Origin of the sequence: Devosia psychrophila (assembly GCF_000971275.1) — a bacterium.
Taxonomy (GTDB): domain Bacteria; phylum Pseudomonadota; class Alphaproteobacteria; order Rhizobiales; family Devosiaceae; genus Devosia; species Devosia psychrophila.
In genome coordinates this window covers 1-48,144 of sequence record NZ_LAPV01000123.1, presented here as the reverse complement: position 1 = coordinate 48,144, position 48,144 = coordinate 1, and the positions used below count along the sequence as shown (strand labels likewise).

At 61.3% G+C, this 48,144-nt stretch carries 49 protein-coding genes and 2 tRNA genes; 25 read left to right on the top strand and 26 right to left on the bottom strand.

Going from position 1 to position 48,144, the window contains the following annotated elements; genetic code table 11:
* Both WH91_RS11250 and WH91_RS11245 read left to right on the top strand, forming a co-directional pair.
* Positions 1 to 956: AAA family ATPase (locus WH91_RS11250; RefSeq protein WP_046171104.1), on the top strand; the 956-nt coding region annotated here is incomplete at its 5' end.
* Between the two features lie 42 nt (positions 957 to 998).
* On the top strand, positions 999 to 2,429 hold the full coding sequence (locus WH91_RS11245; protein ID WP_046171103.1) for a hypothetical protein: 1,431 nt from the start codon (positions 999 to 1,001) through the stop codon (positions 2,427 to 2,429).
* Positions 2,430 to 3,079: 650 nt separating this feature from the next.
* Here WH91_RS11245 and WH91_RS11240 read toward each other — a convergent pair.
* The 9 genes from WH91_RS11240 to WH91_RS11200 all read right to left on the bottom strand — a co-directional run bounded on the left by WH91_RS11240 (position 3,080) and on the right by WH91_RS11200 (position 13,887).
* On the bottom strand, positions 3,080 to 3,661 hold the full coding sequence (locus tag WH91_RS11240; protein WP_046171102.1) for an outer membrane protein: 582 nt from the start codon (positions 3,659 to 3,661) through the stop codon (positions 3,080 to 3,082).
* 662 nt (positions 3,662 to 4,323) lie between these two features.
* The gene (locus tag WH91_RS11235; RefSeq protein WP_046171101.1) at positions 4,324 to 5,535 is read right to left on the bottom strand and encodes an O-antigen ligase family protein; all 1,212 of its coding nucleotides are present in this window, start codon (positions 5,533 to 5,535) and stop codon (positions 4,324 to 4,326) included.
* Between the two features lie 79 nt (positions 5,536 to 5,614).
* The gene (locus WH91_RS23415; RefSeq protein ID WP_244542413.1) at positions 5,615 to 5,878 is read right to left on the bottom strand and encodes an L-serine ammonia-lyase, iron-sulfur-dependent, subunit alpha; all 264 of its coding nucleotides are present in this window, start codon (positions 5,876 to 5,878) and stop codon (positions 5,615 to 5,617) included.
* A 121-nt stretch (positions 5,879 to 5,999) separates the two neighbouring features.
* Entirely contained in the window at positions 6,000 to 7,679 is a 1,680-nt protein-coding gene (locus tag WH91_RS11230) for a relaxase/mobilization nuclease domain-containing protein (protein ID WP_143078193.1), read from the bottom strand.
* Positions 7,676 to 8,065: a hypothetical protein gene (locus WH91_RS11225; RefSeq protein ID WP_046171099.1), complete on the bottom strand. Its 390-nt coding sequence runs from the start codon at positions 8,063 to 8,065 to the stop codon at positions 7,676 to 7,678. Before WH91_RS11225 ends, WH91_RS11230 begins: the two co-directional genes overlap by 4 nt.
* A gap of 813 nt (positions 8,066 to 8,878) precedes the next feature.
* Positions 8,879 to 10,963: a tyrosine-type recombinase/integrase gene (locus tag WH91_RS11215; protein WP_046171097.1), complete on the bottom strand. Its 2,085-nt coding sequence runs from the start codon at positions 10,961 to 10,963 to the stop codon at positions 8,879 to 8,881.
* Positions 10,964 to 11,446: 483 nt separating this feature from the next.
* Positions 11,447 to 12,661 carry a tyrosine-type recombinase/integrase gene (locus WH91_RS11210; protein WP_074797633.1) on the bottom strand — a complete coding sequence of 405 codons (1,215 nt, stop codon included), beginning with the start codon at positions 12,659 to 12,661 and terminating at the stop codon, positions 11,447 to 11,449.
* Between the two features lie 114 nt (positions 12,662 to 12,775).
* On the bottom strand, positions 12,776 to 13,699 hold the full coding sequence (locus WH91_RS11205) for a hypothetical protein (protein WP_143078194.1): 924 nt from the start codon (positions 13,697 to 13,699) through the stop codon (positions 12,776 to 12,778).
* A gap of 113 nt (positions 13,700 to 13,812) precedes the next feature.
* A tRNA-Gln gene (locus tag WH91_RS11200) sits at positions 13,813 to 13,887 on the bottom strand.
* A 175-nt stretch (positions 13,888 to 14,062) separates the two neighbouring features.
* Here WH91_RS11200 and WH91_RS11195 point away from each other — a divergent pair.
* Positions 14,063 to 14,139, top strand: a tRNA-Pro gene (locus WH91_RS11195).
* Positions 14,140 to 14,186: 47 nt separating this feature from the next.
* Here the strand turns inward: WH91_RS11195 and WH91_RS11190 are convergent.
* Together WH91_RS11190 and WH91_RS11185 are read right to left on the bottom strand one after the other, a co-directional pair.
* Positions 14,187 to 14,732, bottom strand: a complete 546-nt coding sequence (locus WH91_RS11190) for a peptidylprolyl isomerase (protein ID WP_210165774.1) — start codon at positions 14,730 to 14,732, stop codon at positions 14,187 to 14,189.
* Between the two features lie 150 nt (positions 14,733 to 14,882).
* The gene (locus tag WH91_RS11185) at positions 14,883 to 15,833 is read right to left on the bottom strand and encodes a nucleoside hydrolase (protein ID WP_046171094.1); all 951 of its coding nucleotides are present in this window, start codon (positions 15,831 to 15,833) and stop codon (positions 14,883 to 14,885) included.
* Between the two features lie 267 nt (positions 15,834 to 16,100).
* Here WH91_RS11185 and WH91_RS11180 point away from each other — a divergent pair, with 267 nt between their 5' ends.
* On the top strand, positions 16,101 to 16,505 hold the full coding sequence (locus WH91_RS11180; protein ID WP_074797635.1) for a MarR family winged helix-turn-helix transcriptional regulator: 405 nt from the start codon (positions 16,101 to 16,103) through the stop codon (positions 16,503 to 16,505).
* Between the two features lie 51 nt (positions 16,506 to 16,556).
* Here WH91_RS11180 and WH91_RS11175 read toward each other — a convergent pair whose 3' ends face one another.
* Entirely contained in the window at positions 16,557 to 17,168 is a 612-nt protein-coding gene (locus WH91_RS11175) for a biotin transporter BioY (RefSeq protein WP_046171092.1), read from the bottom strand.
* Positions 17,169 to 17,261: 93 nt separating this feature from the next.
* Between WH91_RS11175 and WH91_RS11170 the strand changes: the two genes are divergently transcribed.
* A complete protein-coding gene (locus WH91_RS11170) occupies positions 17,262 to 18,173 on the top strand; it encodes an MBL fold metallo-hydrolase (RefSeq protein WP_052952771.1) in 912 nt (303 codons plus the stop codon).
* 130 nt (positions 18,174 to 18,303) lie between these two features.
* Here WH91_RS11170 and WH91_RS11165 read toward each other — a convergent pair whose 3' ends face one another.
* From WH91_RS11165 to pdxH, 4 genes are all read right to left on the bottom strand, one after another.
* Entirely contained in the window at positions 18,304 to 19,119 is an 816-nt protein-coding gene (locus tag WH91_RS11165) for a DUF1499 domain-containing protein (RefSeq protein WP_046171091.1), read from the bottom strand.
* 92 nt (positions 19,120 to 19,211) lie between these two features.
* The gene (locus WH91_RS11160) at positions 19,212 to 20,336 is read right to left on the bottom strand and encodes a M48 family metallopeptidase (protein WP_046171090.1); all 1,125 of its coding nucleotides are present in this window, start codon (positions 20,334 to 20,336) and stop codon (positions 19,212 to 19,214) included.
* Positions 20,336 to 21,544, bottom strand: a complete 1,209-nt coding sequence (locus WH91_RS22620; protein WP_052952769.1) for a DUF898 family protein — start codon at positions 21,542 to 21,544, stop codon at positions 20,336 to 20,338. Before WH91_RS22620 ends, WH91_RS11160 begins: the two co-directional genes overlap by 1 nt.
* 213 nt (positions 21,545 to 21,757) lie before the next feature.
* On the bottom strand, positions 21,758 to 22,381 hold the full coding sequence (gene pdxH, locus WH91_RS11150) for a pyridoxamine 5'-phosphate oxidase (RefSeq protein WP_046171111.1): 624 nt from the start codon (positions 22,379 to 22,381) through the stop codon (positions 21,758 to 21,760).
* A 107-nt stretch (positions 22,382 to 22,488) separates the two neighbouring features.
* On the opposite strand from pdxH, the gene WH91_RS11145 reads away from it, so the two are divergent.
* Positions 22,489 to 23,436, top strand: a complete 948-nt coding sequence (locus WH91_RS11145) for a DnaJ C-terminal domain-containing protein (protein ID WP_046171110.1) — start codon at positions 22,489 to 22,491, stop codon at positions 23,434 to 23,436.
* A gap of 158 nt (positions 23,437 to 23,594) precedes the next feature.
* Here WH91_RS11145 and WH91_RS11140 read toward each other — a convergent pair whose 3' ends face one another.
* Positions 23,595 to 24,527, bottom strand: a complete 933-nt coding sequence (locus tag WH91_RS11140; RefSeq protein ID WP_046171089.1) for an L-threonylcarbamoyladenylate synthase — start codon at positions 24,525 to 24,527, stop codon at positions 23,595 to 23,597.
* A 91-nt stretch (positions 24,528 to 24,618) separates the two neighbouring features.
* On the opposite strand from WH91_RS11140, the gene WH91_RS11135 reads away from it, so the two are divergent.
* The 5 genes from WH91_RS11135 to WH91_RS11115 all read left to right on the top strand — a co-directional run bounded on the left by WH91_RS11135 (position 24,619) and on the right by WH91_RS11115 (position 27,673).
* Positions 24,619 to 25,566, top strand: coding sequence for a histone deacetylase family protein (locus tag WH91_RS11135; protein ID WP_046171088.1), 948 nt, complete (start codon positions 24,619 to 24,621; stop codon positions 25,564 to 25,566).
* Positions 25,567 to 25,634: 68 nt separating this feature from the next.
* Positions 25,635 to 25,877 carry an exodeoxyribonuclease VII small subunit gene (locus WH91_RS11130; protein ID WP_046171087.1) on the top strand — a complete coding sequence of 81 codons (243 nt, stop codon included), beginning with the start codon at positions 25,635 to 25,637 and terminating at the stop codon, positions 25,875 to 25,877.
* Positions 25,878 to 25,991: 114 nt separating this feature from the next.
* The gene (locus WH91_RS11125; RefSeq protein WP_046171086.1) at positions 25,992 to 26,594 is read left to right on the top strand and encodes an SCO family protein; all 603 of its coding nucleotides are present in this window, start codon (positions 25,992 to 25,994) and stop codon (positions 26,592 to 26,594) included.
* Positions 26,591 to 27,328, top strand: coding sequence for a TlyA family RNA methyltransferase (locus WH91_RS11120; protein WP_046171085.1), 738 nt, complete (start codon positions 26,591 to 26,593; stop codon positions 27,326 to 27,328). The genes WH91_RS11125 and WH91_RS11120 overlap by 4 nt, the downstream gene beginning before the upstream one ends.
* Before the next feature lie 39 nt (positions 27,329 to 27,367).
* Positions 27,368 to 27,673: an alkylphosphonate utilization protein gene (locus WH91_RS11115; RefSeq protein WP_046171084.1), complete on the top strand. Its 306-nt coding sequence runs from the start codon at positions 27,368 to 27,370 to the stop codon at positions 27,671 to 27,673.
* Between the two features lie 172 nt (positions 27,674 to 27,845).
* Here the strand turns inward: WH91_RS11115 and aroC are convergent, their stop codons facing one another.
* Positions 27,846 to 28,961: a chorismate synthase gene (gene aroC / locus WH91_RS11110; protein WP_046171083.1), complete on the bottom strand. Its 1,116-nt coding sequence runs from the start codon at positions 28,959 to 28,961 to the stop codon at positions 27,846 to 27,848.
* A 59-nt stretch (positions 28,962 to 29,020) separates the two neighbouring features.
* Complete coding sequence (locus WH91_RS11105; protein WP_046171109.1) at positions 29,021 to 29,632, bottom strand: histidine phosphatase family protein; 612 nt, start codon at positions 29,630 to 29,632, stop codon at positions 29,021 to 29,023.
* A gap of 256 nt (positions 29,633 to 29,888) precedes the next feature.
* Here WH91_RS11105 and WH91_RS11100 point away from each other — a divergent pair, with 256 nt between their 5' ends.
* Both WH91_RS11100 and WH91_RS11095 read left to right on the top strand, forming a co-directional pair.
* The gene (locus WH91_RS11100) at positions 29,889 to 31,304 is read left to right on the top strand and encodes an FAD-binding oxidoreductase (RefSeq protein ID WP_046171082.1); all 1,416 of its coding nucleotides are present in this window, start codon (positions 29,889 to 29,891) and stop codon (positions 31,302 to 31,304) included.
* Between the two features lie 66 nt (positions 31,305 to 31,370).
* Complete coding sequence (locus WH91_RS11095; RefSeq protein ID WP_046171081.1) at positions 31,371 to 31,928, top strand: hemerythrin domain-containing protein; 558 nt, start codon at positions 31,371 to 31,373, stop codon at positions 31,926 to 31,928.
* Here the strand turns inward: WH91_RS11095 and WH91_RS11090 are convergent, their stop codons facing one another.
* The gene (locus WH91_RS11090; protein WP_046171080.1) at positions 31,929 to 32,657 is read right to left on the bottom strand and encodes an SOS response-associated peptidase; all 729 of its coding nucleotides are present in this window, start codon (positions 32,655 to 32,657) and stop codon (positions 31,929 to 31,931) included.
* Positions 32,658 to 32,724: 67 nt separating this feature from the next.
* Here WH91_RS11090 and WH91_RS11085 point away from each other — a divergent pair, with 67 nt between their 5' ends.
* The 7 genes from WH91_RS11085 to WH91_RS11055 all read left to right on the top strand — a co-directional run bounded on the left by WH91_RS11085 (position 32,725) and on the right by WH91_RS11055 (position 35,365).
* Positions 32,725 to 33,138 (top strand): NUDIX hydrolase, encoded by a 414-nt coding sequence (locus WH91_RS11085; protein WP_046171079.1) that lies wholly within the window; start codon positions 32,725 to 32,727, stop codon positions 33,136 to 33,138.
* A gap of 13 nt (positions 33,139 to 33,151) precedes the next feature.
* The gene (locus WH91_RS11080; RefSeq protein ID WP_046171078.1) at positions 33,152 to 33,517 is read left to right on the top strand and encodes a TIGR02301 family protein; all 366 of its coding nucleotides are present in this window, start codon (positions 33,152 to 33,154) and stop codon (positions 33,515 to 33,517) included.
* Positions 33,518 to 33,649: 132 nt separating this feature from the next.
* A complete protein-coding gene (locus WH91_RS11075) occupies positions 33,650 to 33,910 on the top strand; it encodes a hypothetical protein (RefSeq protein WP_046171108.1) in 261 nt (86 codons plus the stop codon).
* A gap of 85 nt (positions 33,911 to 33,995) precedes the next feature.
* Entirely contained in the window at positions 33,996 to 34,319 is a 324-nt protein-coding gene (locus WH91_RS11070; RefSeq protein ID WP_046171077.1) for an ArsR/SmtB family transcription factor, read from the top strand.
* Positions 34,316 to 34,531, top strand: a complete 216-nt coding sequence (locus WH91_RS11065; RefSeq protein ID WP_046171076.1) for a hypothetical protein — start codon at positions 34,316 to 34,318, stop codon at positions 34,529 to 34,531. The genes WH91_RS11070 and WH91_RS11065 overlap by 4 nt, the downstream gene beginning before the upstream one ends.
* Entirely contained in the window at positions 34,531 to 34,947 is a 417-nt protein-coding gene (locus tag WH91_RS11060; protein ID WP_244542411.1) for a DUF1801 domain-containing protein, read from the top strand. Before WH91_RS11065 ends, WH91_RS11060 begins: the two co-directional genes overlap by 1 nt.
* A gap of 10 nt (positions 34,948 to 34,957) precedes the next feature.
* Positions 34,958 to 35,365 (top strand): SRPBCC family protein, encoded by a 408-nt coding sequence (locus WH91_RS11055; protein WP_046171074.1) that lies wholly within the window; start codon positions 34,958 to 34,960, stop codon positions 35,363 to 35,365.
* Between the two features lie 153 nt (positions 35,366 to 35,518).
* Here the strand turns inward: WH91_RS11055 and WH91_RS11050 are convergent, their stop codons facing one another.
* On the bottom strand, positions 35,519 to 36,838 hold the full coding sequence (locus WH91_RS11050) for a dihydroorotase (RefSeq protein ID WP_046171073.1): 1,320 nt from the start codon (positions 36,836 to 36,838) through the stop codon (positions 35,519 to 35,521).
* A gap of 73 nt (positions 36,839 to 36,911) precedes the next feature.
* On the opposite strand from WH91_RS11050, the gene ygfZ reads away from it, so the two are divergent.
* The 3 genes from ygfZ to WH91_RS11035 all read left to right on the top strand — a co-directional run bounded on the left by ygfZ (position 36,912) and on the right by WH91_RS11035 (position 38,990).
* The gene (gene ygfZ, locus WH91_RS11045) at positions 36,912 to 37,739 is read left to right on the top strand and encodes a CAF17-like 4Fe-4S cluster assembly/insertion protein YgfZ (RefSeq protein ID WP_052952766.1); all 828 of its coding nucleotides are present in this window, start codon (positions 36,912 to 36,914) and stop codon (positions 37,737 to 37,739) included.
* Between the two features lie 80 nt (positions 37,740 to 37,819).
* A complete protein-coding gene (locus tag WH91_RS11040) occupies positions 37,820 to 38,422 on the top strand; it encodes a YfbR-like 5'-deoxynucleotidase (protein WP_046171072.1) in 603 nt (200 codons plus the stop codon).
* A gap of 124 nt (positions 38,423 to 38,546) precedes the next feature.
* The gene (locus WH91_RS11035) at positions 38,547 to 38,990 is read left to right on the top strand and encodes a hypothetical protein (RefSeq protein WP_046171071.1); all 444 of its coding nucleotides are present in this window, start codon (positions 38,547 to 38,549) and stop codon (positions 38,988 to 38,990) included.
* Between the two features lie 123 nt (positions 38,991 to 39,113).
* Here the strand turns inward: WH91_RS11035 and WH91_RS22615 are convergent, their stop codons facing one another.
* From WH91_RS22615 to WH91_RS11020, 3 genes are all read right to left on the bottom strand, one after another.
* Positions 39,114 to 40,151, bottom strand: a complete 1,038-nt coding sequence (locus WH91_RS22615; RefSeq protein ID WP_082102115.1) for a cell wall hydrolase — start codon at positions 40,149 to 40,151, stop codon at positions 39,114 to 39,116.
* Positions 40,152 to 40,331: 180 nt separating this feature from the next.
* Positions 40,332 to 40,886: a hypothetical protein gene (locus tag WH91_RS11025; RefSeq protein WP_143078195.1), complete on the bottom strand. Its 555-nt coding sequence runs from the start codon at positions 40,884 to 40,886 to the stop codon at positions 40,332 to 40,334.
* A 71-nt stretch (positions 40,887 to 40,957) separates the two neighbouring features.
* Positions 40,958 to 43,240 (bottom strand): putative PEP-binding protein, encoded by a 2,283-nt coding sequence (locus tag WH91_RS11020; RefSeq protein WP_143078196.1) that lies wholly within the window; start codon positions 43,238 to 43,240, stop codon positions 40,958 to 40,960.
* A gap of 99 nt (positions 43,241 to 43,339) precedes the next feature.
* On the opposite strand from WH91_RS11020, the gene ispH reads away from it, so the two are divergent.
* Entirely contained in the window at positions 43,340 to 44,311 is a 972-nt protein-coding gene (ispH, locus tag WH91_RS11015; protein ID WP_046171069.1) for a 4-hydroxy-3-methylbut-2-enyl diphosphate reductase, read from the top strand.
* Positions 44,308 to 44,754: a ribonuclease HI gene (rnhA, locus tag WH91_RS11010; RefSeq protein WP_046171068.1), complete on the top strand. Its 447-nt coding sequence runs from the start codon at positions 44,308 to 44,310 to the stop codon at positions 44,752 to 44,754. Before ispH ends, rnhA begins: the two co-directional genes overlap by 4 nt.
* 168 nt (positions 44,755 to 44,922) lie before the next feature.
* Here the strand turns inward: rnhA and WH91_RS11005 are convergent, their stop codons facing one another.
* Both WH91_RS11005 and glyS read right to left on the bottom strand, forming a co-directional pair.
* Entirely contained in the window at positions 44,923 to 45,906 is a 984-nt protein-coding gene (locus tag WH91_RS11005) for a DUF808 domain-containing protein (RefSeq protein ID WP_046171067.1), read from the bottom strand.
* 109 nt (positions 45,907 to 46,015) lie between these two features.
* Positions 46,016 to 48,040 carry a glycine--tRNA ligase subunit beta gene (gene glyS, locus WH91_RS11000; protein ID WP_046171066.1) on the bottom strand — a complete coding sequence of 675 codons (2,025 nt, stop codon included), beginning with the start codon at positions 48,038 to 48,040 and terminating at the stop codon, positions 46,016 to 46,018.
* Positions 48,041 to 48,144: the final 104 nt, after the last annotated feature.

The following is a 48,144-nucleotide window of genomic DNA, read 5'->3' as shown; positions in this document are numbered from 1 at the left end:
TCCCGGAGACTTTCGATCGCCTTGCAGCCGGCAGGCCGCGGCTTCTGGAGACCGGCAGCGACGCCACTGCCTTTGTCCGCGTGATGGAACCGGTCGATCACGGGGCACATGAAAGTCGTCGCGGCGCCGACAATCGTCACGATCGCTATACTGTTAACCGGTTGATCAATGGTCTGAGTGACGTCAAATCGCTCAAAGGCCCAGCCACGTCCGACACCGTGGATCGGATGGCGGCCGCGCTGTTCGCGGATGCACCAAATTTCGCGGCGGCGATCCAGGCCATCCGCACCAGCGCGATGACGAGCATCAGTCGGGGTGCGCGCTGGCTGCAGTTCAAACCAATCATCATCGAGTCGGATCCCGGGGCTGGCAAGACTCGGATTGTGCATAAGCTCGCGGAGCACAGTGGCTTGCCGTTGCTCTATCTCGACTGTGCTTCGATGACCAATCTCACTCCGATTTTGGGACAGGATTCCTCCTGGTCGCACTCCCGGGCTAGCGAGATCATGGAAGCCATTGCCCGCGGTGACATCGCCAATCTGATCGTCGTTTTCGATGAGCTGGATAAGCTCAAGGACCATGGCCGCAATTCCAGTCCGCAGGCTAGCGAAGCCTTAGTCGGACTGTTCGAAAAGAGCAGCGCGGCTGCTCATCTAGACCATTTTACCCAGCTCACCATCGACATGAGCTTCATCAACTGGGTGATCCTGGTCAACGATGTCGAGCGGCTATCCAAGCCGTTTGTGGATCGCTGCCAGGTGATCCGGCTCCCGCCACCGAGTGTGGCTGAGATCACCCAGATTGCGACCCGCGAGATCGAGCGGCGTGGGCTTGAGCCTGAACTCGTCGCCGCCATCGCCAAAGCGGTGCGCAAGGGCCGCGTCACCAGCCTCCGCACGCTGCACAAATTGCTCGATGCGGCCGCTGCCGCCTCAGCCCGTCACCTGCTGAACTGACCATTTCTTCCAAAAATCAAATATTCCAAAGGAACACGCAAAATGACCGACCTCACCAACAAGCCTGCCGCCGTCCTCGCTTTCGTCTCCACCGGCGCGCGCACCGTCACGACCGTGCTCGACACCACCCTGCCCGCTGGCCAGCAGCAGCGCACCGCCCAGAGCGTGCTCGACCCCCTCTCTGTGGCCAGCCTCGCCGAACTGCGCGGTGGAACGCACGCCGGGCACGCAGCTGGAACCGACCGCTTTCGCTGTGCACAGTGCGGCGGGCCCGTCTTTCTTGCCCAGCGCCCGGCTGATGCGGAGACCACGCGCGACGGCCGGGCGGCCTTCTTCAAGCACTTCTCCAGTACGGACGCGCTTGATTGCCCGCGGCGTACCGCGCCCAATTTGCGCGATGTCGGCGCTCGCCCGTATGACGGGCTGCAGGAGGGGCTGCACCACGAAACCCTCAAACTGGCTTTGGCCGATTGCTTGAGCCACGATCCTCGTTTCACCGAGGTGAAGGTAGAACGGTACCTGGTGGGTGATGACAATACCCATTGCGTCCCAGATGTTCAGGCACTCTGTGGAGGCAAAGCAGTCGCCTTTGATCTGCAGCTGGCCACCCTGCCCATCCCCGAAATCCAGCGGCGGGACAGGTTCTACGGGGCCAATGGTGTCCATCATGTCGTGCTGACCGACGCTGTGGATTTGTCGCGCCTGACCCAGCAGGCGTTTTGCGACCTGCACCTCAACATGGCCGGGCGGATTTTCGCAATCGACGAAACCTCGATCGCCGTATCCATCCGCGACAAACGCTTTCAGCTCAAAGAACTGACCATCGTGCCCCAGGTCGTCCCTGACCGCCCCGTCTATAACATCTGGAAGACGGCGCTTGTGGGCACGGAAGTTTTGCTCATGGCGCCCGATCTGCGCCGCAGCGATGGCTTGGCCGGCTATCGCGCGGCTATCTTGGCTGGCGCCCATGCGGTCTTCGGTGCCGAGCGGTCGGCCATTCGGCGCAATGCTGCGGCAGGCACTAGTCTGACTACCGTCGGTTTGCACTGGCGCCAGATTTCGCAGACCATTCATGGGTCCAGCCTCGACAGCGCCCTCGCCGACGGCGTCAGCACGGCTCTGGCGCTCCTGGCGCTGGTGGAGATTTACATCACCCTCACACCTGACCAGCGTGTTGCCGTCCAAAAGCAATTGCAGAGCCGGCTCGACGCTCTGCTTTCCCATCGTCACGGCCTGCATTGGGCGCCGCTGGTGGCGGAGGTCATCAAGGTCTGGCCAATGATGGAAACCGCCATGTCCGCAGCAAATACGGCGCGGCTTCACAGGCTGCAGACGCACACTGGCATCGTGCGGCCGCTCCTGCGCTGGCACGCCTCCATGTTGGCCGTGCTCTTCCCTTGGCTCGGCTGCCGCCTCTTGGTGAAGGCTCCAAAATATGCACCGAGCCTGCGCCTCTCCGCCGGCCGCGCTTAGTCGCAAGAGTGGCATTGGCCGGACCCTGCGAGGTCCGGCCGATGCCGTCAGCCAGTTACTCCGCTCGGCTAAGTGCCTCGGGGTAACTGTCCGCCCAAGAGGACGCCCACCGGCGTCCATCAAGGACTGTAAGAATGGGAGAAAAGAAGAAAGAAAGACAGGCAGACGTCTGATGACGACCTTTCGACCTTAGACATTCAAGCAAGAGGTTGACGCCACAGAAGGCCACCTACCCTCACCACACCCCAGATCCATCGGATCTGGGGCAGCGCCGCAGGCGCCCATGGCCCTTCTGCGGAGTCAAGGCCACCGCCAGGCTCCCTTTTCCAATGTGCGCGCAGCGCAAGCGAACGCATCATCTCCTCTCACGACACAGCATTAGCGGGTCGTGAACAGTGATAGCGGCATTTGAAATGGGAAGCGGTGGCCGGACTTCTTGCAATCTTATACAAATAGGAATTTCAACTCAAAGCGTCAGAAAACCGACCAAGAAAATTGCTGCAGCTTCGATCAAAAGCCCCTGGGGAGAGCGGTGAGCCATTAATTTCCGGTAGAACTGCTTTGGCTCACCGCTCAATCGAAGTGTCAACCAACAGGCGCAAAAAAACGGCTGCCCGAAGGCAGCCGTTGATCGGTTCGTAAAGCGGTTATTAGAAGTGGTAAGCAACGCCAACGGTTGCCTTGGCGGCTTCGAAGAACGAGTCCGAAGCGCCGTCAAAGTCGCCCTGGCCAACAACTTCACCGCGAACCGAAACAGAGTCGGTCACTGCGAGTTCAACACCGCCACCGAGCTGATAGACGCCCTGGTTGAAGCCAGTGCGGCTGTTGGTGCCGAGGCCGCCGATTGCGTAGACCAGAACCGAGTCGGTCACGACAGCGCCGGCGCGCACGTTGACGAAGTACTCGCCAGTGCTCGGAGCAGCGTTGTTCCAGATGTAGTCAGCGGTAACTTCAGCACCGAGCAGGAAAGGCTCGACTGGCAGGAAGTTCACGCCAACCGAAGCGCCCAGGACGCCAGCAGTGGAGTTAGCTGGCGAACCTGCATAGAGGCTAACATCGGTGCCGATGAACTGGCCGCCGGCGCGAACGCCTGCATAGAGACCTTCCCAGCTAAAGCCAGCCGATTCATAAATCGGCTCTGGAGTGGTTGGGATGATGAGGTCAGCGGCCTGAGCGGCAACCGAACCGAGAATGGCGATCGAGGCGCCTGCGAGAAGAGCACGTACTGACATTGAAGTCTCCTGAAGTTGGTGACTCAAAATAGGCGCGCTGTCCGTCGGCTGCAACTACGAAAATGCCGCATGTGTAACTGTCGGTAGAAGTGTTGCGCAAATGCTGCGCACACCAGTCAGAAAAAGGCCCGGAGCGGGAGTGCAAGTCCATCAGGGCCTTCTTCTGCGGTCGTTTCGCGTCTGCAAACTAACAATAGATTAACATGCAATCGGCCGCAAGTGTCGCTTTTCGAAGTTGCTGCACGGGATTGGCTGATTCTGAAATGCAGGAAGGGCACATGCCAGGGTGAGTGGCACCTCTCGGAATGATTAACCGGACTCATGGCGCCATTTGAAAGTTTTTCGGGGTATCTCAGTTGAGCGTAGGGTCGGTGCGGGGAGCGTCATTGATGTCTTACGGGGCGATGAATGCTCCCAAGACGAATTAGGCTAAAACGAAAGTCTTCGACAGCATCCCGACATGCGACTTTACCACAGCGGAGCGCGTCGTGCTGGAAGCCTGGGACCCGTGTGTGAAGTGCCACCCAGATCGCTGCAAGCTTTAGCGTGCACAAGGCCTATCCCCGAGACGAAAAAGCTTCGCCGACATGTTGCGAAAAACCAGCAACAGCCTTTACGGAGCCGACCGCCAGGGCCGCAACCTTACCGTGGTAACAACAACGTCAGATAACCATAGCTGAACTCTCGGCCACAGCGAGTCGTCGGGCGCGGACCAGGAAATAGCCGAGGGACACCGCGTAGAGCATGGTCTGTGGCAGGATTCCAAAGGTCGCATTGCTGATGCCAAGGGCTAACTGGCCGGTGCTTAACAGCAATGCTCCCAGAACCGCCGGATGGTCCTGCCGCGCCCTAGAATCGAGCAGCAACATCAGTGGCGCGGCCAGCAACAGCAGCCACGCCAAAAGGCCTATTCCGCCGGCGATCGCAGCAAAATTCGCCCAGTCCGCATGCAGGTTTTCGAGCGTGAAAACCCCGCCTTGCTGGGGGAACAGTGTTTGCGCCGTGACCATGATCTGCCCCAGGCCAATGCCGACGATAGGCGAATTCTTCAAGATCTCGACGGCCGACGCATAGAGCGCAGCGCGGATGTCGTCGCTGCCACCTGTGAATTGGAAAATGTTCAGCCCGCTGTGGAAAATGCTGACGGCACGCTGGTTGCCGCTGCCAACCAGGTAGGCGACGGCGCCTATCGCCACGGCGATAGTGATCAGGGCGGCAATGCGGAACAGCGTTTCGCGCCAGAGGAAGATAGACAGCACGATGATGCCGGTCACCGACATGACCATGGCGCCCAGCATTGGCCCGCGCGAATCCGCGATTACGGCGCAACCGAGGCCAAGCACGGGGCCGAGCAGGAACAGATATCGCCAAGCGGACTTGCCCGAAACTACCCCCACCATGGCAAGGCAGCCGGCCATCGCCGCCAGCGATGCGTAGTGGATTGGATTGTTCCCCATGCCCGGCCGATAGACACCAAGAACGAAGCGCTCATGCGCGCCACCGACCAATGCGATGAACACTGCCAAGAGGCAAATCATGGCAAACACCGTCGGGCTGGGCACCCACTTCGCCGGGCGCGCCAACAGACCAAGCGCAATGGCCGAGAGCATGGGCAGGATCAAAATGGGCGCCAGAATGTCCGGCTCGCCGCGGTAGACGAAAGGCACAGCCAGGGCGACAAGCGCTATCGCGGTCATCATCGCCAGCGCAGTCGGGTGCCGGAACATTGCTCGCTCACGCCAGCCATAAATCAGCAAGGCAAGGATCGCGGCGACAAGCGCGATATAGCTGCCGACATAGGCTGGGTATCCCGGCGGCAGGATGGTTGCAGCAACGGCGAGGACGAGGAGGGCACTGGCAAAATTGAGGCGCAAGGACGGGCTCCAAAACTATGGCTGCAGACCTAGCGCATGCTGAATTGGGGAACAAGTGGAGCCGACCAGCCACCGGCTGTCAGAACGACACAACATTCGCCCCGAGGACTGCCAAGCTCGTTTCCTTGTAGTTATCGCTCATGTCCAGGCCGCTCTGGCGCATAGGTGCAAAACAATGCATCGAGCGGCACCGGGTGGGTGCCGTAGCCCTTGAGGTACGGGAGGCGGCGGTTATGGCTTCGACGGCGCCGAACACGTTGCGCTCGATGCAGGGATTTGGACGAGGACCGCCGCCGGATCGCAAACCATCCCAAGATGGTGTTCCTGCGCGATTCGGCGGCATTTCCACCTGTTCGGGGGTGCTGCCCATGATCGGGCAAACATCCCGCAGCCGCCATAGCGGAAGCCGAGCCGACTTCGCCTTGAGCGTCAATCGAACAACAAAACTGATGCTCTCCCGCGGGCTAGGGGCTTGGATCATCATCGACACTGGGTGCCAGTTCGGCCGTCGAAGTTAATTCCAGACTATCGTCATCCTGCGCGGGCGAGATGACGACAGGCTGCGTAGGCGGGATGACGACACCACATCCAGCAGCACGTGTTTGCGGAGAGGTTGCCGCGATACCGGGACGCAGCAGGCCCCCTGCCCTCTTTATGAGACCATGTTTGCGCGCAATTTTTTTCAACATTTCCCGCGCGGAGGCCAGCAGGGCAGCGCCCAGTTCGGCCACCACCTTCGTCGCCTTATGTAGAACGACCAGCGAACGTCTTTTTCTCGATCCACTTTTCATAGAGCTAAAAAAACCAGGAAGATGCATGGTCTCGCTCACTTTACCACCCACCTTTTCCGCAACAATCCTGGCCGCCATTTTACGCACTTCGAGTGAAGGTTCCGGGTCACTCGCAGGTGCCAGCCGAATGCTTGCTTCAAAGACATTTGGCGAAATTTCGACGATGCCGAATGGCTGAAGCCCTTGCGCATGCAGAGCGTTGACCTGTTCATGGTCCAGCTCCGTCACGACCACGATGCGGTTATCCAAGGTCTCCGCCCGAATTGCCGAGCTAAAGCGCGCGCCGTCCAAAATATGCTGAAGCATGCTTGGCCGCATTAAGTCGCCGACATCGACGAAGCCGGGACCCGACGTGATGCGTGGCTCATGAAAAACCATGAATTGGTCCGTTCCTGCGGCCTCGATGAAGGTTGAGACGGCGACAGATGCAAAGACTTGTGCGGCTCGCAGGCTGGGTAAGACTATGTTTTCGACGCTTTCGACATCTTGCGCGGCTCCAACAGCCGTCGACGTCGCGCTGATGCTTGGCAGGCTGCGCTCACGCGCGGCAAAAAGCGTTGGCAAATCGCGATCCATGTCAAAATTCAAACCGCGACTTTGCAGACTTTTCCAGGTGTATTCACGACCGAGCGCGCGAGCCGTGATTACGACGCCGGCGATGCTGTACGCCAGGCCCGAGACCAAGTTGGTGCTCGCAATATTTGGACGCACGGCGAAGCCCGCCTTCTCCAGACCAAGAACGAAGGCCGTCGCCGAGATGGGCTTGGACAAAAGTGCGTTGATGGAAGCCGCCAAGAGTTCGGATGGAAGCGGAACACCGGTGCGATCGGCAACGGCCAGCTGCTCCTGCCGTGGCGCCTTCTGCCCGATCCAGTCCTGGCTGGGCTCCAAAAGGTGAGACGATTTGATTTGCTCTAGACCGAACCGCTTTTCGATTTCGCGCACAATCCTCTCCGATAAAGTCCAATCGTGGGAGTCAGACACCACTGATCCGTCTATGCGGATGCGCGAGCCGGCGATGTGGATATGACCATCGCCGTGGACGACAGCGACCCAGGCATCAATCCCCATTTTGGTGGCCCAGTAGCGCGCTATCGAAAGCCATTCGGCATCGGTGGGTTCGGTGGCAGTAGGCGGCAATCGAAGTGTCTCATGCACTACCGCGACGCCAAGATTTGGCCGCAGTGCCCGCAGGGCCGCAAACTCCTGGGCAATAGTACGTGCTGTTCTTCCGGCGAATGTTCCGCCGATAATTTCGACCAAAGGCCGCGTGTCCCCCTTCTGGTCCGTCGATGCCAGGAGGTAGTCCAGCAACCCGCGCATTGATCGCCCCCTTTTCAATTTGCCAATCATATTTGGTCATCCGTCGTATAGTGGATTCCCAAGAGGGCAAATCGAGTCGACTGCAACAGATCTTCGAGCTCGCCCAACCGCTCCACGAGGCTGTCATCACCAATTTCCCCGGAGTGTGTCCGAGACAACCCGATGAGGGCTTCGGCTAGGGTGTTTAGCTGCAACCAAGCTTGAAGGTTGATCGATGGGACGGGTCGAGGGCTGCTGGCATTCAAAATGGCGTTGCGGCAATAACCGGATAGATCCAGGCCCGCTTCGTCGGCACGCAGGCCCGCCTCCTCTCGTTCGCGTATGGAAAGCCCAATACCATAGGGTTTACGGACATCCTCCGGTGCCAGCTTGGGGCGGCCGCCCCTAGGGTTGGACTTCGCAAGAATAGACGTCATGGTGCCCTCCAGAGGGACTTGGCAGCACCATTCTAAAAGTTTCTGATGCGACCAAAGGAAGCGTCGGAAACATGGCTTGCTACCAGCCTCAAGTCATCCAAACTCAAGTGGATGAAAATCGGAAACGCAAAGTCTATCCCGAACGAAATGAGGAGGCCCTATTGGCGCAGTCAGACAGAGCAGAACTAGCACGGTTACGGGAGGCAGACCGGCTGCGACGGCGCAAGGCGGCAGACCGGCTGCGACGGCGCAAGGCGGCAGACAAGCGGGCCGCGGCACGCGCCAGGAATCGAGAGGACGGAGAGGCCATCCCGCCTCCACAGCCTCAGGATTTCGACCTCCTTCGGTCGGTAGTGCGCTACGCCCAAGAACGCATGCATGAAGCAACCTGGCTCCAGGATGATATGCGCGCAGCCGAGATGTCGCCCATGACGCTTGACGTGGTCGAGGTACCACGGATCCGAGAAATGGTTCGGCGCTACGCAGAAGCACTCTCGAACGCTTGGCGCTTTTCGTCGGAGCATCCGATCCGGTTTGAGGATGTTCTGGCATGTGTGGAGTGCGGAGCACCTCGCCTGGAGGTGAAGATGGACATCTCGGAGCGGCCATACGGCCTTCGCGATTGACATCGACCACTTACATATGGCGCGATGTCAGCTGGAATGTATGCAGTTCAGGAGGCAGCGCGACAGCGGCGCTGCACCATCGGCCGTTTCCGCGATGATCTGGCAACTGCTGTTGCCTGCCGGGGAAATGCAGCAGGCAAACAGCTCCGCGCAACATCAACCCGGGTGATACGTGCGGCCTGACACATTAGACGGGCATTTTTTCTTTCTTGGAGCGCGACCACGGCGCCACATCTCCCTTCAAAACCCAAGGCAGCAATTGAATTGCCTTGCTTTGGATGTGACCTGTTCGCACTGGCAGCTTGTGGAGGTCTTCAATCTGCAGTGCAATGGACGCCGGATTGCAATAGCGCTCCGTTGTTTCGCTATCGCCGCCATGACCCAACATATCCGCCCGATACTCCTGAGCCACTCTTTGCTGTTTCAGCTCATCGTTGAAAATATGCCTGAACTGATGGGGCGAAATTCCAAGTAGCCGGCCCAGCGGTTCAAGCTCTTTAAATAGCTTGTCACCGAGCGGACTTGAACTGCCCGGGCTGTACAAATCCGGGAACAGTCGCGAGTGGCCGGCCCTTGCAATCGCGGCCACGTAGTCGAGGAACCCCAGCCGGATCAGCTCTGAATGCAGGGCCAAGTTCCGTTCAGATTGAGGGGTTTTTAACCGGCGGAACTCGTTTTTCACGATATTCAGGTACGGGTGCAAACCATTGTCAACGATCACATCAGTGACGGCCAGACCACAATATTCTTCACGCCTCATACCCTGGTAATAGGCGAGAATTGGCCCAAAGAACGCGGCGCGATGAAATACATGATCCCCCGAAATATGCGGTTTTTTCCAATTATAGCAGCCCATGAAGATGGGGCTTTGGAAAAATGCGTTCACCTGGGCCTCAGATGGTACCGCGCGTTCATTTCGCGCCCGGCCCACCTTTTTGCCGCGCAGCTTGCTCAGGCTCAGCCCGGGGTCCAGATGCTCCCCAATTGTAGCGGCTTCATTCAACAACGCGCTGAGCTGTGTCAGGTGTCGGTTGCGCGTTGGCACCGCAAGACCGCGCTGGCCCGCGGGCTTATGCTTGGAAATCTCGCGCAGTTGGGCGATTGATCGCATGTTGTCGGCTGGTGATTTGCCATAGTGCGTATGTAGCACCCGCATAAACTGGTCATAGGCGTAGAGGTGAGGCTGTCGCAGCAGTGCAAAAGTTGTGACACCGTGTTCCTCAGCTAAGAACCGTGAAAACAGTGTATAGAGGGCTCGCGCCTGTCGCACGGTCTTTTCGTCCCACGACCAGTCCTGGCCTTTCTTGGCGATCAAATTTTCACCGATCGCTAGAAACGTCTGACCTAAAAGCGTCTGCCCTGCCGTAGCAAACGACGCCGGCGGTGACATCTCGCGCGCCGGCCCGGGCGAAACAATCTTCATACCGCTTTCAATCGTCGGCGCGGCGTATTCCGCCGGCTCGGTCCAGAAAGCACTCTCGGGCAACGATGGCTTCGTTCCAAAAGCTGCGTTCAGCTTGTCACGACGATCCTGGCGGGCAATCATGATCTGCTCAGGCAATTCCTGGTACGCAACAATCAACTGTTCAATCTGAAGGCTCGCGTCCATATCAAGGTTGCGCGTGCTGCGATCAGCCAAGTGATGCGCCCACGCACTTGGCGGGTGAATGAAGCCATCAAACAGCGCCAGATCGCTGTCTTGCCCGCCCGAAGCGCAACAGAGGCTATCACGCGTCTCCCCGAGATGGGTGAGGGCCGCAAAAATGGCGTTCCGCAGAGGGTCGGCGCTGCTTTGGGGCGCTGGTACGCTGATCGGGTCAACGCACTGGCCAATCAGCGTCTCGATGCGGGGTTCATCGACACCGTACCCCTTGGCTGTGCGAAAATGGCTGGCGGCTTCCGCCAGCAGGCAGCAGGCGCTGGCTTGTTCAGCATCGGCCTCAGTGGGCTCGCGATCAAACTGGATCGCGGCCTGCACACCTCCTGAGAGGTAGACGTCGACTTCAAATTTCTGATCAGCAACATAGCCTATTGCCGCCTGAATTTCACCGGCCAGAGCGTCACTTTCCCATTCTGGGTTGATTGCATCAGCCTCACGCTTGAGCAAGGTCGCCCCAGGGCCGCGCTTGGCGATCAGCAGCTTGGCATGTCCCAGGGCAATATGACGCCAATAGTTCGTCTGCCAGTTCTCTCCCGCCTCGACGGCGTAATACCTCGACGAATGCCTTTCGAGGCAGCTGCTGAAATAGGCCTGAAGTTCTGTTTTGTTCATCGACCGCGTCCCCCAGGCCGCAAATAACGCGTCTCTTTGCCTCGTCAGGTGAGACGATAGTACACGCGCACCTCTTTGATCCTTAACGCTCAGCGCAATCTGGATGAGCAGTCGTTATGGTGCGGGGGGCCAACGCCCCAGCCAGATAGAACCCCGGCAAGAAAACGTGAGGTTTTTGGCAGCTTGGAGCCTGTTGCGGCGCGCCTGTAATACACCCTTGTAATACAGTCATGTGCATCCAGCCCAACACTCGCTCAGCTGTCAGCGGCCTTGGGTTCAATGTCGTTTTCGTTGATGTGGGAGATCACCCGCCCGTCGTGCTTCCTGTTGAATCGCTACGCGCTGACGCACAGTCCTATTCATGCCGATCTGCACGCTTGCCATTTGCCTGCTGCGGAAAATGCAGCAGGCAAATGGGTTGCATGAAGTTCAAAGGGCGGCCTGTAGCAGCGTGCTGCATCAAACGGGTCAGCTGTGGATGACCTATTTTCGGCTGGAGAGCGACCATGGTGGGGCCTCGCCCCGCAAGACCCAAGGCAGCAGCTGGATTGGCTTGTGGGGGATATGAGCGGTTCTTACCGGCAGCTTGTTCAGGTCTTCAATCTGCAGGGCTATGGACGCAGGTTTGCAGTAGCGCTCCGTGGTTTCGCTATCACCGCCGTGACCCAGCATATCGGCTCGAAACTCTTGAGGGACGCGCTGCTGTTTCAGCTCATCATTGAAAATGTGCCGAAATTGATGGGGGGAGATACCCTGAGCCCTGATGAGCGGTCCAAGCTCCCCGTAAAACCGCCCCCCCAGCAGACTGGAACTGCCCGGACTATATAGATCCGGAAATAGCCGCGTGTGTCCGGCCTGCCTGATGGCCTCCACATAGTCGAGCAATCCCAGTCGGATCAGCTCCGGATGCAGCGCCAGACTGCGTTGCGACTGCGCGTTTTTCAACCGGCGGTAATCGTTGGCCCCGATATAAATGTAGGGGTGCAAACCGTTGTCGGAAATAACGTCATCGACTGACAGACCACAATATTCTTCTCGGCGCATGCCCTGATAATAGGCGAGGATCGGACCAAAATAGGCGGCCCGGTGAAACACCTGATCGCCTGGAATATGCAATTTTTTCCAGGACAAACAGCCCATGAAAACTGGGCTTCGGAAAAACGCTTCAACGGCGTTCGCTGATGGTACAGCGCGTTGGTCGCGGGCGCGCACTACCTTTTTCGAGCGCAGCTTGGTTACGTTCAATCCAGGGTCGAGGTGCTCTCCAATGGTCGCCGCTTCATTGAGCAGCGCACTGAGTTGTGTCAGGTGCCGGTTGCGCGTCGGCACGGCAAGCCCACGCTGCGCCAGGGGTTTCTGCCCTGAGATCTCGCGCAAATGCGCGATGGAGCGGGTGCTGTCCGCTGCGGACCTGCCATAGTCGGTATGCAGTACCCGCATAAACTGATCATAGGCGTAAAGGTGAGTTTGGCGCAGTTGGGCAAAGGTCGTGACGCCGTGTTCCTCAGCCATGACCTTGGAGAACAGTCGATAGAGGGATCGTGCCCGTCGCGCTGTCTTGACGTCCCACGACGTGTCCTGACTTTTCTTGGTAATCAGGAATTCGCCGATTGTCAGAAAGGTCTGGCTCGGATGAGCTGGCAAGGTGGACGACGAAAAGGCTGGCGCGAGCGCTAGCTCGGGCGAGTGAAAGGCCATCAATTGGTCAGGTAAAGGCGTGATTTCGGGCTTGCTCGTTCCGGCGGTAACAGCTTGCTTTGAGGTTGGCCGACCTTTCACAAAAAGAGCATGAAGATCGTGGCGGCGTTCCTGCTAGGCATCCTCGATCTGCTCAGGCAAACGCTGCAATGCAGCGATCAACTGCTCGATCAGAGAACTCGTATCATTATTAACCTTGCCCCCGAGTAGATCAGCCAGATGACGCGCCCAGGCACTTGGCGGGTGGGCTGGACCATCGTTTTGCGCAACGTCATTGTCTTGCCCGTCCAGTGACGGCCGAGCTATTTCGCTCGACTTTTGAAGATGGGACAGGGCGGCGAGAATGGCGTTCTGCAGTGGGTCGGTGTCGTTTTGCGGCGCTGGTATGCCAGCCGCGTCGACACACTGGCCAATCAGGGTGTCAATGCGGGCGTCGTCAGGACCCGATCCCTGGACGCTGCGAAAATGGCTGGCGGCTTCCGCAAGCAAGCGGCATGCGCTGGCCTGCGCCGCATCGGCGTCGGTGGGCTCGCGATCAAACTGGATCGCCGCCTCGACACCGCCCGAGAGATAAGAATCGACGTCTAACTGCTGCTCGAGCACTTCGCTCATTGCCGCCTGGATCTCGCCGGCCAGCGCGGCACTTTCCCATTCGCGGTTAAGGGCTTGCGCCTCAAGTTCCAGCAATGTTGTCCCGAAGCCGCGCTTGGCGATGATCAGCTTGGCATGCCAGAGGGCAATATGACGCCAGTAGGCTTTTTGGGGGTCCTCTCCGGCCACGACGGCGACATGTCCAGCTCCGTGGGTTTCGAGGCACCGACCAAGATAATTCTGAAGTTCTGTTTTGTTCATCGACCGCGTCCCCCAGGCCGCAAAGAGCGCGTCACTTTGCGCCGTCAGGTGGGAGGATAGTACACGGGCACCCCTATGATCCTTAACGCCCAGCGCAATCTGAATCAGGAAGCGATGGGGTGCTGGGGTCCAGTGGCGCCAGTAATAAACGGGTCCACGGCGGTAGCAATTTGGGATGGTCGGCATGGTTCAGGCTCCGGGTGGGGCGCGCCTGTAATACACCTATGTAATACAGCTCTGTGCACACGCCGGTGCAGATCGAACTATAATACTGTAAAATCAATGACTTAGCTTGAAGTTGGCTGGGGTGCCAGGATTCGAACCTGGGAATGGCGGTATCAAAAACCGCTGCCTTACCACTTGGCGACACCCCACCGTGGCGCGGTTCCTACACGGTTTAACAGTGCTTCGCAACACGCCGAAAACACGTTCGGAAACCCCGTGCCAGACGCTTGAACGCGAGGGCAAGCGCGGCTATAACCCGGCTTATCGCGACTGGCGGCCAAGGCAGAAATGCACCGCCGTCGTCATCCCGTGTCGCTTTCCTGACGGAGTATAGCGCAGCCTGGTAGCGCACCTGCTTCGGGAGCAGGGGGTCGAGTGTTCGAATCACTCTACTCCGACCAATCAAGCCCGGCCTCTCAGGAGGTCGGGCTTTTTCGTGCCTATACGCCTAAACGCGGCGTAGTTCGAGCAGGGGGATGGGGTGGGTCAGGGCGTCGGCGGCCTCGGCTTTGGCGTGTAGCGCGTGCAGCACATCGAGGCCCTCGACAATCTGGCCGAATGCCGCGAAGCCGTGCCCGTCCGGATGTCGCTTGCCGCCCTCGTCTAGCTCGGGCTGATCGCCGACGCAGATGAAAAAGCCCGATGATGCCGTGCCGGTTGCCATCCTGGCCATGGACAGCGTGCCGTCGACGTGGTGCAGCCCGGTCTTTGAGGTCGGCTCGTGCGCGATATAGGGCAGCGGCGTCGGGTAGGCGTCATCCTGCATGAGATAGCCGAACTGGATGACTTCGATTTTGGCTGGGACTGTATCGGGCTGATTGTGCCTGGCTACGATGCGATGAATGGTGGTGCCATTGAACAGACCGCCATCGACATAGGCCAGGAAATTGGCCGCCGAGACAGGTGCGTTTTCAACATTGACGACAACCGTAATGTCGCCATGCGGCGTGCGGATCAGGACTTTGGGCAGGGAGGAGTGAGGAGACAAAATCAACGCAATATGTTCGGGAAACGATGCGGCCACACTATAGGGCGTTGCGGCCCTTATCCACCGCCTCGTGTCTCGTGGTCCAAACTAAAGAACGTGCCTGGCTCAAGTGTGAGCAGGCAAGCCCGGCCTCGTTTAAAGCCGAGCTTGATCGGATCAGTTGGCCAGCGTCTGGCGATAGTGCTGCAGGACTTCGTCGGCCTGAACTGCAATGCAGATAAGTTGGGCCGGTCGGCCGGCCCAGGAAGGATGGCCGCCCTTGCGCGATGACGGCATCTGGATGGTCTGGCCGACGGTGATGCCCTCGGTCACCACGACGATCGGGCCTTCGCGCGTCTCGAACCAGTCGGGGCGCAGCAGGTAGGTTACTGCCAGAAGGTCGTGGCCGACCACTCCGGCCAAGCCCATGATGTCGAGGTAGAAACGGGCATAATGATCCGACATCTGAGCCAGCAACTCGCCATTGGCGCCGGCTTCTGCGGCCAGCGTCGCGAAGTAGTCCGAGGTCAGGATGATGTCATGGGTGACGTCGAGGCCGACGACGACGACCTTCCAGTTGGCGGCGAAGATTTCGTCGGCGGCAACCGGGTCGCCATGGATATTGGCTTCGGCAGCCGGGGTGATATTGCCGCTGCGGCCGGCGTAGCCGAAGGCGCCGCCCATGATGATGACCTGCTTGGCGAAGCCGGCAATCGCCGGGTCCTGCCGCAAGGCCAGCGCCAGGTTGGTCATGCGGCCGACGGCGATGATGGTCACTTCGCCGGGGTTGGCGCGCAGGGTGTCGATGATGAACTGGCTAGCAGTGCCGGGCTGCAGGTCGTCTTCGCTGACGGCGGGGATGTCGATGTCGCCGAGACCATTGACGCCATGCACGATGACCGGCTCGGGCTTGCTGACGCCGTCCAGCGTTTCACCGGCGCCGCGGATCACCGGCGCGCTGATGCCGAACTGCTGGCGTAGGAACAGCGCGTTGCGCGTAGTGGTGGCGATATCGGCGTTGCCGACCACGGTGGTGATGCCGAGCAGGTCGATCTCGGGCAGCTTGCTCAGGTAGAGCAGCGCCATTGCGTCGTCGATGCCGGGATCGGTGTCGAAAATTAGCTTCATTGTCGTCTTTCTGTCCGGCAGCCCATGCTGCCTCTTGCTGGTTTGTCTGGTGAGACCGTTTTCTAGGCAGTCTTGCGCCAACTGGCCAGCCCCTGCCTGGGTGGAATTGAGTTTACCCGGTTCGCCCATGGCGCTATTTTAATCACTGGGCAGACAAGAAATTAGCGATATCGCCAGAGTTAATTTGCAGCCTTGCCGCGAAAGGATCAGAGCAGCGGGCGACGGTGAGGCAGGAGCCGGCCGTCATCACTTACGATAGAGTTTGCCTTGACCACCGCCGCCTCGATCGCCGAACTGCTGGAACTGACCGCCCGCAAACTGCATTCGCGCGGCCATGCCTGCGGCATGTTTCCCGCGCAATGGGCCGCCCTGCGCTACTTTTCCCGGGCACCTGAAGCACTGCGTACTGCGAGCGAACTGGCACGGTTCCAGGGTCTGGCCAATGGCCCGGTGAGCAGGACGGTGCGGACGCTGGTGCAAAAGGGCCTGCTCGCCAAGGCCGCAGAACAGCCTAAGGGACGCGCAGAACTGCTGGCGCTCACCGAGACAGGCAGGACGCTCCTCGAGGGAGACCCGACGCTGGAGCTTAAAGCCGCGCTCACCGACTTGCCGGAGACGGATCGCCGAAGCCTTGCCCGCACGCTCGAACTGCTAGCGGCCCGTCTGGGCTGAAACGCAAAAGACCGGCGCGAGGCCGGCCTTTCGTCAGTTCAGTATTAACGCCTAGCGCTTGGCAGTGAAGCTCCACAGACCGGTTACGGTCAGCGCAGCCAGTGCCATCTTGAGAATGTCCCAGATGATGAAGGGCTGGATAGCACCGGCAAAGGCCGAGGCTACGACATTGTTCTGGTCGATCCAGCCAGCCTGGCCGGAAAACAGCAGCAACCAGGCAAAGCCCAGCACCAGCAGCAACGCTTCAGCACCGACCATGGTGGCGAACAGGGTCAGCGGCTTGGCCGAAGCACCACGATCGGCGGCAAAGCCGACGATGGCAGCCAGCACCAGGAAGCCGAGCAGAAAACCGCCGGTCGGGCCGGCGAGATAGGCAAGACCACCACCAGCGGCGAAAACCGGAAGACCAAGAGCGCCTTCGAGCAGATAAAGCGCGACAGTGGCAACGCCGATGCGCATGCCGAAGGCCGCGGAGAGCGCGACGATGGCAAAGCTCTGCAGGGTCACCGGAACTGGCCAGACCGGTACGCTGATCTTGGCGCAGATGGTGATGAGCAGCGTGCCAAGCACGACGGTCGCCAGATTGGTTGCCAGTTTGGCGGTATCGCCCTTGGGCTGAATCGCGCCGAGCAACGTGTTGGGCGTGGTCAAAGTGACTGCCATTTTATACCTTCCATGCTTGTGTGAACCGGCTTCCCCTTCCGGGCCGCTCTCGTTCAGTCAGTGACTTCATATTCTCTCGGCAAAGTGAGCGCAATGGTAGTGCCCGGTCCAGTTCTTTCCTTCGACAGGGCATTTGATCAGCAAACCGGCCTGCCGGTCATGGTGGCAGAGGGCATCAGCCGCATTACCGCGCCTAACGCCAGCGCCTATACGTTCACCGGCACAAACAGCTTTTTGCTTGGCCATGAAAGGCTTGCGCTGGTCGATCCAGGACCGGATGACGCCGCCCACATTGCCGCCCTCAAGCGCGCGATTGCGGGACGGCCCGTCGACGCCATCATTGTTTCCCATACCCATCGCGACCACAGCGCAGCGGCAGCGCAGCTCAGACGCGAACTCGATGCACCGCTGTGGTTCGGCGGGCCGCATCGCCTGTCGCGCCCGCTGCGTCGATTCGAGCGCAACCCGATCCGCAAATCCTGCGACTGGTATCTGGTACCGGACCGTACGCTGCTCGACGGTGAGAGCGTTGCCGCCGGCGATTTGTCCATCACGGTTCACACTACGCCCGGCCATTGCGCCAATCATCTGGCTTTTTCCACAGGCGACATCTTGCTCAGCGGCGATCACGTCATGGGGTGGAATTCGACGCTCGTTTCGGTGCCGGACGGGTCGATGGCGGATTATTTCGCCTCGCTCGACAAGGTCATCGCCCTGCCGCAGCGCCGATATGTGCCCGCCCATGGCGGCCCTGTCGCCGATGGCCCTGACTACGCAAGAGCCCTGCGGGCACACCGGCAGTTGCGTAACCGACAAGTGCTGGAAGCGGCAGAGGCTGGCGCCAGGACCATCTCGGCCATCGTGGCGAGAATTTATCCCAAACAGTCGCTACCGGTGCGTTTCGCCGCTGCCATGACCATCAATGCGCATGTGGAGTACTTGGAAGCACTGGGCAAGCTGAAGGTGAGACGCAGCCTGCTCGGCATGCGTATCTTCGCAATGTGATGTTCCAGTAGCCCTCATGGTGAGCCCGTCGAACACGAGAGCATGCCGTCTATGGTGCCACGACCTCGTCCTTCGACCAGCTCAAGATGAGGTCTACGGAGTATCCGACGAGCACTTGCGTAGAAAGACTCTATGGCGCGGCGGGTTCAGTATCCACCTGCGACGCGGCCTCGGCCTCGACCGGTTGGTTGGCACCGGGATTGTCGCGCAGCAGCGTAGTCACGGCGTCATCCAGCGTGGCCAGAAAGCCCTCGATTCGCGTGCCGTTGGAGCCGAAATCGTGCAGCGCGTTGAGCGAGGCCGAACGCATATCGACGGTTGAGTTGGTCATCGTTCCGGTAACGCGGATCACCACTTCCTCGCGCCAGCCCGGCAGTGTCACCACCTGCGCGTTGAGCTGGCCCACCTCGCCTGGCTCGCGCAGCAGGCGGACGTCCCAGCCATTCTGAGTCACCAGCGCTTGCACCACGCCGAAGGTGGGGACCAAGCCGAGCGGATAGGTGCGGGTTTCCACATTGGGGAATTCTGCCGCTCGTTGCGCCGCAGACAGCATTTTGGGTGCCGGCATGGCCGCAGTGCCGGGCTCGAACACCAGTGGCATCAGGCCCCGGTCGGTCGTGGCAATGTCGGTCACGGCCGGATATTGCAGCATCAGGCCGCCGTACCAGAGATAGGGCGCCAGGCTCAGCATGCCGAACAACAACCCGGCTAGCGCCCTGCCCCAGCCCCGATCGCCGCTCTGCCATAGCCGGGCCAGAGCCATGACGCCAACCACCACCGCCAGCGCCGCAACCAGGCCTGCGGCCACGGCCGCAACCAGGAACACGTCGGAGGTGATTAGCCGAAAGCGATGCAACAGCACCGCAATAATGACCAGCGGCACGGCGACGCTACCCAGCCGTCGCGCCCAGATGGCGGTTCTCGATGTGCGGATCAGTATGCGCAAGGCCGCCCCGTCATTAGGCCATGAAGATTAGCCGCAAGGTATTGCACGACTTTGAAGATTTCGCCGCCTCGCCATTTAATTGCGCGCGGCCTTTAATTGTGCGGGATTTTGCACATGTCCCGGATCGCACTCCATTCGGCCGTCGTGAACGGGGGCCGCAGTCCGGTCGGGCGCTGCCGGCTCAACGCTTCTAGCGCCGCCTTGCGGTCCTCGGTCAGAGGATGGGTGCTGAGTAGCGCCAGCGCGCGGGCAAATTCGTCGTCCACGCCGACGCGGTTGATGAGGTCCGCGAGGCCTGCCGGATTGAAATCCATGCGCTGTGCCACCTGTGCTGCGAAGGCATCGGCCTGCCGCTCGGCGTCGCGCGAGAAACGCGCGTCGATCATAGTGGCGCCAAGGCCCGCGGCAACGGAAATGCCGGTCATGTCGCCGAGGATGAACCCGATCAATGCACCTGTACCGGCGGTCGAGATTAGTTGCTCCATGCCATGCCGATAGGCGACGTGGCCAATTTCATGGGCCAGCACGCCGGCAAATTCATCAGGAGTCCGGGCCCGGTCCAGCAGCGATGAAAAGAAAAACACCTGCCCACCGGGCAGCGCGAAGGCGTTTGGAATATCGGATTTGACCACGCGAATGTCGAGTTCGAATGGCGAGCCGGACCCGGCCAGAACCTCATTGCCGAAACGGGCGATGGCTTGGTTGGCGAGGCTATCTGGATTGTCGTCGCAGAGTTCGAAGCCGGCTTCGCCATCGAGGCTGGCCTCCATTTGCAGTGCCACCGTCTCGCCCAGCCGTTGTTCCCAGGCGGGCGGCACCACGGTCACGATGCGGCTGGCTAACAGAGGTACGCCATAAAGATAGGCCGCAATGACCGCGACCAGAGCGACGGTCGCCGTCACCGCCAGCCGGATTTCGCGGCCGGTCTGCTGGTGCCGGCGCTCGGTGAGCTGCGGTATCGTAGCCAGCACGCGAGCGACGGCCTCGTGCCCCTGCACCACCACGCGAGCGCCGTCCGGCTGCCCAATGGCGCCCAAACGCAACTCATCCTTGCGACCAGGCAAGGCAAAGAGGATTTCGGCCGGCCAGCGCGCGATCTCGCCATGGTCCAAACCCCGGATCACCAGCGTGCCCACAGCCCCCACGGTCTCAAAGTCGAGGTCCACTGCTTGAACCTCGGCGGTCAGCCCATCGTGAAAGCGCGCCGGGATGCTCATCAATAGCTGCCCACGTTGAGTGCATCTGCAAGGCCTTCGCCGGCCAACGCCCGGTCCTCGCCGCGCGCCCTGACGCTGCGCAGGCTATCCACGTCGGTAATGCTGGCATTGCTGGCCACCAGCTTCCAGAACGCCAGACCGAGAAACAGTTCGGCCATCATGGTGAAGGCGGCTAGCACCAGCAGATAGCCGAAAATGATCGCCAGCAGCACGAGAAAACTCGACTGCAGATGCTGCATGAACACCGCCATGTCGAAGGCCCCATCCGCAAAGGCATCGCCGGCCAGCGCACCCAGCACCAGCAGGCCGCCTATAGCCAGCACGACAAGAAGACCGGCCAGCGCCAGCCCGAACAACAGATATTGCCCGATGAGGCTGCGCCCCCGCAGCGTGACGCTTAAAGCTGCCCCGCCGAGGCGGACCGACGACAACATCCGCGACAGCTCGCGCGCCCGATACAACAGATGCACTGCGCCGATCAGCAGCGCAGACACCACCATCGGGATGTAGCCGACTAGATTGGGTTCGCCAGCGTCCGGCAGCGCCCCCATGCTCCAGCCAATTGTCAGTCCGGTGACACCGATCACGGCGCAGGCCAGCCAAGCCAGATAATAGGGCTTCGCCAGCAGCTTCCATCCACCGTTGAAGCCGAATTGCCGATCGCCATACCAACTGTTGCGATAGCGATAGCTCCACAGATTGGCCGACATAAACGGATAGGCCAGCCCAGCCGTGGCGATTACCAGCAGGGACCAGAAGAAGCGGCGAAACGCATAATTCCACGCGCTCCCCGCCTGATCGAAGCGGATGCCGCGCCACAGCGTCCGCGACAGGCGAAAATCCCGCGCCCGATAGGTGGCATAGCCCATCAGGAACCAGACCAGCACGGCGACGCCGCCATAACCGCTAAACGCCGCCTCCTGCGACAGCGTCGAAAAATAGAAGAACAGTCCATACAGCGGCAAGAACACCGCCACCGCCATCAGGAAGCCCAGCAGCAGCTGCATCGCATTGCCGGTATATTCCAGCGCATCGCCGTCGATTTCGGTATGAGCCCAATAGAAGCGCCGCTTCCACGTCGTCAGCCAGAACCGATACAGTCCGATGGTCGGCAGCAGCAGACCATAGCCGCGCAACAGCAACCCACCCATCTCCCGGCGCGTGCCGGTGAATTTAACCGCCACCGGCCGCTCCTCCACCAACGCCATGCCGAAATCTCCGAGTGTGATGAGGGTTTTAAGCGAGGGATGGGGGTGGCTGATAGAGAGGCAGGAAAAATACCCCCGCCTAACCTCCCCCCAAAAAGGGGGAGGAATTTAGCCTGTGGTCGTCACCAATTGTGCCAAATACTGGATAAAGTTCCTCCCCTCATCAGGGGGAGGCTAGGTGGGGGTACCCCAACAAAGACCCTTCGTCCGTTCTTACGGATACAACCGATCACTCACCCAGCCGTCGCCATTCCACACAAACTTCACCCGGTCATGCAGCCGAAACTCGCCGTCTTTCCAGAATTCCATGCTGGTCGGAACGATCCGAAAGCCCGACCAATGCGGCGGCCGCGTTACCGGACCATCACCAACCTGCTCGGTCAGTGCCGCCACCCGCTCGATCAGCGTCGCGCGGCTATCCAGCACCTGGGACTGGTCCGACACCGACGACGCAATCCGGCTGCCCTTGTTGCGGCTGGCGAAATAGGCATCCGCCTCCTCGGGCGTCACCACCTCGACATTACCGCGCACCCTCACCTGCCGCCGCAGCGACTTCCAGTGCATCAGCATTGCCGCCTTGGGGTGGGCATGAAGCTGCCCGCCCTTGGCGCTCTCGAAATTGGTGAAAAAGCAGAACCCGCGCGCATCACGTGCGTTGAGCAGCACCATGCGGACATCGGGCAACCCTTCGTCATCGACTGTGGCCAGTGCGAAAGCGTGCGGATCGTTCGGCTCGGCCTCCTGGGCCAGCGCGTACCATTCCTCAAACACCGCAAAGGGGTCGAGGGCGGTGCGATCGCCGTCGTCAAACAGGCGTTCGGTGAGTGTCTGAAGCATGATGATATTCATCCGTTCGTCGCGGGAAACTGGACATTGGCCGGAGCCGTCGCCATATAAGACTCGAACCATAGGGCAATCAACGCCCGACTCATTGAATGGACCAAATGCGCGATCCTTATACCGTGCTTGGGGTGCCAAGATCGGCGACCGAGAAGGACATCAAGTCTGCCTATCGGAAGCTGGCCAAGAAGTATCACCCCGACCAAAATCCGGATGATCCCTCATCGCACGGCAAGTTTGCCGAGGCGACCAATGCCTATGACCTGCTCAACGACGTCGAGAAGCGCGCCCAGTTCGACCGTGGCGAGATCGATGGCGATGGAAATCCAAAGTTTGCTGGCTTCAATCCGGGCGCAGCGCGTGGTGGCCGTGCCGGGCCCGGCGCAGCGGGCGGTGGTTTTTCGGCTGAGGATATCCTCAAGGAATTCATGAGCGGCTTTGGCGGCCAGCAGCGCGGCGGTGCCGCTCGCGGTCCGGCCGGTGGGGCCCAATGGGACCCGTTTGCCGGCCAGGCCACCAGTGCTGCCGGCGCAGGCGCCCGCAGCATGAAGGGCGAGGATATCGTGGTCAACGCCACGGTTTCGCTGGAAGACGCCCACAAGGGCGGCTCGATTTCGGTGCGGATGCCGACCGGCAAGGTGCTGTCGGTCAAGCTCCCGGACAAGCTCGAAGAGAACCAGCAGATACGCCTCAAGGGCCAGGGTTCGCCCGGCATGGCTGAACCCGGCGACGCATTGGTGACCGTGCGTTTCGAGAAATCCAAGCAATTCCGCCGCGACGGTTCGGACCTGCGCACCGATGTGCCGATCACGCTTTACGAAGCCGTGCTCGGCGCCAAGGTCCGCGTGCCCACCCTCGACGGCTCCGTCGAACTCAACCTGCCGCCCGGCATCGAAACCGGCAAGGCCCTGCGCCTTAAGGGCAAGGGCCTCTATGGCGACGGCGACCTGTACGCCAACCTCAAGGTGGTTCTACCACCCGGCGGCGACGCCGATCTCGAGGCCCTGGCAAGGTTCATGCGGGACCAGAAGCCTTATAAAGTGCGGGATTAGCGTTCGGTATCGGGTCTGTTATCTCCCAATACAGCTGCTTTCTCCCTCGGGCTCGACCCGAGGGCCATTTGCCGCTCACGCCAGATTGAAAGCGCCCCTCGGATCAAGTCCGAGGGAAAAGAGCAGGCTGGGTCGGCATTGTGCCCGCTACCGACGCACTACCCTCGTGGCGCTGCTGCCCTTGCCAACCGATCATTGATCGCCTCGCCCAGCCCCCATTCCGGGATCGGCGCCACCGCAATCACCCTTGCCCCCGCCGCATCCAGTTCGTGCAGCATCGAGAACAAATTCCGCGCCGCCTCGTGCAAATCACCGCCCGGCGACAGGTTGCGCGTCACGCCGGCAAACTCCTGCACGCGGCCAAACGCCAGATAGGCCTCGCCAGCCACCGGCTCCGCATCCAGCCGCATCAGCGCATTGGGAGCATAGTGGCTAGCCAGCATGCCCGGCGCCGCAATCGCAGCATCCTTTTCGGCCACTTCCACCGGCACACCCAGCAACCGCTCGATTTCCTTGCGCGCCACCGCCCCAGCCCGCAACTGCACAAGCCGCTCGCCCTCAACGCGGATGATTGTCGATTCCACCCCCGCTTGGCACGGCCCGCCATCAAGCACCGGCACCTTGCCGGCAAAGCCCAGCCGCACCTGATAGGCCGTGGTCGGTGACAGGCGCCCCGATGGATTGGCCGAAGGCGCCGCCAGCGGCCGACCCACCGCCGCGATGAGGGCCAGCGCAATCGGGTGGTCAGGAATGCGGATCGCCACCGTATCGAGCCCCGCAGTCGCCACATCGGCCAGCCCATTGCCGGCCTTGGCCGGCAGCACCAGCGTCACGCTGCCGGGCCACAGTGCGGCAACCCGGCGCGCAAACGGCGAAAACTCCGCGATGGTCTCAGCCATAGCCAGGTCGGCGCAGTGGATGATCAGCGGATTGAAGCGCGGCCGCCCCTTGGTCTCATAGATCGACAGCACCGCGTCGGCGTCGGTCGCATCGGCGCCCAAGCCATAGACGGTCTCGGTGGGAAACGCGCACAGCTTGCCGGCACGCAGCAGCGCCGCCGCGTCTTCCACCGATTTCGGTTCATACGTCATTCAGAAACCATTCATGTTGCCGTTCCGTTGTTTGACAATGACATCCTCTCGCGTCAAGACGAGGCGACGAATCAACCCAAGGCGCACCTCCGTGACCACGCTCCTCGTCAGTCAACCCAACTTCGCCGATCACGTTACGCCGCAGGGTCATCCCGAGCGCGCCGACCGCATTGCCGCCATCGAGGAAGCCCTCGCCCGCACCCGTTTCGACAAGCTGCTGCGCCGCGATGCGGTCAGCGGTGACCTGACGCTGGCCGAGCTGGTGCACGATTCAAAATACCTGTCCCGCCTGCGCGATGCCCGCCCCGCCGAGGGCATCGGCCAGATCGACGGCGATACCTTCATTTCATCCACTTCCCTCGCAGCCGTCACCACCGGGCTCGGCGGTGCGCTCAACGCGCTCGATGCCGTTCTGCTGGGGGAAGTCGACAACGCCTTCTGTGCCATCCGCCCGCCCGGCCATCACGCCGAGATCGCCACGCCGATGGGCTTTTGCCTGATCAACACCGTCGCCATCACCGCCCGCGAAGCCCAGCGCAAATACGGCGCCGAGCGCATCGCCATCGTCGATTTCGACGTACATCACGGCAATGGCACGCAGGACATCTTCAAGGCCGACCCAACAGTGTTTTACGCCTCGACCCATCAGATGCCGCTATATCCGGGCACCGGCAGCCCCAAGGAAACCGGCGTCGGCAATATCGTCAACGTGCCGCTCGATGCCAATACCGACGGCGCCGCCATGCGTGACGCCTACCTGACCCGCATTATCCCTGCCATCATCGACTTTTCTCCCGACCTGCTGCTGATATCGGCTGGCTTCGATGCCCATGAGCGCGACCCGCTGGCTGGCTTGCTATGGCAGTCCTCCGACTTTTCCTGGCTCACCGGAAAGTTGATGGATGTCGCCGATCGCTGCTGCGGCAACCGCATTGTGTCGCTGCTGGAAGGTGGCTATGACCTCAAGGGGCTGGCTGGCGGTGCATCGCATCACGTTGCCATGCTGATGGATGGCGCCGTTGGGCGTCTTGAGGACTAAAGCTTCGGACCAAAAAATGCGGCGCGGTTTTTGGCCGACTCCGAAGCGACAAAGAAGTGGAATTTGCCATGGCCGACAATGACGACGTAAAGACTCTCAGCTTTGAAGCGGCGCTCGCTCAGCTTGAAGAAATCGTCGGCAAGCTCGAATCGGGTCGCGCACCTCTGGCCGAATCCATCGCCATCTACGAGCGTGGCGAAGCCCTCAAGGCGCATTGCGAAACGCTGCTGCGCACGGCCGAAGCCCGCATCGAGAAAATCACCCTGTCCCGCGACGGCAAGCCGACCGGCACCGAGCCACTGGACGCCTGAACTGGAACGACCTCGTGGTTCGACAGGCTCACCATGAGGTCTACTGAAACTGCAATGCCTCAACAGACCTCATCCTGAGCTTGTCGAAGGACGAGGTCGTGGCAGGAACCCGCCATGGCTACAAAATCGCTTCGCAATTTCCGCATCGTGCTGTGGGCGCTGGTGGCCGTCGTGGCCATCGGTGCAACCGCCATGGTCATCTTCCGCCCCCCTGCCCGGCCGCTCGGCGTCACCGGCCAGGAGTTTGCGCTTAATTCCACCAAGGGCGGCGCCTTCACGCAGGATAACCTGCGTGGCGTGCCGAGCCTCGTGTTCTTCGGCTTCACCTTCTGCCCAGATGTGTGCCCGACGACGCTGGCCGAAACCACCGCCATCCGGGCCGAACTGGGCCTCACTGCCGAACAGCTCCGCATCATCTTCGTCTCGGTCGACCCCGAGCGCGACACGCTCGACATGGTCAAGGGCTATGTCGAGGGCTTCGATCCGAGCATCATCGGCCTCGTCGGCAGCAGCCTGGAACAGACCGAAAATGCCAAGAAGGCCTTCGGCGTGTTTTCCGAGAAGGTGGAGAGCGAACCCGGCGATCCATACTATCTGGTCAATCACACCGCGCTGACCTTCCTAGTCGACAAAGACGGCAGTTTCGATGGCACCATCGCCTATGAAGAAGCCCATGACACTGCCGTCGCCAAGGTCAAGCGGATGGTAGAGGGATGAGCGAACGCATTCGCCTCGACCTCGCGATGGAACAGCGCGGCCTGGTGCCCAGCCGCGCCCGTGCGCGTGATGCGATCCTGCGCGGCACCGTGACCATCAACGGCGTCACAGCCCACAAGCAAAACCAGATGGTCGGCAAGGACGACAAGCTCGAGCTCAGCGATCCCGCCGCCAACTACGTGTCCCGCGCGGCGCTGAAACTGGTCGCCGGCCTCGAAGCCGGCAATATCGACGCCACCAGCAAGACCTGCATCGACGTCGGCGCCTCGACCGGCGGTTTCACCCAGGTGCTGATGGAGCGCGGCGCCCGCCGCATCTATGCGGTCGACGTCGGCCACGACCAGTTCCACGAGCGCCTCAAGGGCAGCGACCGCGTCGTCAGCATGGAGGGCGTAAACGCCCGCGACCTGACGGTCGAGATGATCCCCGAGCCCATCGACCTGCTGGTATCCGATGTCAGCTTCGTCTCGGTGATCAAGGTGCTGGCGGCCCCGATGGCCCTCTGCACGCCGACCGCCGACGCTGTCATCCTGTTCAAGCCACAGTTCGAAGTGGGCCGCCGCAACGTCGGCAAGGGCGGCATCGTTTCCGATCAGGAGGCCATCGACACAGCGCTCACCGACGTCATCGCCTTCATGGCCGAACACCAATTTGCGCACCGCCATTCGGTCACGTCGCCGATCGCCGGAGGCGACGGCAATGTCGAAACCGTCCTGGTATTCAGCCGATCATAAGCCTATCCGGCGCAGGCCGGCCCCAACACGGAGCCCGGCATGACCGAAGCTGACGACGACTATGTCTATGACGAGCAGACCGGCGAATGGCGCCCGGCCTCGGAAATCGCGGCGTTGGCTGCCGCAACGACCGTAACCACGGTCGATTCCGCCGGCACTCCTTTGGCCGATGGCGACGCCGTCGTGTTGATCAAGGACCTCAAAGTCAAAGGCGCTGGCCAGACCCTCAAGCAGGGTACCGTCATCAAGTCGATCCGCCTGACCGACAATCCCGAAGAAATCGACTGCCGCCACGATGCAATCAAGGGGCTGGTTTTGCGCACGGAGTTCGTCCGCAAGCGGTAGGCTAGCAGAAGCAAGAATACCCCCACCTAGCCTCCCCCTGAAAAGGGGGAGGAACTTGGCCGGTGTTTGTCTAAGATTGCGCCTAAAACTCGTTAGTTTTCCTCCCCCTATCAGGGGGAGGCTAGGTGGGGGTACCCCAACAAGGACTCTTACGTCCGCGGTACCCAAGCAGCTAGTTCCGCACAAACCCCACAGCACCCTCACGCCCCGTCTGCCCGCGGTGCCGCAGCATGTGATCGGCCAGCACCAGCGCCATCATCGCCTCGCCCACCGGCACCGCGCGAATACCCACACACGGATCATGCCGGCCCTTGGTGATGATGTCCGTATCGACATTGCCCGTCGTGACCGTCTGCCGCGGCGTGATGATCGACGACGTCGGCTTCACGGCAAAACGGCACACAATCGGGTCGCCATTGGAAATCCCGCCCAATATCCCGCCCGCGTGATTATCGAGGAAATATGGCCTCTCCGGCCCTGCCCGCATCTGGTCGGCATTCTCGACGCCGGTGAGACTTGCAGACTCAAAGCCGGCACCGATTTCAACGCCCTTGACCGCATTGATGCTCATCATGGCCGAGGCCAGATCGGCACTCAGCTTGCCATAGATCGGCGCGCCCCATCCGGCCGGAACGCCCTCGGCAACCACCTCGATCACCGCGCCCACCGAATTGCCGTCCTTGCGGATGCCGTCGAGATAATCCGCCCAAAGCATCGCCGCCGTCGCATCAGCGCAGAAGAACGGGTTCTCGCCGACCTGCTCCCAGTCAAAATTGGCGTAGTCGATTTTGTGCGGCCCAACCTGCACGAGGCTTGCCCGAATGGTCACCCCCGCCAGCACCTGCCGCGCCACGGCACCTGCCGCAACGCGCGCTGCAGTTTCCCGGGCCGAAGTTCGGCCACCGCCGCGATAATCGCGAACACCATATTTCTGGTCATAGGTATAGTCGGCATGGCCCGGACGATATTTGTCACGGATGTCGGCATAGTCCTTGGAGCGCTGGTCGGTGTTCTCGATCACCAGCGAGATCGGCGTGCCAGTGGTGCGCGGCCCGTCGGTACGCTCGTCCTCGAACACACCCGAGAGGATTTTGACCTCGTCGGCCTCGCGGCGCTGCGTGGTGTATTTGGACTGGCCCGGCTTGCGGCGATCGAGATCGCGCTGGATCAATTCGGGTGTCAGCACCAGCCCGGGTGGGCAGCCATCAACTACCACGCCAAGCGCCGGCCCGTGGCTTTCGCCCCAGGTGGTGAAGCGGAAGAGATGCCCGAACGTATTGAAAGACATGGCGCGGCCCCGTGGTTAGCGGCTTTCTAGGCAGCGGGGCGCGTCAGGTCAATCAGCCCTTAGGCCCGCAGCAGTTCCATCTTGCCCGGCGTGAAGTGCATGATGGCGTCTTGCGGCGGCGCCCAGTTGATCACTTCGACGATCGGGGCACGCTCGATCAGCACGCGCAAAGTGCGGGCGATGCCGCCATGCGCCACTACCACCGACGGTCCCTTGAGCACGTTGGAAAATTCGGCCAGTCGCGCTTCGACGTCGCGATAGTTCTCGCCATTGTCGGGGCGGAATTCCCAATAGTCCTCGGTGCGGTGGCCGGGTGCGATAGCCATATTCGCCGGCAGTTCCTCGAACAACTCGCCTTCCAGCACGCCGAAGGAAATCTCCATCAGCCGCACGTCGAACTGGATCTCGGGCAATGGCACATCGAAACCAGCCCGCACGCGCTCCATGGTGTCGCGCGTCCGCTCCAGTGGCGATGCGTGCCATTCAAAGCTCATCGGGTCGAGACCACGCGCAGCGAACAGCGACGCCAGCGCCTTGCCATTCTGGTCGGCCTGGCCGCGGCCCTTGTCGTTGAGCGGAATGTCCTTGCGCCCCTGATAGCGGCGTTCGGCGTTCCAGGGGGTTTCACCATGCCGGACAAAGTAGATTTCCGGCCAAAGCAGCGCTGTCATGAGCATTCCCGCGCCGCTGAGCCGGCGCGTCCTACAATTTTTAGAGGGACAGGCGAACGATTATCGCACGCCTCGGCCAGCATTAGCGTAGTGGATTTTGCCAATCGCGCCACCTGCCAGATCGGTGAGCAGCTATGTCGCGACGGGGTGATAGCGTCAATGCACAGTTTGGCGCATTACCCACCGGGACCATTGTTGTTATCGCACCGCTTGTGGCAAATGAGGGGGCAACGCTCCACCAAGCTCCGGTTTTCTCATGACCCTTCCTGCCGCCGATGTCGTCGCCCAGCTCACCGCCTTGATTGGCGGCAACGCGGTCATCGGCGAGACCGACAAAATGGGCAATTTTCTCAACGAGCCGCGCAAGCGCTTCCACCAGACTGCTGCCGCAGTAGCCCTGCCCGCCTCGGTCGAGCAGGTGCAGGCCATCGTCCGCTGGGCCAGTGAACATGGCATCGGCGTCATCCCGCAGGGTGGCAATACCGGCCTCGTCGGCGCCCAGGTACCGCTGCGGGGCGATGAGGTCATCGTCAGCCTTGGCAAGCTCGACCGCATTCGCTCGGTCGACGTCGCGGCCGGCACCATGACCGCCGAAGCGGGCGTCATCCTCGAGAATGCCCACAAGGCGGCTGAAGCCGAAAACACCATTTTCCCGCTGTGGCTGGCGTCGCAGGGCTCGGCCCGCGTTGGTGGCCTGCTGTCGTCCAATGCCGGCGGCGTCAACGTCCTCGCCTATGGCAATGCCCGCGAGCTCACCATGGGCGTCGAGGCTGTCCTCGCCGATGGCCGGCTGTACCAAGGCCTCAACTCGCTGAAAAAAGACAACACCGGCTATGACCTCAAGGACCTGCTGGTCGGCGCCGAGGGCACGCTGGGCATCATCACCGCCGCCACGCTGAAGATTTTCCCCAAACCGGAGGACTATGAGACCGCGCTGGTCAATATCACTGGCCCCGAAGCGGCGCTCACCCTGTTCCAGATGGTGCGCGAGCGCATCGGCAGCCGGCTCAACGCCTTCGAGATCATCCCCGCCGCCGGCCTCGCCATGCAGTTGCGCCACGGCATGCTCGATCGCGACCCCACCGCCGGCCCCTCCCACTGGTATGGGTTGATCGAAGTGTCGCGCATGAAGGGCGGCGCGGCGGGCACTCTGATGGCCGCTATCGAAGCCGCCTTTGCCGACGGCTTGATCGACAATGCCGTGCTCGCCGAATCGCTGTCCGACCGTACCCGCATGTGGTCCTTTCGCGAGCAGATGAGCGAAGTGCAGTCCAAAGAAGGCGCCTCGATCAAGCACGACGTCTCGGTGCCGATCGCCGCCGTGCCACAGTTGATCGCCGAGGGCAGCGCCGCCGCCGAGCGCCTGTTCCCCGGTATTCGTCCGGTGCCGTTCGGCCATATGGGCGACGGCAATATCCACTTCAATTTCAGCCAGCCCATCGGTGCCGACGGCAAAACCTTCATGGCCCAGGCCGACGAGGCGATGCACGAGGCAATCTACGAAATCGTACTGCGACTTGGCGGTTCCATCTCCGCCGAACACGGCATCGGCCAACTCAAGCGCGAACTGCTGGCGCAGGTGAAGGACCCGGTGGCGCTCGACATGATGCGCGCCATCAAGACGGCGCTTGATCCCAAGGGGATCCTCAACCCGGGCAAAATGCTGGGCTAAGGGCTCCCGCCAGTCACCAATTTGTGCCGTCTTGCCCCTCGCGCCAAACGGCCCCATTTATCCCTCATGCTGCTAGATATTCAATTTCTCGACGACGCTACCCGTCCGCCGGTGCAAAAGCTTGAAGGCCTGACGCCTGCCCAGCGCGAGCCCGGCAATCACCTGCGCATGATCCATGATCACCTGCGCCACAACATGGTCACCCTCGGCAAGCTGATCGAGCGGGCCAATGCCGGCACGGTCATCACAGCTGAAATCGCCGCCGAAACCGGCGACCTAGCAATGGTCGCCAACTATCGCCGCTTCGGCAACCTGTGCGGCCAGCACTGCCAGATCGTGAACACCCACCACTCGATCGAGGACGCCCACCTGTTCCCGGTGCTCGCCATGCAGAGCCTCGGCTTCAAAGCCATCTCCGACCGCCTCGGCGCCGAACATGTTGTGGTGCATGAACTACTGGAACGCTTGGTTGATGCGCTGAACGCGCTGGCAGCCGAACCCAGCCCAAGCCGCTTCGAGGACACCAAGGAAGTCTATCACGCCCTCGAGCGCGTGCTGCTGTCGCACCTTGGCTGGGAAGAAGAAGCCATGGGCGACGCGCTAGGCTACTTCGGGATTATGTAGCTAAAACAAATCCAGCTGCCCACCACCCGCCACCTTCTTCATCCTTGGCTCCGGCCGCGTCACGGTCACCGGCTCGATCAATCGGGCATCATCGTCTCGCGCCGAATTCACTCGCGTCGAGACCGGGTGAAATTTCAGCGCCCCATCCTCCAATGGCAATGCCAGTTGCGCCGCCTCCGCCGCCCGCACTTCGCGCACATTCAGCCACGCGTCGATCTCGTCACCACGCAAAATGGCCGGCATGCGGTGGTGGATGGCCGAAAGCTGCGGGTTGGCCGGCACGGTAATTGTTGCGACGCTGTCGATTTCCTCGCCGTTCGGCCCCATCCAGCTGGAATAGACCCCGGCCAAAGCCATCGGCTGCCCGTCTTGCATGGTGATATAATACGGCTGTTTGCTCTTGTCGGGGTTGGTGTGCCATTCGTAATAGCCGCTGGCCGGAATGATGCAGCGGCCGTGCTTGAGCGCGTCGCGGAAGGCTGGCTTTTCGGCCATGGTTTCCACCCGCGCATTGACCAGCAGCGGAAACTCGCGCGGATCCTTTACCCAGCCGGGCACCAGGCCCCAGCGCGCGAAATGCCCTTCGCGCCGGCCATGCGCTTCCCACACGGCGGCAATCGGCTGCGTCGGCGCGATATTATAGCGCGGCACCAAATCGATGGACTTCAGCAGCTTGAACAGCTCCACCATCATTTCGGGCGGGAGCGTTGAAGCATAGCGGCCGCACATCTCGATAACTCCTCTATCAGCAAGTTACAGGTAATGTGTGAGCCAGCGAATCGCAAATGAGCTCCAAGTGACCGACGACGTGACCGACAACCCGCCCAATGCCGCCAGCGTCGCCATCGTGCGCGAAGGCAAAGTCCTGCTGATCAAGCGCGCCTTTGCGCCGTATCAGAATCTGTGGACCCTGCCCGGTGGCCGCCTCGAGCCGGGCGAAACCATCGAGCAATGCGCCATTCGGGAGATCATGGAGGAGGTCGCGCTGACCATCCGCAATCCGCGCCCGGTCATGGTGCAAAATCTGGGGCAAGAGGGCACGTTCCGTCTTGCCGTGTTTGCCACGCGCGACTTTTCCGGCCAGATTCGCGCCTCCGACGAGGTCGCCGATCACCAGTGGATGGACCCGGCCGCGCTGATTGCCCTGCGCACCACCAGCCGGCTCGATGACGTGCTTGCGAGGGCCTTCGCCGTCCTCGCACAAAACTGATAAGCACGCTGCCATGCGCTTTCGCCTCGCCATCATCGCAGTCGCCCTGGTCCTCGGCACTCTGCCGAGCCTCGCCATTGATCCACCCTATCAGCGCCAGATGGAGCGGCTGGCCGAGATCATGGGCAGCCTCTATTTTTTGCAGCCACTGTGCCAGGCTGGCACGGAAGACTGGCGCGGCGAGATGGCCGAGCTGATAGAACTGGACCAGCCTGATGAGGATCGCCGCCAGCGCCTCGCAGGTGCGTTCAACGTTGGCTACACTGCCTATTCACGTTCTTATCGGGCCTGTACTCCGGCAGCACGCGAAGCTTTTACCCGATTGCTGAGCGAGGCCGAGCGCACCGCCCGCGACATTCACACCCGGTTCGCCGAGTGACCGGCAAACGCGCTTAACAAAGGTTAAAGCGCTCGATACAAACGTGAATGCTCCGTTAACCTTCGAGTTACTTGCTGCGCGCCTGCCCCATAAACCCGTGCTAACCCCAAGCCTATGACCACGAACAAGACCATGTTTGCGCCCGCGTCAGGGCAGGCTGTGTTTGACCGCGACCAAGGGGAGCGCCAGCTGGCGCTAGAGTACCTGGCCGAAGCCTGGAATGTCGCCGAGGAGGATGGAGTCCAGAGCGCCGCTCTGGCTCACGCCTCGCTATTCGCGGCCCTCGCCACCTTCGTCAAGATGCACGGCGACGAAGCCACTGCCGACCTCATGGAATTGCTGCCCGACCGCATTCGCTCCGGCGAATACAACCTCGAGCGCGTCCTGCAATAGGTCCCGCTGATGTCCCGTCCGACCGATTTGACAACACATAGCCGCGCAGCTATACATTAACCCATAGCCAACGAGGTATGAGTTAATGTCAGCCGCGCAGGACGTAATCTTCAAGACCCTGGCCGATCCAACACGGCGCGCACTGTTCGAGCGCCTGTGCCGCGACGGCGAAACGACCGTCGGCACCCTCACCCAAAGCGCGGGCGTATCGCAGCCGGTTGTCTCCAAGCATCTCGGCATCCTGCGTGAGGCCCGCCTGGTGCAAAACCGCCACGAAGGCCGCAACACCCATTATAGCGCCCGCCTCGACGCACTCGAGGCACTGACCGACTGGACCCAGGAAATGGCCGGATTCTGGGAAAACCGCATCGACCGTCTCGAAGATCTTCTCAAAAGGATGGACCAATGAGCCGCCTGATCCGCCAGAGCCATCGCTGGATTTCTATGGCATTCACGCTAACCGTCATCGCCAACTTCATCGCCATCGGCATGGGTCACGCCATTCCCTGGCTGTATTACTTGCCGCTACCACCACTATTTTTGCTGCTGGGCAGCGGGCTGTATTTGTTTGCCCTGCTCTATGTCGGCAAGTGGCGGGCGCCACACGCCAAGGGGATATGATGACCGAAAGCAAAGCTGCCGTGCTGCTGTCGGGCGGCAATCCGCAAATCCCCAAGGGCGATGGCGACGGCCAGGTTCAGGATTACATCGCCGCCATGCCGGGCTGGAAGCACGATGTCGGTAAGCAGCTCGATGCCATCATAACCCGAGCCCTGCCCGGCGTGAAAAAGGCCGTGCGCTGGAACACGCCCTTCTACGGCCTCAACGACGGCTGGGTGCTCGGCTTTCACTGCCTCACCAAATACGTGAAAGTTTCCTTCTTCCAGGGCGCTTCGCTTGACCCGGTTCCGCCCGGCACCTCCAAGCAAAAAGACGTCCGCTATCTCGATATCCACGAAGGCGACGCGATCGACGAGATCCAGTTCGTCGACTGGGTCAAACAGGCCGCCACGCTGCCGCCTAACCACGATTTTTGAAGGTGAACTCATGACCACTACCGAGACCCGCTCCGTCATCGTCGAACGCGACATCGCCCATCCGCCAGAAAAACTGTGGCGTGCGCTGACCCAGCCGCATCTGATCGAGGAATGGATCGGCATGAAGACCGATTTCAAGCCGGAGGCCGATCACAGCTTCCGCTTCGTCGGCGACTGGGGCGGCGTCGACTGCACGGTAATCGAAATCGAACCACACAAATCCCTGGCTTATAGATGGGATGCCTTCGGCCTCGAAAGCGTCGTCACCTGGACCCTGACTCCCACCAGCACCGGCACCCACCTGCGCATGGAACAGGCCGGCTTCCGCGCCGACCAGGAACAGGCATACCAAGGCGCCCGTGGCTCGTGGCCGAAGTTTGTTACGACGCTGGAGGCAGTGCTTGCGAAGCTGGATTGAGGTGAGGAAGAATACCCCCACCTAGCCTCCCCCTGAAAAGGGGGAGGAACCTGGCCGGTGGCTAGGACGAGATGCCAAATACTCGATGGAGTCCCTCCCCCTATCAGGGGGAGGCTAGGTGGGGTACCCTAACAAACACTGTTCAGCCGCTCCCTACAACGCCTCCAAAAATCGCATCGGCTGGCCAATACTGGGCGTCACCAGCTCACCCTGCCACATCACCGTATTGCCGCGCACCACCGTGCCAACCGGCCAGCCGATGACCGTCACCCCGTCATACGGCGTCCAGCCGGCCCGCGATCTGACCCACTCATTGGTGATCGTCTCGCGGCGCTTGAGATCCACCACAGTAAAGTCCGCGTCATAGCCGACCGCGATCCTGCCCTTGTTGGCAATGCCGAACAACCGGTTCGGCCCGGCGCTGCTCATGTCCACAAACCGCTGCAGGCTGAGCCTCCCCGCATTTACATGATCCAGCATGATCGGTACCAGCGTCTGCACGCCGGTCATGCCCGAATGGCTCTCCGGATAAGGATGATCCTTTTCCTCACGCGTATGCGGCGCATGGTCGGAGCCCAGAATATCGGCGACCCCATTGGCGACGCCCTTCCAGATGCCCTCGCGATGCGCCTTGTCGCGCACCGGCGGGTTCATCTGAGCGTAGGTCCCGAGCTTTACATAAGCCGTCTCGTCCAGCGTCAGGTGATGCGGCGTCACTTCGACGCTGGCTACGTCCTTGTGGTCGGCCAGATAGACGATCTCTTCCTTGGTCGAAATATGCAGCACGTGGATGCGCTTGCCGGTCTTGCGCGCCAGGTTCACCAGCCGCGTCGTGCAGCTCATCGCCACTTCAGGCGAGCGCCATACCGGATGGCTCGACGGATCGCCGGGCACGCGCAAGTGTTTGCGCTCTTCCAGCATGTATTCGTCTTCGGAATGAAACGCCGCGCGGCGCGAAATGGCGCGCAGGATGGCCTCGACGCCAGCGTCATCCTGCACCAGCAACGAGCCGGTGGACGAGCCCATGAACACCTTGATGCCGGCGCAACCGGGCAGCTTTTCCAGATCGCCCAACTGACCCACATTTTCATGCGTGCCGCCGATGTAGAAGGCGAAGTCGCAATGCATGCGGTTGGTGCCGGCAGCGATCTTGGCCTCGAAGGTTTGCCGCGTCGTGGTCAGCGGATCGGTGTTGGGCATTTCGAACACACCGGTCACGCCGCCCATCACGGCCGAAAGCGAACCCGACTCGAGGTCTTCCTTATGGGTCAGTCCGGGCTCGCGGAAATGCACCTGGGTATCGATGACGCCGGGCAGAATATGCAGCCTCTTGCAATCAACGATCTCGGACGCATCGCTGCCCACGTCGCCCAGCGCAACAATCCGGCCATGGCGCACTGCGATGTCGGCTAAGCCTTCGCCATCCTGGTTGACCACGGTCGCGTTCTTGAAAATGGTGTCGTACTGCGCCATGTCTCTGGTCCTGTCGCATTTGTAGCATGTGTGTAACACGACATAGGCGACAGGCGCTCCGAGAGGCAATACCATGACCATCCATCTGCGCGCCGACCGTGCCGTGTTTCGCTTTTCTGGGGTCGATGCGCATAAACTGCTCAATGATGTTGTGACCGGTGAAGTCCCCGTAGAGGCTGGCCTTGCCGCGGCCTGGGCATTGCTCTCGCCACAGGGAAAAATTCTCGCCGAGGGCCTCGTAGGTCAAGCCGACGATGCCTGGTGGGTCGACACGCACCAGTCCGTCGCCGACGACTTTTTCAAGCGCATGAAGATGTACCGGCTGCGCTCCCAGGTCGTGATCGACGACCTGCGGGAAACCAATCGCGTCGGCTTCGCTCAAGACGAAGAGCCCGGCTTTGTCAGCCACACGGACCGCATGGGTTCGATCGGTCTTGGTTACCGCACTATCGCTCCGCTGGAAGCGACAGAAGATTGGGTGCAGAACGACGTGCACTATCAGAACGAGCGCATCGCCATGGGCATCCTGCATCAGGGCAATGACTTCCCGGCCAATGACACGTTCGCCCATGACATCGGCTTCGACATTCTCGATGGCATCGACTTCGCCAAGGGTTGCTACGTGGGCCAGGAAGTCGTTTCGCGCATGAAGCACCGCGGCACCGCTCGCCGCCGCCCGGTCCTCGTCGCCGGCGTCGATGCTCCAGCGGGTAGCACCGTCGTCGCGGGCGGCAAGGACGCCGGCATCATCGGTCAAGTCGTCGATGGCCGCGCCGTCGCCATCCTTCGCCTCGATAGGATCACCGATCCATCTGCCGTGACCATCAACGGCAAGCCGGTCGCCATTGCCCTGCCCATCTGGGCGACCTACAAGTTTGGTGAGACCACGCCGGACGAATAGCTCCTCTTCACGCGCAGTGTGACGAATCGGGGCCAACTGCTACGCTGAATGCTAACAGTCTGTTATCGTTTGGGGCACACATGGCACGCGTAAGCACACGCGCCTGGCAACGCATGTTGTCGGGGCGTCGGCTCGATATTCTCGATCCTTCACCGATGGATGTCGAACTTTCCGACATCGCCCATGGTCTTGCCCGCGTTGCCCGGTGGAATGGCCAGACGTCGGGGGATTACCCATTTTCGGTAGCCCAGCATTCGGTGCTGGTGCTCGAACTTTTCCGGGCCCACAATCCCGATTGCGACAAGGTTTCGCAGGCGCAGGCCCTGCTTCATGACGCCCCCGAATATGTGATGGGCGACATCATCTCCCCGTTCAAGGCGGCGATGGGTGGCAATTATAAAGACGTTGAGAACCGTCTGTTGTCGGCGATCTTCCTGCGCTTCTCGTTGCCGGCCAGCATGAGCGGCGCGATGGCCAAGCTGGTGAAAAAGGCCGATCGCGAGTCGGCATATTTCGAAGCCGTGCATCTGGCCGGTTTCAAGGATGCTGAAGCCCGAAAATTCTTCGGCGAGCCCAGCCTGCCGGCGTTTGACGTCGATGCCTTCGACCGGCTGATCCGGCCCTGGCCGACGCGCGAGGCGCATGATCGCTTCGTCGAGGCCTTCGAGGCGATCTCCTTTTAGCAACAGGCGCTTGGCCTGTGCGGATTAACCTTAGCCAAACTTGATCTTTGCGGCCGCGCGACGACTATGGTTACTAGTCCGTTAATAGGATTACGCCATTCGCTTCATATTGGGACGCTTTGCCATGAACCTGCCAGACCGCCATCTGCTTATGGGGATGACCCTGGGCGCTGCCTGCGCCACCGCGCTGGCCGCCATCGGTCCAGGCATGGTGATAGAGGCTTTTGCCGACGAGTCCATCGTGGGCGTCGATGTGTCCAAGCTGGTGCGATACGAAGACCGCGACTATCTGGTGGATTATGACGCGTCGGTTTCAACCGATCCGCTATCCACCACCCGGGTCAAAAAGGTCGAGGCCGGCAAGGTGAGCTATGTCACCATCACCACCACGGCGACCGGAACCTATTCATCCGACGCGATGTTTTCCAAGCACGTCCAGTATCCGGGGATCGATGTCCAGCCGGTCGATAACGGCTCCAACCATTTCGCCTACTGGAGCAATGGACGCTGGAGCGGCTTCATCACCAGCAATGCCCACTCCTTGATCTACCGCTCCTGGCGCAACTGAAACGGTTGGCTCAGGCTGAGTTGAAAATGTCAGGACTTGAGAACCGGAGCGCAGCGTAGGTTCGGGCACGTGAGCACCGGAAGCGCAGAGGGTTGGCATTTGCAGACCGGCCTCAGCCGACCGCTAGCCGAACAGCCAGCCGCGCTTGAACCGGTAGAATACATGCAACCCGATCTGAGTGATCTTGGTCATGCGGGGCGCCCAGGCGGGGCTCACATATGTCGCATGATAATGTGTCGCATCAGCCACTTCGGTCAGGTAGAGCTCGCCCGAAGTGAAGCGCTGGGCAATATCTTCGGCCTGCGCCCATGACTTGCTGTCGTTGATGACTTCGGGAATGCCGTCGCAGGCAAACGAGAACTGGCACGAATTGCGCCGGCTCTGATTCTGGAACACAACGCCGCAGATGGTCTTAGGGTAGCGGTGATCCTTGACCCGGTTGAGCACCACCTGCGCCACGGCCACCTGCCCACGATAGCTCTCGCCGCGCGCTTCGAAATACACCGCCGTCGCCAAGCACCAGAGTTCCTTGTCGGATACCGCAACGGGCGTGCCGCTGGCAAAGCCGCCGGTGACGGGCGCCGTCGAGCGGGCATATGCCAGTTGCTCCGACGCCATGGCAGGCATCGGCGTGCCGGAGCTTGGGGCAATCCCGGCAATGGCGGCGAGCGCTGCGGCGGCTGACGGATCAATGGACGCCACCGACATGCGCGGGCCAATTTCTACGTCGCCCGTGGCAGGCATATCAACGGTCGCAATTCGCGACTGGCCGAGTGCCATGGCATCGTCGCCACGCAGCGAGGCAATGCGGATACGCGCTTCTTCGAAGTTTCTGGAGAATGCCACCAGATCGACAGCCGGCCGTCGGCGATCGGTCTTTTCGGCGCGATTAGGGCCAGTAAAGCTGGCGCCGTCGAACAGGTGATTGACGGAGCCGGTAATAACCGGATCCACGCCGGAATAAGATAGGCTTGCGGTGACAAGATCAACACCCGCCGGAAGGGAATCGGCCAGATCGCCGGCTGGCCCGAAGGCGCCACTGGTCAGCCCAGCATAGCTGAGGGCACAGAAAATCCCGACGACCAGCAACCTGGTGAAGGGATGTCGGCGAACCGCTCTGACCGGGCGCGAAAGCGCCACTGGTCGGTGGGATGAAGCCATAAAACGCTACTCAACACTACGCAACAAAACTACTGATCGGCAAAAATGACGCTAAAAAGCCGATAATCGTTATGATGTCTGATTAGGGTTAGCAGCCGGTAAACGGGCTTTGAGGCGCAGCAATGGGTTAACCATGGCACGCTGCGGGCAGAATTATGATTGACGGGATTGTGACCGTACCTAGCTGCAGGCGGCAATCACTGGGGCGGCTTCGGCGGCAAAGCTATCGACCCGGAACCGTACCGTCAGGGACCGCGAATTGACTGGGGTAACCCGCACGGTCAGGTTTGTTGCGCCGGTCAAACCGTCGAGGAAGGTCGCCGATTCCGCCGTGCTGCCGAGCAGTATGGCCGTGTTCTCAGGATTGACCGGAAGCGTCCGGCTGCGGCCCGGCTGCAGGTCATATTGCAGCGTAATGCCGGCGTCCCGGCCCAGTGCCGACATCGTATTGCCGGCGAAGGCAAAGGCCACGCGCAACACGCCGGTCTCGCAGGATACGGTCATGGTGGCAGGAGCGCGCCCGGTTGGCCGAGCGGGAATGAGCTGCTGAGATTCCAGCACCACCTCAATGGCCTCGGCATCGCCATCCGCGCCCAGGAACAGCGCGTCGTAGCAGGCCAGGCGCTCGCCGTCGGTGGCGATGGTGGTGCATTGGGCGATGCCCGATTGTGCCAGGGCGGCAGGTGTCGAAACAGTCAATATCGGCAGCAGCGCCAGAACCGGCAAAAATCTCACGTCGGTAAAGTCCTTCCCTTGCCGGCGGACCCGGCATCATACCCTGTACATGGGGATCGCTGGCCCACTATTTAAGCAGAAGCCTGTGCCAGCGTCAGCCTTGCGACAGGGACACGATAGGGTGAGCAGCTGACATAGTCGACGCCCAGCCCGGCAAAGAATTTGAGCGAAGCCGGATCGCCCGCGTGTTCGCCGCAAATGCCGATCTTGAGCTTGGGATTGGCCGCCCTGCCGCGCTGGATGGCGATCTGGATCATTTCACCGACACCCTTTTCATCGATGGTGACGAAGGGGTCGCGCTCATAAATGCCCTTGCGCTGGTAGGCTGCCAGGAAGGTCGGCGCATCGTCGCGCGATATGCCGAAGGTGGTCTGGGTCAAATCGTTGGTGCCGAACGAGAAGAAGTCGACCATATGGGCGATGTCACCGGCGCGCAGGCAGGCGCGCGGCAGCTCGATCATGGTGCCAAAGGAAAACTTGACCCTATCGGTGCGCAGCAAGCCGGAATTAGCGGCGATGGCATGGACCCGCTCGCGCACCCAGGCGACCTCGCTGGCGGTCGAGACGAAGGGCACCATGACCTCCACTGCCACCGGCTCGTTCTGCGTTTCGCTGGCCGCCCGTACGCCAGCCATGACCGCCTGCATCTGCATCTGCAGCATTTCGGGATAGGTGATGGCAAGCCGCACGCCGCGATGACCCAGCATGGGGTTGATCTCGGCAATGCGATCGAGATGCAGCCGCAAGGCGCGCACAGCGAGACCGAGCGATGCTGCGGTCTCCTCGATTTCCTCTTCGTTGCGCGGCAGGAATTCGTGCAACGGAGGGTCGAACAGGCGCACAGTCACCGGCAGGCCGTGCATGGTCGAGAACAGCGCCGAATAATCGCCAGTCTGGAAGTCGACCAGGCCATTGATGGCGCGGTTGCGGTCGTCTTCGTCCTCGCTGAGGATAACGCGGCGCAGCGCCAACATGCGCTCGGGCGAAAAGAACATGTGTTCGGAGCGGGCCAGCCCGATGCCTTCGGCGCCAAAGCTCAGCGCCGTCTTCGCCGATTCGACGGTTTCGGCATTTGTGCGGACCGCAATGGTGCGGCTGGCATCGGACCAGCCGAGCAGCTTGCCGATGGCCCCACCGATATGGGGCTGGGCCAGCGGCAGCGTGCCGGCATAGACCGCGCCGTCGCTGCCATCGATGGTCAGCCGGTCGCCAGTGCGGAATTCGCGGTCGCCGATGCGGCAGACCATTTCAATGGTATCGACCGACAGCGTCCGCACGCCGGCGACGCAGGGCTTGCCGGTGATGCGGGCGATAACGCCGGCATGGCTCGACATGCCGCCGCGAGCCGTCAGGATGCCGGTGGCGGCCTTCATGCCCTCGATGTCAGCAGGGCCGGTTTCGTTGACCACGAGAATGCAATGCTTGCCCCGCGCCCGCAGCCGCGCGGCATCTTCGGGGTTGAACACGATGATGCCGCTAGCCGCGCCGGGCGATACGCCCAGACCCATGGCGAGGGGCAAGGCGCCTTCGGTGGATTTCAGCCGTGGATGCAGCAATTGCGCCAGCCGGTTCGGATCGACGCGGCTCACCGCATTATGCGCCGACCAGACTTTACGATTGACGCGATCGACAGCCGCCTCGAGATCGGCCGCGGCAGAAACCTGCGATGGCCGCGCCGACAAAAACACCACCTGCCCGCGCTTGATCGCCACCGTGCAGCACATGTGCCGGCCGGCCTTGGCATCGACCAGGGCCACCAGCGCATCGACCGAGTCGGGCAGGCGCGGCAAAGGCGCACCATCGACCGGCGCCGGCCCCATGGCGCCCGTCGTAGCATTGCGGGTGAGCAATTGCTCGATATCGCCATCGGCGGTGGCCTGTACCAGCACGATCTGCTTGCCGCGATCCTCGTCGGGCCGGGCCGTCCAGCCCTGGCCAAAACCATAGCTTTCAAAGGCGTTCTTGATCGCCTTGGCCAGCGGGCGGGTTGGATCGACCGAATCCTTGGGACTGGTCGGCGCTGGAATGCCCAGCTTGGCCGGCGCCAGCCCAGCGTTATGCGCTGCTGCGGACGTTCGCACCACAAGGACCGGCGGCTTGCCTTCCTTGTCGACCAGCTTGAACAGGCATGCGATCCAATGGGTACGCAGACGCACATCCCTGTCGGCGCGCTCGGACTGCAGTGCCTCCCAGGCGGCGCGAGTCAGAACGATAGTCGGAACCGTGGGGAAGCCAGCTTCGCCGACGCGGAAAATCCAGCGCGCTTTGCCGCTCAACAGCTTCAATTGGCTGGCAGACAGGTTCGCCTTCCCCATCGCCGGGGCAATCGCGAACATTTCCTGCGCCAAACTCACCGTTAAGTCCTTGTCCAATTTGAGAATGCATCATGCCTGTGCGGCTTGGCCGCTGCAACAAGACTTGACTTGGCGGCACGTCGAAAGCATCTGACTGATATGGAAAAGCGGCCACAACTAGACATTCTGCTCTGCGCCCCCCGCGGCTTTTGCGCTGGCGTCGATCGCGCCATCCAGATCGTCGAGCTCGCGCTCGAAAAATACGGCGCGCCGGTCTATGTGCGCCACGCCATCGTGCACAATAAATATGTGGTGGATGGACTGCGCGACAAGGGCGCAATCTTCGTCGAAGAGCTGAGCGAAATCCCTGATACCGGCGCCCCGGTGGTGTTCTCGGCGCATGGCGTGCCGAAGTCAGTTCCTGTCGATGCCAAGAGCCGCAACATGTTCTTCCTCGATGCCACCTGCCCTCTTGTCAGCAAGGTGCATGTCGAAGCGCAGCGCCATCATGCCGAGGGTCACGAAATCGTGCTGATCGGCCACAAGGGCCATCCCGAAGTGGTTGGCACCATGGGACAGCTGCCGCCCGGCTCGATCAGCCTGATCGAGACCGTGGCCGACGCCATGGTGTTCGAGCCCCAGGATCCTCAGACCCTCGCCTTCGTCACCCAGACCACGCTCTCGGTCGATGACACCCGCGAAATCGTAGCAGCGCTGAAGTCCCGCTTCCCGGCGATCAACGGGCCGCACAAGGAAGACATCTGCTACGCCACCACCAACCGGCAGGAGGCCATCAAGGCCGTGGCGCCGGAAGTGGATGCGATGATCGTGGTTGGTTCGCCCAACTCGTCGAACTCGCTGCGCCTTGTCGAAGTCGCCGAGCGCGCCGGCTGCAAGATTTCCATGCTGGTCGATCGAGCATCCGAAATCGACTGGACCCGCTTCGAGGGCATCCGGACGCTGGGCGTTTCGGCCGGTGCATCGGCACCCGAAAAGCTGGTCGACGAGGTGATCGAGGCCTTTGCCCAGCGATATGACATCAAGGTCGAAGCGCGCGTCACCGCCAAGGAAAATATCGCCTTCAACATTCCGCGCGAGCTACGCACCATCGAAGCGGCGGTTGCTCAGTGACCGATACCGTTGTGATTCATACCGACGGCGCCTGCTCGGGCAATCCTGGGCCGGGCGGCTGGGGCGCCATCCTGGAATTTGGCGGTCATACTCGTGAGCTCAAGGGCGGCGAGCAGCTGACCACCAATAACAAGATGGAGCTGACCGCCGCCATCGAGGCGCTGAATGCCCTGACGCGCCCTTGCACGGTCGAAATCCATACCGATAGCCAATACGTCAAGAATGGCGTGCAGAGCTGGATGCACGGCTGGAAGAAAAACGGCTGGAAGACCGCCGACAAGAAGTCGGTGAAGAACCTCGAACTTTGGCAAGCGCTGGACGAAGCCACCAAGCGCCACACCATCGACTGGAAATGGGTCAAGGGCCACGCCGGGCATGAGCTGAACGAACGCGCGGATTCGTTGGCCAACGAGGGCATGGCGCCGTTCAAGGGCAGGCGCTGAGGCGCATCTCTCAGGCAACCAAGGCCGATGTCCTAGTTGGGCACGACCCATACCCATGGACTTCTCCCTCGGCTTGACCCGAGGGCCTCTTGTCACTTGTGCCGGTCGGAGAGTGACCCTCGGGTCAAGCCCGAGGGAAAAGCCTGGAGGTTGGACGAGATCGGAGCGCTAGACCGCCCGCTTGGGCAACAGCCCCTTGATCGCCTTCCAGGCCGGCGCGATGACGTAGCCCGCTACCGGGATCATGATCGCGCCGATGATGATACCGAACACGAAATCCACCAGTGCAGTGGCGAACCAGCCTGCGACGCCGGCAATGGCGGGCAACGCCTGTTCGGCCCAATGTGCTGCTGCCTCGATGATATGTTCAGGCCCGGCAAAGCCGAACTCATAGACCCCATGCACGATGATGCTGCCGCCGACCCAGGTCATGGCGGCAGTGCCGATGACGCTAAGAACCTGCATGAACGCTGGCATGAACACCACGATGCCCCGGCCAAAGCCCCGTCCAAGGCCGGTGCGGGCATGCCGGGCGGTCCAGACGCCGAAGTCGTCGCCCTTGACGATCAGCGCCACCGCTCCATAGACCCCCACGGTGATGCCGACGCCAGCCAGTGCAAGGATAGCGGCGCGGGTCCAGAAATCGGGGACCTCGATAGCCGCGAGAATGATGGTCATGATCTCGGCCGACAGGATGAAATCGGTCTTTATGGCGCCTGCTACCTGCCGGTCTTCCATGCTCTGCGGATTGATGGCCGCGGGTTCGAGGCTTGCCTCATGCGCCTCGGCGTCATGCGGGCGCAAAGCGTGGAAAATCTTCTCGGCGCCCTCGTAGCACAGGTAGGCGCCACCGATCATCAGCAGGGGCGTGATCAACCAGGGCACGAACAGGCTCAATAAAAGTGCCGCCGGCAGCAGGAAAATCAGCTTGTTCTTGATCGAACCCCAGGCAATCTTGCCCACGATGGGCAATTCGCGGTCGGCCGTGAAGCCCGTCACATAATTTGGCGTCACAGCAGCGTCATCGATCACCGCGCCGGCCGCCTTGACCCCCGCCTTGGCCGCCTGCCCCGCCACATCATCGAGCGAGGCGGCTGCCACTTTCACTAGTCCTGCGACATCGTCCAGCAGGGCCAATAAACCAACCGACATACACAATACTCCAAGTAAACCTCATCCTGAGCGTGTCCAAGGACGAGGTCGTGGCGAGGTCCCAGTGCCGACCCGGTGGTTCGACAGGCTCACCATGAGATCTGGCAGGCTAGCCCGCAACCTTTCCGAAATCGGCAACCAAATGCATAGTGTCGCGCAGGCGCGCCAACAGGTTCAGGCGATTGGTACGGACTGCCGGGTCGGCATCGTTGACCAGCACGGCCGTGAAGAACGCATCTACCGGCGCACGCAGCGTCGCAAGTTCAGCCATAGCGCCCTTGTAGTCGTCTTTGCCTACATGGCTCGACACAGCGGCATGCACGGCATCCACTGCAAAAGCCAGGTCGGTCTCTTCGGGCAACTTGAGCGTGTCCTGATCCACGGCACCAGCGTAGGTCTTGCCGTCCTTTTTTTCCTCGGCAGCGAGGATGTTGGCGCCACGCTTGTAGCCGGCAAGCAGGTTCTGCCCGTCGGTCGATGACAGGAGAGCCGACAGTGCTTCGGCGCGCTGGATGATCTGCAAGATGTCATCGCTATCCGTAGAAATCACCGCATCGAGCAGATCGTGGCGTGAGCCCGAATCGCGCAGCACAACCTTCAGGCGATCATGGAAAAAGGCCAACAAATCGGGCTCAACCTTGAGCGGGAACTTCAGCCCATTCTCCGAGATAATCCGGATCACACCCAGCGCCGCACGGCGAAGCGCAAAAGGATCGCGCGAGCCAGTCGGCTTTTCGTCGATAGCCCAGAAGCCAGTGAGCAGGTCCAGCTTGTCGGCCAAGGCCACAGCGATCGACACCGGCTCGGTCGGTACCTTGTCGGTCGGGCCCAGCGGCTTGTAGTGCATTTCAACGGCGGTCGCGATATCGGCAGGCTCGCCTTGGGCGGTGGCGTAATAGCGGCCCATCAGGCCCTGCAGTTCGGGGAATTCACCAACCATGCCGGTGGTCAGGTCGGCCTTGGCCAGCATGGCGGCACGCTTGGCGCGTTCGGGATCGGCGCCCACCAGTGGCGCAATTTCGCCGGCCAGCTTGACCAGCCGTGCGACGCGGGCAAACTGGCTGCCTAGCTTGGCGTGGAACACGGTTTCTTCCAACTTGGGCAGTCCGTGTTCGAGCGGCAGCGACAGATCGCCCTTATAAAAGAAATTTGCATCGCTCAGGCGGGCGCGGATGACGCGCTCGTTGCCGGCGATAATCGTCGCGCCGCCATCGCTTGCCACGGTGTTGGCGGTGATGATGAAATTGGGCGCCAGCTTGCCGTTGGCATCGCGCAGGCAGAAGCATTTCTGGTTGGCACGGATGGTGGCGATGATGGCTTCTTCGGGCACCTCGAGAAACGCCGGATCGAACGAGCCCATCATAACCACAGGCCATTCGACCAGCCCGGCCACTTCCTCAAGCAAGCCCTCGTCGGCAATGATGGACAGGCCCTGCGCGAAGGCCAGGTGCTCGGCATCGGTGCGGATGATGTCCTTGCGGCGGTCGATATCGAGTACGACCTTGGCGCGTTCCAGCGCCTCCGCATAGTCATCGAAGCGGCGCACCCGGATGGCGTCTGGCGCCAGGAAGCGATGGCCGAAGGTGGTCTGGCCGGACTGCAACTCGCCCGAGGCAAAGGGGATCACCACCGGCTCTTCGTTTTCCGTGCCGAAGGTCGCCGTGATGGCGCGCAGCGGGCGCACCCAGTTGAAGCTGCCATTGCCCCAGCGCATCGGCTTGGCCCAGGGAAAATCGATCAGTATCTTGGGCAGGATGGACGATAGCAGCGATACTGCTTCAGCGCCCGGTTTGTTGATATGGGCGACGTAAAAGTCGCCCTTCTTGGGATCGCTTTCCACCTTGGCCTCGTCGAGCGAGGTCAGTCCAGCCGAACGCAGGAACCCATCGATGGCGGGTTGCGGCGCGCCAACTTTGGGGCCCTTCTTTTCTTCGCGCGTATCGGGCGAACGGGCCGGCAGCCCGGTGACGGTCAGCGCCAGGCGGCGCGGCGTAACGAAGGCCTTGGCGCCCTCATAGACCAGACCTGCGTCGACCAGTGCATTGGTCACAGCTTTCTTGAGGTCCTCGGCGGCGCGACGCTGAAAGCGGGCCGGGATTTCCTCGGAAAAGAGTTCGAGCAACAGTTCGGGCATGGCGATACCAAGGGTTAGAAAGCGGGGTTTTGCTTAGCTTGGGCGGGCGGGGTTGTCTATTGGCGATTACCAGCCGCCACCAGCGCCGCCGAGGACCTCAAGAA

Excerpts from the sequence above, each read along its gene's own strand:
- WH91_RS11215 (WP_046171097.1), bottom strand. The coding sequence starts at position 10,963 with ATGAACAAAACAGAACTTCAGGCCTATTTCAGCAGCTGCCTCGAAAGG.
- WH91_RS11240 (WP_046171102.1), bottom strand. The coding sequence starts at position 3,661 with ATGTCAGTACGTGCTCTTCTCGCAGGCGCCTCGATCGCCATTCTCGGT.
- WH91_RS11140 (WP_046171089.1), bottom strand. The coding sequence starts at position 24,527 with ATGACGTATGAACCGAAATCGGTGGAAGACGCGGCGGCGCTGCTGCGT.
- WH91_RS11105 (WP_046171109.1), bottom strand. The coding sequence starts at position 29,632 with ATGACAGCGCTGCTTTGGCCGGAAATCTACTTTGTCCGGCATGGTGAA.
- WH91_RS11040 (WP_046171072.1), top strand. The coding sequence starts at position 37,820 with ATGGCACGCGTAAGCACACGCGCCTGGCAACGCATGTTGTCGGGGCGT.
- WH91_RS11090 (WP_046171080.1), bottom strand. The coding sequence starts at position 32,657 with ATGTGCGGCCGCTATGCTTCAACGCTCCCGCCCGAAATGATGGTGGAG.
- WH91_RS11230 (WP_143078193.1), bottom strand. The coding sequence starts at position 7,679 with ATGATTGGCAAATTGAAAAGGGGGCGATCAATGCGCGGGTTGCTGGAC.
- WH91_RS11170 (WP_052952771.1), top strand. The coding sequence starts at position 17,262 with ATGGTAGTGCCCGGTCCAGTTCTTTCCTTCGACAGGGCATTTGATCAG.
- WH91_RS11130 (WP_046171087.1), top strand. The coding sequence starts at position 25,635 with ATGGCCGACAATGACGACGTAAAGACTCTCAGCTTTGAAGCGGCGCTC.
- WH91_RS11060 (WP_244542411.1), top strand. The coding sequence starts at position 34,531 with ATGACCGAAAGCAAAGCTGCCGTGCTGCTGTCGGGCGGCAATCCGCAA.
- WH91_RS11225 (WP_046171099.1), bottom strand. The coding sequence starts at position 8,065 with ATGACGTCTATTCTTGCGAAGTCCAACCCTAGGGGCGGCCGCCCCAAG.
- WH91_RS11050 (WP_046171073.1), bottom strand. The coding sequence starts at position 36,838 with ATGGCGCAGTACGACACCATTTTCAAGAACGCGACCGTGGTCAACCAG.
- WH91_RS11175 (WP_046171092.1), bottom strand. The coding sequence starts at position 17,168 with ATGGCAGTCACTTTGACCACGCCCAACACGTTGCTCGGCGCGATTCAG.
- ispH (WP_046171069.1), top strand. The coding sequence starts at position 43,340 with ATGGAAAAGCGGCCACAACTAGACATTCTGCTCTGCGCCCCCCGCGGC.
- WH91_RS11185 (WP_046171094.1), bottom strand. The coding sequence starts at position 15,833 with ATGAAGCTAATTTTCGACACCGATCCCGGCATCGACGACGCAATGGCG.
- ygfZ (WP_052952766.1), top strand. The coding sequence starts at position 36,912 with ATGACCATCCATCTGCGCGCCGACCGTGCCGTGTTTCGCTTTTCTGGG.
- WH91_RS22615 (WP_082102115.1), bottom strand. The coding sequence starts at position 40,151 with ATGGCTTCATCCCACCGACCAGTGGCGCTTTCGCGCCCGGTCAGAGCG.
- WH91_RS11075 (WP_046171108.1), top strand. The coding sequence starts at position 33,650 with ATGTTTGCGCCCGCGTCAGGGCAGGCTGTGTTTGACCGCGACCAAGGG.
- WH91_RS11160 (WP_046171090.1), bottom strand. The coding sequence starts at position 20,336 with ATGAGCATCCCGGCGCGCTTTCACGATGGGCTGACCGCCGAGGTTCAA.
- WH91_RS11095 (WP_046171081.1), top strand. The coding sequence starts at position 31,371 with ATGCTGCTAGATATTCAATTTCTCGACGACGCTACCCGTCCGCCGGTG.
- WH91_RS22620 (WP_052952769.1), bottom strand. The coding sequence starts at position 21,544 with ATGGCGTTGGTGGAGGAGCGGCCGGTGGCGGTTAAATTCACCGGCACG.
- WH91_RS11205 (WP_143078194.1), bottom strand. The coding sequence starts at position 13,699 with ATGCCGACCATCCCAAATTGCTACCGCCGTGGACCCGTTTATTACTGG.
- WH91_RS11070 (WP_046171077.1), top strand. The coding sequence starts at position 33,996 with ATGTCAGCCGCGCAGGACGTAATCTTCAAGACCCTGGCCGATCCAACA.
- WH91_RS11210 (WP_074797633.1), bottom strand. The coding sequence starts at position 12,661 with ATGGCCTTTCACTCGCCCGAGCTAGCGCTCGCGCCAGCCTTTTCGTCG.
- WH91_RS11065 (WP_046171076.1), top strand. The coding sequence starts at position 34,316 with ATGAGCCGCCTGATCCGCCAGAGCCATCGCTGGATTTCTATGGCATTC.
- WH91_RS11120 (WP_046171085.1), top strand. The coding sequence starts at position 26,591 with ATGAGCGAACGCATTCGCCTCGACCTCGCGATGGAACAGCGCGGCCTG.
- WH91_RS11115 (WP_046171084.1), top strand. The coding sequence starts at position 27,368 with ATGACCGAAGCTGACGACGACTATGTCTATGACGAGCAGACCGGCGAA.
- WH91_RS11145 (WP_046171110.1), top strand. The coding sequence starts at position 22,489 with ATGCGCGATCCTTATACCGTGCTTGGGGTGCCAAGATCGGCGACCGAG.
- pdxH (WP_046171111.1), bottom strand. The coding sequence starts at position 22,381 with ATGCTTCAGACACTCACCGAACGCCTGTTTGACGACGGCGATCGCACC.
- WH91_RS11035 (WP_046171071.1), top strand. The coding sequence starts at position 38,547 with ATGAACCTGCCAGACCGCCATCTGCTTATGGGGATGACCCTGGGCGCT.
- WH91_RS11055 (WP_046171074.1), top strand. The coding sequence starts at position 34,958 with ATGACCACTACCGAGACCCGCTCCGTCATCGTCGAACGCGACATCGCC.
- WH91_RS11005 (WP_046171067.1), bottom strand. The coding sequence starts at position 45,906 with ATGTCGGTTGGTTTATTGGCCCTGCTGGACGATGTCGCAGGACTAGTG.
- WH91_RS11100 (WP_046171082.1), top strand. The coding sequence starts at position 29,889 with ATGACCCTTCCTGCCGCCGATGTCGTCGCCCAGCTCACCGCCTTGATT.
- WH91_RS23415 (WP_244542413.1), bottom strand. The coding sequence starts at position 5,878 with ATGCCGCCGAATCGCGCAGGAACACCATCTTGGGATGGTTTGCGATCC.
- glyS (WP_046171066.1), bottom strand. The coding sequence starts at position 48,040 with ATGCCCGAACTGTTGCTCGAACTCTTTTCCGAGGAAATCCCGGCCCGC.
- aroC (WP_046171083.1), bottom strand. The coding sequence starts at position 28,961 with ATGTCTTTCAATACGTTCGGGCATCTCTTCCGCTTCACCACCTGGGGC.
- WH91_RS11080 (WP_046171078.1), top strand. The coding sequence starts at position 33,152 with ATGCGCTTTCGCCTCGCCATCATCGCAGTCGCCCTGGTCCTCGGCACT.
- WH91_RS11125 (WP_046171086.1), top strand. The coding sequence starts at position 25,992 with ATGGCTACAAAATCGCTTCGCAATTTCCGCATCGTGCTGTGGGCGCTG.
- WH91_RS11245 (WP_046171103.1), top strand. The coding sequence starts at position 999 with ATGACCGACCTCACCAACAAGCCTGCCGCCGTCCTCGCTTTCGTCTCC.